50 protein-coding genes and 2 pseudogenes (1 of these 52 only partly in view) are annotated in these 53659 nt (G+C 70.5%); 32 read left to right on the forward strand and 20 right to left on the reverse strand.

Features of this window, described 5'->3' with window-relative positions:
* Together BUQ68_RS16145 and BUQ68_RS16150 are read left to right on the forward strand one after the other, a co-directional pair.
* Positions 1-535, forward strand: the 3' portion of a protein-coding gene (locus BUQ68_RS16145) for a ceramidase domain-containing protein (protein ID WP_075217028.1). The gene continues 107 nt to the left of window position 1, outside the view; only the last 535 of its 642 coding nucleotides appear in the window; the start codon falls outside the window, past its left edge; it ends in the stop codon at positions 533-535.
* Between the two features lie 108 nt (positions 536-643).
* A complete protein-coding gene (locus BUQ68_RS16150; protein ID WP_075217029.1) occupies positions 644-2932 on the forward strand; it encodes an NADP-dependent malic enzyme in 2289 nt (762 codons plus the stop codon).
* 6 nt (positions 2933-2938) lie between these two features.
* Here BUQ68_RS16150 and BUQ68_RS16155 read toward each other — a convergent pair whose 3' ends face one another.
* Positions 2939-3832 (reverse strand): uracil-DNA glycosylase, encoded by an 894-nt coding sequence (locus BUQ68_RS16155; RefSeq protein WP_075217030.1) that lies wholly within the window; start codon positions 3830-3832, stop codon positions 2939-2941.
* A 249-nt stretch (positions 3833-4081) separates the two neighbouring features.
* On the opposite strand from BUQ68_RS16155, the gene BUQ68_RS16160 reads away from it, so the two are divergent.
* Entirely contained in the window at positions 4082-5758 is a 1677-nt protein-coding gene (locus BUQ68_RS16160) for an electron transfer flavoprotein-ubiquinone oxidoreductase (RefSeq protein WP_075217031.1), read from the forward strand.
* A gap of 57 nt (positions 5759-5815) precedes the next feature.
* Here BUQ68_RS16160 and BUQ68_RS16165 read toward each other — a convergent pair whose 3' ends face one another.
* The gene (locus tag BUQ68_RS16165) at positions 5816-6781 is read right to left on the reverse strand and encodes an endonuclease/exonuclease/phosphatase family protein (RefSeq protein WP_075217032.1); all 966 of its coding nucleotides are present in this window, start codon (positions 6779-6781) and stop codon (positions 5816-5818) included.
* Between the two features lie 443 nt (positions 6782-7224).
* On the opposite strand from BUQ68_RS16165, the gene BUQ68_RS16170 reads away from it, so the two are divergent.
* Entirely contained in the window at positions 7225-7998 is a 774-nt protein-coding gene (locus tag BUQ68_RS16170; RefSeq protein WP_075217033.1) for a DUF1194 domain-containing protein, read from the forward strand.
* A gap of 483 nt (positions 7999-8481) precedes the next feature.
* Here BUQ68_RS16170 and glyS read toward each other — a convergent pair whose 3' ends face one another.
* Complete coding sequence (glyS, locus tag BUQ68_RS16175; protein WP_075217034.1) at positions 8482-10518, reverse strand: glycine--tRNA ligase subunit beta; 2037 nt, start codon at positions 10516-10518, stop codon at positions 8482-8484.
* Between the two features lie 75 nt (positions 10519-10593).
* A complete protein-coding gene (locus BUQ68_RS16180; protein WP_075217035.1) occupies positions 10594-11901 on the reverse strand; it encodes a cell wall hydrolase in 1308 nt (435 codons plus the stop codon).
* Positions 11902-12109: 208 nt separating this feature from the next.
* Here BUQ68_RS16180 and acuI point away from each other — a divergent pair, with 208 nt between their 5' ends.
* Positions 12110-13099, forward strand: a complete 990-nt coding sequence (gene acuI, locus BUQ68_RS16185; protein WP_075217036.1) for an acrylyl-CoA reductase (NADPH) — start codon at positions 12110-12112, stop codon at positions 13097-13099.
* Positions 13100-13114: 15 nt separating this feature from the next.
* Here acuI and BUQ68_RS16190 read toward each other — a convergent pair whose 3' ends face one another.
* On the reverse strand, positions 13115-15838 hold the full coding sequence (locus tag BUQ68_RS16190) for a DUF2339 domain-containing protein (protein WP_075217037.1): 2724 nt from the start codon (positions 15836-15838) through the stop codon (positions 13115-13117).
* Between the two features lie 241 nt (positions 15839-16079).
* On the opposite strand from BUQ68_RS16190, the gene BUQ68_RS16195 reads away from it, so the two are divergent.
* The 3 genes from BUQ68_RS16195 (at position 16080) to BUQ68_RS16205 (ending at position 19599) form a co-directional block, all read left to right on the forward strand.
* Positions 16080-17846 carry a tetratricopeptide repeat protein gene (locus BUQ68_RS16195; RefSeq protein WP_075217038.1) on the forward strand — a complete coding sequence of 589 codons (1767 nt, stop codon included), beginning with the start codon at positions 16080-16082 and terminating at the stop codon, positions 17844-17846.
* A gap of 16 nt (positions 17847-17862) precedes the next feature.
* A complete protein-coding gene (locus tag BUQ68_RS16200; protein ID WP_075217039.1) occupies positions 17863-18735 on the forward strand; it encodes a 4-(cytidine 5'-diphospho)-2-C-methyl-D-erythritol kinase in 873 nt (290 codons plus the stop codon).
* A 153-nt stretch (positions 18736-18888) separates the two neighbouring features.
* On the forward strand, positions 18889-19599 hold the full coding sequence (locus BUQ68_RS16205) for a DUF1868 domain-containing protein (RefSeq protein ID WP_075217040.1): 711 nt from the start codon (positions 18889-18891) through the stop codon (positions 19597-19599).
* A 19-nt stretch (positions 19600-19618) separates the two neighbouring features.
* On the opposite strand, the gene BUQ68_RS16210 is transcribed toward BUQ68_RS16205, so the two are convergent.
* The gene (locus BUQ68_RS16210; RefSeq protein ID WP_075217041.1) at positions 19619-20626 is read right to left on the reverse strand and encodes a polyprenyl synthetase family protein; all 1008 of its coding nucleotides are present in this window, start codon (positions 20624-20626) and stop codon (positions 19619-19621) included.
* Positions 20627-20817: 191 nt separating this feature from the next.
* Here BUQ68_RS16210 and BUQ68_RS16215 point away from each other — a divergent pair, with 191 nt between their 5' ends.
* The 8 genes from BUQ68_RS16215 (at position 20818) to BUQ68_RS16250 (ending at position 27906) form a co-directional block, all read left to right on the forward strand.
* Positions 20818-21051, forward strand: a complete 234-nt coding sequence (locus BUQ68_RS16215; protein ID WP_075217042.1) for a putative signal transducing protein — start codon at positions 20818-20820, stop codon at positions 21049-21051.
* Between the two features lie 3 nt (positions 21052-21054).
* Positions 21055-21834, forward strand: a complete 780-nt coding sequence (locus BUQ68_RS16220; RefSeq protein ID WP_075217043.1) for a tRNA1(Val) (adenine(37)-N6)-methyltransferase — start codon at positions 21055-21057, stop codon at positions 21832-21834.
* A gap of 115 nt (positions 21835-21949) precedes the next feature.
* On the forward strand, positions 21950-22822 hold the full coding sequence (locus BUQ68_RS16225; protein ID WP_245293282.1) for a S49 family peptidase: 873 nt from the start codon (positions 21950-21952) through the stop codon (positions 22820-22822).
* 151 nt (positions 22823-22973) lie between these two features.
* Positions 22974-23165, forward strand: a complete 192-nt coding sequence (locus tag BUQ68_RS16230) for a hypothetical protein (RefSeq protein ID WP_075217044.1) — start codon at positions 22974-22976, stop codon at positions 23163-23165.
* 106 nt (positions 23166-23271) lie between these two features.
* Positions 23272-24231 carry a glycine--tRNA ligase subunit alpha gene (locus BUQ68_RS16235; RefSeq protein ID WP_075217045.1) on the forward strand — a complete coding sequence of 320 codons (960 nt, stop codon included), beginning with the start codon at positions 23272-23274 and terminating at the stop codon, positions 24229-24231.
* 242 nt (positions 24232-24473) lie between these two features.
* Positions 24474-26018, forward strand: a complete 1545-nt coding sequence (locus tag BUQ68_RS16240) for a hypothetical protein (protein WP_139315256.1) — start codon at positions 24474-24476, stop codon at positions 26016-26018.
* A complete protein-coding gene (locus BUQ68_RS16245) occupies positions 26015-26545 on the forward strand; it encodes a GNAT family N-acetyltransferase (protein ID WP_075217047.1) in 531 nt (176 codons plus the stop codon). Before BUQ68_RS16240 ends, BUQ68_RS16245 begins: the two co-directional genes overlap by 4 nt.
* A gap of 122 nt (positions 26546-26667) precedes the next feature.
* On the forward strand, positions 26668-27906 hold the full coding sequence (locus BUQ68_RS16250; RefSeq protein WP_075217048.1) for an MFS transporter: 1239 nt from the start codon (positions 26668-26670) through the stop codon (positions 27904-27906).
* Between the two features lie 23 nt (positions 27907-27929).
* Here BUQ68_RS16250 and BUQ68_RS23820 read toward each other — a convergent pair whose 3' ends face one another.
* From BUQ68_RS23820 to BUQ68_RS16270, 4 genes are all read right to left on the reverse strand, one after another.
* The gene (locus BUQ68_RS23820; RefSeq protein WP_075217049.1) at positions 27930-28706 is read right to left on the reverse strand and encodes a response regulator; all 777 of its coding nucleotides are present in this window, start codon (positions 28704-28706) and stop codon (positions 27930-27932) included.
* Positions 28707-28786: 80 nt separating this feature from the next.
* The gene (gene meaB, locus BUQ68_RS16260; protein WP_425349545.1) at positions 28787-29743 is read right to left on the reverse strand and encodes a methylmalonyl Co-A mutase-associated GTPase MeaB; all 957 of its coding nucleotides are present in this window, start codon (positions 29741-29743) and stop codon (positions 28787-28789) included.
* Between the two features lie 45 nt (positions 29744-29788).
* Positions 29789-32449, reverse strand: a complete 2661-nt coding sequence (ppdK, locus tag BUQ68_RS16265) for a pyruvate, phosphate dikinase (RefSeq protein WP_075217051.1) — start codon at positions 32447-32449, stop codon at positions 29789-29791.
* A gap of 126 nt (positions 32450-32575) precedes the next feature.
* Complete coding sequence (locus tag BUQ68_RS16270) at positions 32576-33334, reverse strand: SDR family oxidoreductase (protein WP_075217052.1); 759 nt, start codon at positions 33332-33334, stop codon at positions 32576-32578.
* A 92-nt stretch (positions 33335-33426) separates the two neighbouring features.
* Here BUQ68_RS16270 and BUQ68_RS16275 point away from each other — a divergent pair, with 92 nt between their 5' ends.
* A complete protein-coding gene (locus tag BUQ68_RS16275) occupies positions 33427-33786 on the forward strand; it encodes an ArsR/SmtB family transcription factor (RefSeq protein ID WP_075217053.1) in 360 nt (119 codons plus the stop codon).
* Between the two features lie 36 nt (positions 33787-33822).
* Here the strand turns inward: BUQ68_RS16275 and BUQ68_RS16280 are convergent, their stop codons facing one another.
* The 4 genes from BUQ68_RS16280 to ygfZ all read right to left on the reverse strand — a co-directional run bounded on the left by BUQ68_RS16280 (position 33823) and on the right by ygfZ (position 36929).
* Complete coding sequence (locus BUQ68_RS16280; RefSeq protein ID WP_245293283.1) at positions 33823-34794, reverse strand: NUDIX hydrolase; 972 nt, start codon at positions 34792-34794, stop codon at positions 33823-33825.
* Entirely contained in the window at positions 34791-35327 is a 537-nt protein-coding gene (locus tag BUQ68_RS16285) for a tyrosine phosphatase family protein (RefSeq protein WP_075217054.1), read from the reverse strand. The genes BUQ68_RS16280 and BUQ68_RS16285 overlap by 4 nt, the downstream gene beginning before the upstream one ends.
* A 91-nt stretch (positions 35328-35418) precedes the next feature.
* Positions 35419-36048 carry an HD domain-containing protein gene (locus BUQ68_RS16290; protein WP_075217085.1) on the reverse strand — a complete coding sequence of 210 codons (630 nt, stop codon included), beginning with the start codon at positions 36046-36048 and terminating at the stop codon, positions 35419-35421.
* Entirely contained in the window at positions 36045-36929 is an 885-nt protein-coding gene (gene ygfZ / locus BUQ68_RS16295; protein WP_075217055.1) for a CAF17-like 4Fe-4S cluster assembly/insertion protein YgfZ, read from the reverse strand. The genes BUQ68_RS16290 and ygfZ overlap by 4 nt, the downstream gene beginning before the upstream one ends.
* A 183-nt stretch (positions 36930-37112) precedes the next feature.
* On the opposite strand from ygfZ, the gene BUQ68_RS16300 reads away from it, so the two are divergent.
* The gene (locus tag BUQ68_RS16300; protein ID WP_075217056.1) at positions 37113-38447 is read left to right on the forward strand and encodes a dihydroorotase; all 1335 of its coding nucleotides are present in this window, start codon (positions 37113-37115) and stop codon (positions 38445-38447) included.
* A gap of 18 nt (positions 38448-38465) precedes the next feature.
* Here BUQ68_RS16300 and BUQ68_RS16305 read toward each other — a convergent pair whose 3' ends face one another.
* A complete protein-coding gene (locus BUQ68_RS16305) occupies positions 38466-38996 on the reverse strand; it encodes an MOSC domain-containing protein (protein ID WP_175577831.1) in 531 nt (176 codons plus the stop codon).
* Between the two features lie 50 nt (positions 38997-39046).
* Positions 39047-39847 (reverse strand): ion transporter, encoded by an 801-nt coding sequence (locus BUQ68_RS16310; RefSeq protein ID WP_075217058.1) that lies wholly within the window; start codon positions 39845-39847, stop codon positions 39047-39049.
* Positions 39848-40035: 188 nt separating this feature from the next.
* Between BUQ68_RS16310 and BUQ68_RS16315 the strand changes: the two genes are divergently transcribed.
* Both BUQ68_RS16315 and BUQ68_RS24275 read left to right on the forward strand, forming a co-directional pair.
* Positions 40036-40323 (forward strand): hypothetical protein, encoded by a 288-nt coding sequence (locus tag BUQ68_RS16315; protein ID WP_083656640.1) that lies wholly within the window; start codon positions 40036-40038, stop codon positions 40321-40323.
* Entirely contained in the window at positions 40316-40771 is a 456-nt protein-coding gene (locus tag BUQ68_RS24275; RefSeq protein ID WP_245293284.1) for a PIN domain-containing protein, read from the forward strand. Before BUQ68_RS16315 ends, BUQ68_RS24275 begins: the two co-directional genes overlap by 8 nt.
* Before the next feature lie 16 nt (positions 40772-40787).
* On the opposite strand, the pseudogene BUQ68_RS16320 reads toward BUQ68_RS24275, so the two are convergent.
* Positions 40788-41522, reverse strand: a pseudogene (locus tag BUQ68_RS16320) (SOS response-associated peptidase); the annotation flags it as partial.
* Between the two features lie 111 nt (positions 41523-41633).
* Here BUQ68_RS16320 and BUQ68_RS16325 point away from each other — a divergent pair.
* The 5 genes from BUQ68_RS16325 to BUQ68_RS16345 all read left to right on the forward strand — a co-directional run bounded on the left by BUQ68_RS16325 (position 41634) and on the right by BUQ68_RS16345 (position 44388).
* Entirely contained in the window at positions 41634-42149 is a 516-nt protein-coding gene (locus BUQ68_RS16325; RefSeq protein WP_139315257.1) for a hypothetical protein, read from the forward strand.
* The gene (locus BUQ68_RS16330) at positions 42149-42589 is read left to right on the forward strand and encodes an NUDIX hydrolase (protein ID WP_075217062.1); all 441 of its coding nucleotides are present in this window, start codon (positions 42149-42151) and stop codon (positions 42587-42589) included. Before BUQ68_RS16325 ends, BUQ68_RS16330 begins: the two co-directional genes overlap by 1 nt.
* On the forward strand, positions 42589-42984 hold the full coding sequence (locus tag BUQ68_RS16335; RefSeq protein ID WP_075217063.1) for a TIGR02301 family protein: 396 nt from the start codon (positions 42589-42591) through the stop codon (positions 42982-42984). The genes BUQ68_RS16330 and BUQ68_RS16335 overlap by 1 nt, the downstream gene beginning before the upstream one ends.
* 191 nt (positions 42985-43175) lie before the next feature.
* Entirely contained in the window at positions 43176-43436 is a 261-nt protein-coding gene (locus BUQ68_RS16340; RefSeq protein WP_075217064.1) for a hypothetical protein, read from the forward strand.
* A 229-nt stretch (positions 43437-43665) separates the two neighbouring features.
* Complete coding sequence (locus BUQ68_RS16345; RefSeq protein ID WP_139315258.1) at positions 43666-44388, forward strand: hypothetical protein; 723 nt, start codon at positions 43666-43668, stop codon at positions 44386-44388.
* Positions 44389-44496: 108 nt separating this feature from the next.
* Here the strand turns inward: BUQ68_RS16345 and BUQ68_RS16350 are convergent, their stop codons facing one another.
* Positions 44497-45936 (reverse strand): FAD-binding oxidoreductase, encoded by a 1440-nt coding sequence (locus tag BUQ68_RS16350; protein WP_075217066.1) that lies wholly within the window; start codon positions 45934-45936, stop codon positions 44497-44499.
* A 298-nt stretch (positions 45937-46234) separates the two neighbouring features.
* On the opposite strand from BUQ68_RS16350, the gene fabI reads away from it, so the two are divergent.
* Positions 46235-47053, forward strand: a complete 819-nt coding sequence (fabI, locus tag BUQ68_RS16355; protein WP_075217067.1) for an enoyl-ACP reductase FabI — start codon at positions 46235-46237, stop codon at positions 47051-47053.
* A 38-nt stretch (positions 47054-47091) separates the two neighbouring features.
* Here fabI and BUQ68_RS24280 read toward each other — a convergent pair whose 3' ends face one another.
* On the reverse strand, positions 47092-47808 hold the full coding sequence (locus tag BUQ68_RS24280) for a Uma2 family endonuclease (protein ID WP_342587019.1): 717 nt from the start codon (positions 47806-47808) through the stop codon (positions 47092-47094).
* On the opposite strand from BUQ68_RS24280, the pseudogene BUQ68_RS23825 reads away from it, so the two are divergent.
* The 4 genes and pseudogenes from BUQ68_RS23825 to BUQ68_RS16380 form a co-directional block, all read left to right on the forward strand.
* Positions 47785-48282 (forward strand): annotated as a pseudogene (locus BUQ68_RS23825) (histidine phosphatase family protein); the annotation flags it as partial. The gene BUQ68_RS24280 and the pseudogene BUQ68_RS23825 overlap by 24 nt on opposite strands.
* Positions 48283-48391: 109 nt before the next feature.
* Complete coding sequence (locus tag BUQ68_RS16370) at positions 48392-49003, forward strand: histidine phosphatase family protein (RefSeq protein ID WP_075217087.1); 612 nt, start codon at positions 48392-48394, stop codon at positions 49001-49003.
* 116 nt (positions 49004-49119) lie between these two features.
* A complete protein-coding gene (gene aroC / locus BUQ68_RS16375; RefSeq protein ID WP_075217068.1) occupies positions 49120-50238 on the forward strand; it encodes a chorismate synthase in 1119 nt (372 codons plus the stop codon).
* 49 nt (positions 50239-50287) lie between these two features.
* Positions 50288-50776, forward strand: a complete 489-nt coding sequence (locus BUQ68_RS16380) for a DUF29 domain-containing protein (RefSeq protein ID WP_075217069.1) — start codon at positions 50288-50290, stop codon at positions 50774-50776.
* Between the two features lie 3 nt (positions 50777-50779).
* Here BUQ68_RS16380 and BUQ68_RS16385 read toward each other — a convergent pair whose 3' ends face one another.
* Entirely contained in the window at positions 50780-51238 is a 459-nt protein-coding gene (locus BUQ68_RS16385; protein WP_075217070.1) for an Lrp/AsnC family transcriptional regulator, read from the reverse strand.
* Positions 51239-51482: 244 nt separating this feature from the next.
* On the opposite strand from BUQ68_RS16385, the gene ald reads away from it, so the two are divergent.
* Both ald and BUQ68_RS16395 read left to right on the forward strand, forming a co-directional pair.
* On the forward strand, positions 51483-52601 hold the full coding sequence (gene ald / locus BUQ68_RS16390; RefSeq protein ID WP_075217088.1) for an alanine dehydrogenase: 1119 nt from the start codon (positions 51483-51485) through the stop codon (positions 52599-52601).
* A gap of 414 nt (positions 52602-53015) precedes the next feature.
* Positions 53016-53459: a bleomycin resistance protein gene (locus BUQ68_RS16395; protein WP_075217071.1), complete on the forward strand. Its 444-nt coding sequence runs from the start codon at positions 53016-53018 to the stop codon at positions 53457-53459.
* The last annotated feature ends 200 nt before the right edge of the window (positions 53460-53659 follow it).

A 53659-nucleotide genomic window follows, 5' to 3' on the forward strand; every position in this document is an offset into this window, starting at 1 on the left:
CCTTTACGGCGCCCTTCTTCTGCGGCGGGCCGGCACGCGCGACATCGGGCTTGCGGCCCTTTCCCTCACGGCGGCGACGGTCGGCGTCGGGTCCTTCCTCTTCCACACGGTGGCGACCCGCTGGGCGGCGCTCGCGGACGTCATCCCGATCGCGATCTTCATCGCCCTCGGCTTCGGCCTCGTTCTCCGCCGTCTCGTCGGCCTCGGGCCCTGGGTCGCCGTTGCCGCCACGGTGCTCTTCATGGCCGGATCCGGACCCGTCGGCGCCGCCTTCCAGCCGCTCGTCGGCTCCTCGTCCGGCTATATGCCGGCGCTCCTGGCGCTTCTCCTCATCGGCGGCTGGCTGATGGCGACCGGCGCTCCGAACGGCCGGTTCGTGTTCGCCGCTAGTGTCGTGTTCGCCGTGTCGCTCGCCTTCCGGATGGCGGATCTGCCCTTCTGCGAAGCCTTTCCGGCCGGCACCCACGTCGGCTGGCACCTTCTCAACGGCCTGGTGCTCGCGCTCGTCATCCGCGCCGTGGCCGTCCGGGGCTGACCGTCGCCGGTCCCTCACATTCAATCGATCAAGCTGTGGCCATCCACAGCTTGGGGAAAGCCGCACCCATGCTAGAACGAGACAAATCAACGCAGGGAGTGAGCGCTCATGTCCGAGAATCGTCTGGTCGGCCCGGAGCTTGAGGAAGCGGCGCTGTTCTTCCACAAGGAGCCGCGCCCCGGCAAGCTGGAGATCACTGCCACCAAGCCGCTCGGCAACCAGCGCGACCTTGCGCTCGCCTATTCGCCGGGCGTAGCCGCGCCCTGCCTCGCCATCGCGGCCGATCCCGCCAAGGCCGCCGACTACACCGCCCGCCAGAACCTCGTCGCTGTCGTCTCCAACGGCACCGCCGTGCTCGGCCTCGGCAACATCGGCCCGCTCGCCTCCAAGCCGGTGATGGAGGGCAAGGCCGTCCTCTTCAAGAAGTTCGCCGGCATCGACGTGTTCGACATCGAGATCGACGCCACGACCGTGGAGCGGGTGGTGGACGTGGTGTCGGCGCTCGAGCCCACCTTCGGCGGCATCAACCTGGAGGACATCAAGGCGCCGGAGTGCTTCGAGATCGAGGCAGCGCTCCGCGAGCGCATGAAGATCCCGGTCTTCCACGACGACCAGCACGGCACTGCCATCATCGTCACGGCGGCGGTGGTCAACGCCATGGAACTTGCCGGCAAGAACCTCGGCGCCATCAAGGTGGTGGCCTCCGGCGCGGGCGCGGCGGCGCTCGCCTGCCTCAACCTCCTCGTCTCCCTTGGCGTCTCGCGCGACAACATCTGGATCTCCGACCTGGAGGGCGTCGTCTACGAGGGCCGCGAGGCGCTGATGGACCGCTGGAAGGCGGTCTACGCCAAGCCCACCAACGCCCGCCACCTCGGCGACATCATCGAGGGCGCCGACGTCTTTCTCGGCCTCTCGGCGGCGGGGGTGCTGAAGCCCGACATGGTCGCCCGCATGGGCGAGAAGCCGCTGATCCTGGCGCTCGCCAACCCCAACCCGGAGATCACCCCGGAGGAGGCGCTCGCCGCCCGCCCGGACGCCATGATGTGCACCGGCCGATCGGACTATCCGAACCAGGTCAACAACGTCCTTTGCTTCCCCTACATCTTCCGCGGCGCCCTCGACGTCGGCGCGACCACCATCAACGAGGAGATGAAGGTGGCCGCTGTGAAGGCCATCGCCGGCCTTGCCAAGGAAGAGCCGTCCGACGTGGCGGCCCGTGCCTATGGCGGCGTGTCGGAGCTGTTCGGCCCGCGCTACCTGATCCCGTCGCCGTTCGACAATCGGCTGATTCTCAGGATCGCCCCGGCGGTCGCCCGCGCCGCCATGGAGAGCGGCGTCGCCACCCGGCCGATCACCGACTTTCCCGCCTACATGGACCGGCTGAACCGCTTCGTCTTCCGCTCTGGCCTGGTGATGAAGCCCATCATCGCGGCCGCAAAGGGCAGCCGGAAGCGCGTGATCTACGCCGACGGCGAGGACGAGCGGGTGCTCCGCGCCGCCCAGGTGGTAATCGAGGACGATCTGGCGGTGCCCATCCTGATCGGCCGGCCCCAGGTCATCACCGCGCGCTGCGAGCGATACGGCCTGAAGATCCGGCCGGGCCGCGACTTCGCCGTGGTGAACCCGGAGGACGATCCGCGCTACCGGGACTATGTGGACCTCTACTTCGACCTGGTCGGCCGGCGCGGCGTGACGCCCGATGCGGCACGCACCATCGTGCGCACCAACGCCACGGTCATCGGCGCCCTGGCGGTCAAGCGCGGCGATGCCGACGCGCTCCTCACCGGCCTTGAAGGCCGCTTCGTGAAGCAGCTGCGCGACCTTCGCAACATCATCGGTCTGAGGACCGACATCCACGACTTTTCGGCCCTGTCGCTCCTCATCTCCAACCGTGGACCCATCTTCCTCACCGACACCTACGTGTCGGAGGATCCCTCGCCCGCGGAAATCGCCGAGATGACGCGCCTCGCCGCCGCCGAGATCCGCCGTTTCGGCATCACGCCCCGAGCGGCGCTCCTGTCGCACTCCAACTTCGGATCCGCCGACAGCGCGTCCGCGCGGAAGATGCAGGTGGCCCTCTCCATCCTCCGCCGCACCGCGCCGGACCTTGAGGTGGACGGCGAAATGCACGGCGACGCTGCGCTCTCGCCCCAGGTGCGTCAGCGGGTGATGCCCACGTCGACCCTCACCGGCGAGGCCAATCTCCTGGTCTTCCCCACCCTCGACGCCGCCAACATCGCCCTCGACCTGATGAAGGTCACCGCCGACGCCCTTCACGTCGGCCCCATCCTCCTCGGCCCGGCCAGCCCCGTCCACGTGCTCACCCCGTCGGTCACCTCCCGCGGCATCGTCAACATGACGGCTTTCGCGGCAGTCTGCGCCAACCACGAGGATTGAGGCGGTTCAGGGCGAACCCTTCAGCACCGCCCTGACCGCCAGCATGTCGCGCCAGACCATGCGCTTCTCCACCGGGTTGCGGAGGAGATAGGCCGGGTGGAAGGTGGGCATGGCCTTGATGACGCGCTGGCCGGTGTCGAAGTCGAGCCAGCGGCCGCGCAGCTTGCGGATGCCCATGCGGGCGGCGTCGCCGCCGGCCAGCGCCTTCGCGGGCTGTCCGCCGAGGAAGACCAGCACGTCCGGGTCGACCAGTTGGATCTGCCGCTGGATGAAGGGCCGGCAGATGGCGATCTCCTGGTCGCTCGGCTCCCGGTTTCCGGGCGGGCGCCAGTAGACCACGTTGGCGATGTAGGCATCCGTCGCGCGGGCCAAGCCGAGGGCGGCGAGGATGCGGTCGAGCAACTGTCCGGACCGGCCGACGAAGGGCCGGCCCTCGATGTCCTCGTCCCGGCCCGGCGCTTCGCCGACGAACATCAGCCGCGCCGTCGGATTGCCGTCGCCGAACACGAGAGACTTCGCGGTGAGCTTCAGGTTGCAGCCGTCGAACCCGGCGAGAAGGCCGCGGAGTTCGTCCAGGGTCTGGGCCGCCGCGGCGGCGGTGCGCGCGGCCATCACCGCATCGGTGCCCGGCAGCGTCGCGGCAAGCGGGGCGCTGATCGGCTGCGGCGGCGGGGTTCGGGCCGGCTGGCCGCGCGGCGCGGGTGGCAGCACGCGGGCCTGACCGGGCGTCAACGCAGGCGCGCGCTGGGTGAGCGCCCGGCGTTCCCGGTCGGCGACCGTCTCGGCGAAGCGGTCGACCGGGGCATCCTCCAGCACCGCGTCGACGCCCATCGCGGCGTACCACTCCACCAGCGCAAGCAGCGCGTCGTGAACGCTCGGACTGGGCTCAAGATCGGACATGAGAGCCTTATAGCGCTCCCCTCAGGCCGACGCCACGGCTGACGCACCCGGTCGCCCGTGTCGCGGAGACAAGAACGAAAGGCTCGCATTCATCATAACGTTGACGTAAACGTCAGCAATCACCATCATGCTGCGACAGAACAGCCCCATGAGAAAAGATGGGCCCTTGGTCGCCTTTGCGGGCGCGGTGCGCCTGGATATGGTACGCGCGCCCGGAGCGGGGCCCTTGAAGGACCTGAAGGAGTTGGCATGACCGCGGTTGACCTGCCCGAACGCGAAGCGATGGAGTTCGACGTGGTGATCGTCGGCGCGGGGCCGGCTGGCCTTTCGGCCGCCATCCGCCTGAAGCAGATCGCCGCGGAGACCGGGCGCGACATCTCGGTGGTGGTGCTGGAAAAGGGGTCGGAGGTCGGCGCCCACATTCTCTCCGGTGCCGTGGTGGACCCCATCGGCGTCGACCGCCTGCTGCCGGGCTGGCGCGAGGAGGCGGACACGCCCTTCAAGACCCCGGTGACGGACGATCGCTTCTACCTGCTCGGCCCGGCCGCCGCCGTGCGGCTGCCCAACTGGGCCATGCCGAAGCTCATGAACAACCACGGCAATTTCGTCGTGTCCCTCGGCAACGTCTGCCGCTGGCTCGCCCAGAAGGCCGAGGCCCTCGGCGTGGAGATCTATCCGGGCTTCGCCGCCGCGGAGGTGCTCTATGACGACGCCGGCCGGGTGATCGGCGTCGCCACCGGCGACATGGGCGTCCACAAGGACGGCACGCCGGGTCCGAACTTCCAGCGCGGCATGGCGCTCTTCGCCAAGTACACCCTGCTCGGCGAGGGCGTGCGCGGCTCGCTCGCCAAGCAGGTCATCAACCGCTACCACCTCGCCGACGGCGCCGAACCGGCGAAGTTCGGCATCGGCCTGAAGGAGCTCTGGGAGATCCCGGCGGCCAAGCACCAGCCGGGCCTCGTCCAGCACTCGTTCGGCTGGCCGCTCGACTGGGGCACCGGTGGCGGCTCCTTCCTCTACCACCTGGAGGACAACCAGGTGGCGGTCGGCTTCGTGGTCCACCTCAACTACCAGAACCCCTACCTCTCGCCCTTCGAGGAGTTCCAGCGCTTCAAGACGCACCACCTCGTGCGCGAGACGCTGGAGGGCGGCAAGCGCCTCTCCTATGGGGCGCGGGCCATCACCGAGGGCGGCTGGCAGTCGGTGCCGAAGCTCACTTTCCCGGGCGGCGCGCTGATCGGCTGCTCGGCGGGCTTCGTCAACGTGCCGCGCATCAAGGGCTCGCACAACGCCATGCTGTCCGGCATCCAGGTGGCCGAGGCCGCCGCCGCGGCGCTCGCCGCCGACCGGGCGCACGACGAACTCACCAGCTACGAGACCGGCTGGCGCGCCTCGGAGATCGGCAAGGACCTCCACACGGTGCGCAACGTGAAGCCGCTCTGGTCGAAGTTCGGCACGCTCATCGGCGTGCCCCTTGGCGGGCTCGACATGTGGCTGAACGAAAAGCTCGGCGTTTCGCCCTTCGGCACGCTGAAGCACGGCAAGCCGGACCACGTGGCCACCCACCCGGCGAAGACCCACAAGCCGATCGCCTATCCCAAGCCCGACGGCAAGCTCTCGTTCGACCGCCTCTCCTCGGTGTTCCTGTCGAACACCAACCACGAGGAAGACCAGCCGGTGCACCTGAAGGTCAAGGACATGGGCCTGCAGCGGGTGTCCGAACTCGGAACCTTCGCCGGCCCGTCGTCGCGCTACTGCCCGGCCGGTGTCTACGAGTGGGTCAGCGAGGCGGACGCGCTGCCGAAGTTCGTGATCAACGCGCAGAACTGCGTCCACTGCAAGACGTGCGACATCAAGGATCCGAACCAGAACATCGAGTGGACGGTGCCGGAGGGCTCCGGCGGTCCGAATTACCCGAACATGTGAGCGTGAACAGGCTGCGCCGCGCCGGGCCATGCGACCCGGCCGGCACGGTCCCGCGCTTCAGTGCAGTTCCACGTCCACGACCACCGGCAGATGGTCGGAGCCGACGTCCGGCCCGACCCGGTGGCGCTCCACCTCGACGCCCGGACCCACCATCACGTGGTCCACGGTGGAGCCGAAGAACTGCGGCCAGCCGAACTCCCGGAAATAGCGGGTCGCGACCGGCCAGAGGCTCTCGTCGGCGAGGCGAAGCGGGGTGGTGAGCAGCAGCTTGTGGATCCAAGGCGACCAGGTCGGCGTGTTGAAGTCGCCGCCGACCACCACGCGCGTGCCCGGCGCCTCACTGTTCACCGCCTCTTCCAGCACGGCGAGCAGACGGTTGCGCTCGCGCCACTTCTCCTTGGAGCGTGGCGTCTGGGCGTGGACCGCGTAGACCACCAGCGTCTCGCGCCGGGCATTCGGGTTCGAGCGATCGGTGACGTCGAGCTCCACGCGGGCGATGCGCTTGCGCTTGGTGAAGACGCCGTCGTCCAGAAGCCTGGGCTCGCCGATCACCGGATAGCGGGTGAGAAGCGCCACGTCCCACGAATAGGGGCCGAGCACCACCGGATAGGCGTTGGTGATGCCGCGCAGCCCCGGCCCGTCGTGCGGGGCCTCCTGGACGAGGATGATATCCGCCGGCCGGGAGTCCAGCCACGCCTTGAGGGCCGGCAGGTCTGCGTTCTTGTCGCTCAGCATGTTGATGGTGGCGACGCGAACCCGGGTCCCCCCGTCGATCTCGCTGCGCTCGGCGAACACCGGCAGCACCGCGATGCTGCCGCCGAGCATCAGCATCATCAGGAGCAGATGACGCCGGCGCCAGGTGAGGAAAAGGACGGTCAGCACGATGCTGCCGGCGAGGACATAGGGAAGGAAGAAGAGGATGAGGTCAGCCGTGCGGATGACCACGGCCGCCACGTAGAGCGCGCCGAGACCAAGCACCAGGGCTGCGAGCCCCGTCACGTCGAACCATCTGCCGAGATTCATCCTCATCCCACCGACCATGCCGTTCCGGGGTCTTATACCGGCTACAATGCGCCTTTCGGATGACCCGTGGCCGACGTTTTTCGCCACAGCGTAAATTTAATCGATCAAGTAAGGTTGAGCATTCCGCGCCGCAGCACAGTTGACGCGCGCTGTCATGGAACCGACACTTGACCTCGTTCGCAAGGGGAGCGGCGGTCTTCGGCCTTCCTGATCCGCCCTGCCGCCCCACCAGAGCGCCCGGTCTTCCCGTCGGCCCCATCCGTCGGGTCGTGCCGCACGCCTCTGCCCAGACCCGGTCCGGACGCCCAGGCGGAAGCCCGGATCGCCGTGAGCCAGTGGCTCGATACCTGGCTCTGTTCGTCACGCGAGGCGCGCCACGCGGTTTGAATCCGTGCGCCCGACTGGAGGCGGTGATGCGAAGCACACGACATCGGCGACTGTGGATGGCCGGCCTGTTCCTTCTGGCCATGGCCGGCGGCGCGGCGGCGGACGACCAGGTGGACCTGGAACTGGTGCTGGCCGTCGACGTCTCGGGCTCCATGGACCCGGACGAACAGGCTCTCCAACGCACCGGCTATGTGGAGGCCCTCCGCCATCCGGAGGTGCTCGACGCGATCCGCAGCGGCCTTCATGGCCGGATCGCCGTCACCTATCTGGAATGGGCCGGACCCGCCACGCCGCGGGTGGTCGTGCCCTGGCGGATCATCGACAACCGGGTATCCGCCGAGACCTTTGCCGGGCAGCTCGCCGACGCGCCGCGCGGCACCATGCGGGGCACCTCCATCTCCAGCGGCCTCATGGCCGCGGCGGCGCTCTTCGAGAACAACGGCTACGCCGGCATGCGCAAGGTCATCGACATGTCGGGCGACGGACCCAACAACATGGGCGAACCGGTGGTGCCGGTGCGCGATCTGGTGCTGTCGCGCGGCATCGTCATCAACGGCCTGCCGATCACCTTGCGGCCGGGCAACCGGGGCTACGGCTCGATCGAAAACCTGGACTCCTACTATGCCAACTGCGTCATCGGCGGCCCGGGGGCCTTCCTGGTCGCGGTGAGCGACCGGGCCCAGCTCATCGAGGCCATCCGGCGCAAGATGGTGCTGGAGATCGCCGACCTCAGCGGCGGATTCGAGTACGCCCAGGCAACGCCCACCACCGATCCCGACTATGACTGCGAGATCGGGGAGAAGCAGCGGCGGATGTGGCTCGACCCCTGAGTCGCGCCCGGGCGACGGACCGGAGCACAGCCCGTCGCCGCGGATGCGGACCGAACGCCCGCTCCGCCAGCAGCACGGCGATGAGAAGCGCGCCGATCGGCAGGGAGAGGATCAGCGCCGCCAGCGCCCGCACCGGCAACGTCCAGCCGAAGACAAGCGATCGTCCCGATTCGCGAGGCTCGGACGTGGGACCCTCGGCCGTGCGGGCCTCTGCGGGCTCGGTCCGACGGCGAAGGGGAGGGGGTCTGGACGGCGGCGGGAGAAAGCGTTCGGCGGGCTGCATCGGCGGCGTGGTCTCGGACGGCGGGCACAGGGTCCCGCCGTCGGAAACCGGCGCCTAGGCCGCCTGATCGGTCCGATCAGGGGTGGAAGGCGTCGGATGGGGGCAGCCGGAAGGACATGCACCCACGATACAAGCGATCCGTACTTCCGTCGATTCCGTGAAACAGCGGAGGGCGTTTCTGCCCTCCGCACGATGTCGCATCAGCCTTCGATGCGCGAGAAGTCCGCCACCTGGTGGCAGGTGTCCCGGATGGCGGCGAGGAGCGCCAGCCGGTTGGCCCGCACCAGCGGATCCTCGGCGTTGACCAGCACCGCCTCGAAGAAGGCGTCCACCGGCGGGCGAAGGCCGGCGAGCGCCGCCATGGCGGCCTCGAAGTCCTCCCGGCCGAGCGCGTCCGACACCGTCTCGGCGCCCCGCGAGACTGCCGCCCACAGCACCGCCTCGGCCGGATCGGCGAAGCGCGTCGGGTCCACCGTCGCGGCGACCGCGGTGCCCTTCTTCTCCTCGGCCTTCAGGATGTTGGCGGCCCGGCGATAGCCCGCAAGCAGGTTGCGCCCGTCCTCGGAGGCGAGCAGGTGCCCGAGCGCGTCCACCCGGCGGACGACGAGCAGCAGGTCGTCCTCGCCGCCGAGCCCGAACACCGCGTCGACGAGATCATGCCGCGCGCCCTGCTCGCGCAACTGCACCTTCATGCGATCGGCGAAGAAGGCGAGGAGATCCGGCGTCGAGCCGAACGCGGTGAGCCGCATCCGCAGCCCGTTCTCCAGCACGATGCGGATCACGCCGAGCGCCGCACGCCGGAGCGCGAACGGGTCCTTCGAGCCGGTCGGCTTCTCGTCGATGGCCCAGAAGCCGGTCAGCATGTCGAGCTTGTCGGCGAGCGCAACCGTGATCGACACCGGCTCCGTCGGAACCCGGTCGCTCGGCCCCTGCGGCTTGTAGTGCTCCTCGATGGCCGCGGCGACGGCCGGGTCCTCGCCCTGCCGTTCCGCGTAGGTGCGGCCCATGAAGCCCTGCAGCTCCGGGAATTCGCCCACCATGCCGGTGACGAGATCGGCCTTGGCCAGCAACGCCGCGCGCGCGGCCAACTCCGGATCGGCGCCCACCAGCGGGGCGATCTCGCGGGCGAGCGCCACGATGCGCTTCACCCGCTCGCCCTGGTTGCCGAGCTTTTCGTGAAAGGTGATGCTGTCGAGCTTCGGCAGCCGGCTTTCCAGCGGCACCGCGAGGTCCTGCTCCCAGAAGAACTTGGCGTCCGACAAACGGGCGCGGATCACGCGCTCGTTGCCGGCCACGATGGTCGCCCCGCCGTCCGCCGACACCGTGTTGGCGGTGAGGAGGAAGCGGTTGGCGAGCCCGCCGGTGGCCGGATCCCTCAGCACGAAGCACTTCTGGTTGGCCCGGATCGTGGCGCGGATCACCGCGTCGGGCACCTCCAGGAAGCGCGCCTCGAACGACCCCATCAGCACCACGGGCCATTCGACAAGCCCCGCCACCTCGTGGAGCAGCCCTTCGTCCTCGACGAGCTCCAGCCCCGCCGCGAAGGCCAGATCCTTGGCGTCGTGCAGGATGATGTCGCGCCGGCGCGCGGGATCGAGCACCACCTTGGCCTTCTCCAGCGCCGCCATATAGTCGTCGAACCGGCGCACCCGGATCGGCTCCGGTGCCAGGAAGCGATGGCCGTAGGTGACGTTGCCGGACGAAACGCCCTCGATGTCGACGGCGATCACGGTCGGGTCCTCGGTCTCCGGTCCGAAGGTGCAGACGACGGAGTGGAGCGGCCGCACCCAGCGGAGCGCGCCGGTTCCCCACTTCATGCTCTTCGGCCAGGGGAAGCCGCGCACCACTTGCGGCACCAGATCGGCGATGATGTCCTCCGCCGCCCGGCCGGGCTTCAGCGTCTCGGCGACGTAGAACTTGCCCTTCTTCGGGTCGTCCACCACCCGCGCCTCGGCGACGGACGAGAGGCCGGCGCTCTTCAAAAAGCCCTGGATGGCGCCTTCCGGCGCGTCCACGCGCGGACCCTTCTTCTCCTCGCGCAGGTCCGGCGAGCGGCTGGTCACCCCGTGCACGGTCAGCGCCAGCCGGCGCGGCGTCGCAAAGCCCGCCGCCCCCTCGTAGGTGAGACCGGCGTCCACCAGGCCGTTGGTGACGAGACCCTTGAGGTCGTCGGCCGCCTTCGCCTGCATGCGGGCGGGGATCTCTTCGGAAAAGAGTTCGATGAGAAGATCGGGCATGGGGGACGTGCGCCTTCGCGGAAAACCGGACGAGTGACTATCCGGTTCGGGCGCGAATGTCACGGGGGACGGCGCTCAGCTCCAGCCGCCATGGATGGTCTGGTAGAACACGTGCCGGCCGACCTTCAGCTGCTTGCGGAAGACCGAGGCCCAGTTCGGCCGCACATAGGTGGCGTGATAGTGCGTCGCCGTGCCCACCTCCGGCAGCCAGAGGCCGCCGTGCAGCATGTCGCGGGCGATCCGCTTGGCGACATTCCAGGCCCGGCCGGGGCGCACCACGTCCTTGATGCCGTCGCACGCGAAGGAGAACTGGCAGGCGTCGCGCCGGCCTTCGTTCTGGTAGACCACGTCGCAGATCTTGTTCGGATAGGCGGGGTTGCGCACCCGGTTCAGCACCACCTGCGCCACCGCCTCCTGGCCCTTCACCGGTTCGCCTCTCGCCTCGAAATAGATGGCCTCGGCAAGGCAGGTCTCCTCGGCGGCCGAAAAGGCCGTGCCCGGCAAGGGGAGGGCGCCCCACCAGTGGTCGCGGGCCCCGAGCGGCACCCGCGGGGCATCCGGCTTCTCCCGGGGGAGGGCGAACAGCGCGTCGAACATGTCCTGGCCCACCACCGAGAGGTCCGGCGCGTAGGCGGCCACCACCACCTCTGCGGTGGCGCTGGCCGCCGCGTCGAGCGGGCGGACAGGATAGTGCGAGGCGACCAGCCGCGTCTGGTCCGGCCGCGACACGGGGATCGGTGCCGGCGAGAGGTCCGCCACCATCGTCGTCGTGTGCCGCGGCTCGATGAAGCGCCCGACGGCGAGCGCCGACAAGGGAGCCGACCCGGCCGAGAAGGCCACGGTCACCGGCTGGCCGGCGGGCGGCGGGGCAAGGCGGCTGTGCTCGTCCATCAGCGATCCGGCCGAGAAGCCGCGAAAGCGCGTCGGCGCCGTGAAGGTGGCCGGCAGGTCGCCCTTCCAGCTCCGGTCGATCCGATCCTCGTCGGGCACGAACAGCGTGGGGTCGAGCGCGTACCCCCGGATCGGCCCGGCGCTCTCCACCACGATGCGTTCGCCGTTCGGTCCGGCGGTGACGACGGCGGCCGCGCCGGCGCCGACCTCCGCAAGCGAGTGCGCGGTCACTTCCGTGATGCCGCCGGGGCCGGGCGGCACGGGCAGGGTCCAGCGAATGGCCGGGTCGATCGCCTGGATCATCAGGCTGGCGGCGTCCTGCTGGGCGACGGTGCTCGCGGAGAAGACCGTGAGGCCCACGCCCCCGACGACGCTGATGGCGGTGCGCCGGGCCGCGCCGAAGGGGCGCTCCACCGGGGTGCCAGCCTTCAGGCCTGCGTTTCCATAGGCGGCCGCGCTGGTGCGGGCCTCGATCCGTTGACGACGACGCATGACGGGACCACGTCCTTCCGAACCGGCGCGGGCACCGGCGAGGCCGGTTCCGCTCTTCGTCTCCTCTTTCCCGGGTTATCGCGGATTAACCTAAACGGGCCGTTAATCGCGGCCGCTCGGTGCCAAAGTCGGAGGCGTGCGAACCGGTCGGCCGTGCTAGAGGGAAACGGAGCGAAGGGCGGGCACGCGGGACAAAGGGGAGAGGCAGATGAGCGATTTCCGGGCAATCGTGGTGAGCCGCGACGAGGAGAAGCGCCAGAGCGTGGCGCTGACGCGCCTCGGCGAGGCCGACCTGATGGAGGGCGACGTCACCGTCCGCGTCAGCCACTCGACGGTGAACTACAAGGACGGTCTCGCCGTCACCGGCAAGCTGCCGGTGGTCCGCCGCTGGCCCATGGTGCCGGGCATCGACTTCGTCGGCGAGGTCATCGCCTCCGCCGATCCGGCCTTCGCGCCCGGCGACAGCGTCATCCTCAACGGCTGGGGCGTCGGCGAGGTGCACCTCGGCGGCTGGGCCGAGGTCGCCCGCGTCAAGGGCGACTGGCTGATCAAGCGCCCCGATGGCCTCGCCCCCGCCGACTGCATGGCCATCGGCACCGCCGGCTACACGGCCATGCTGTCGCTGATGGCGCTCGAGGCGCACGGCCTCGCCCCGGCCGACGGTCCGGCGGTGGTCACCGGCGCGGCCGGCGGCGTCGGCTCGGTCGCCGTCATGCTGCTCGCCCGCGCCGGCTGGCACGTGATCGCCACCACCGGCCGGCCCGAGGAGGCGGACTACCTGAAGGGCCTCGGCGCCGCGGAGATCGTGGAGCGCGCCGAACTCTCCGGCCCCGCCAAGCCGCTCGCCAAGGAGCGCTGGGCGGCGGGCGTCGATTCGGTCGGCTCCACCACGCTCGCCAACGTGCTCGCCATGACCAAGGCCGAGGGCGCCATTGCGGCCTGCGGCAACGCGGGCGGCATGGACCTGCCGTCGAGCGTGGCGCCCTTCATCCTCCGCGGCGTCTCGCTCCTCGGCATCAACTCGGTCAGCGTGCCGCGGGCCAAGCGCGAAGCCGCCTGGGGCCGGCTCGCCGCCGAGATCGACCGGGGCAAGCTCGCCGCCATGACCGCCACCGTCGGCCTCGACGATGCCATCGACACCGCCCGCGCCATCGCCGACGGCAAGGTGCGCGGCCGGGTCGTCATCACCGTCGGCTGACCGGCTCGCCCGGCGTCAGGCCGGCGGCCCGAACCGGCGCACCAGCCGCTGGTAGCCGAAACCGATCAGGATCAGCACCGCGCCCGTCCCCATGAAGGACGCGGCGCGGAGCGCCCCGCCGAGCCCGGCGGTGTCCACCAGGAAAACCTTCACCACCACGGCAGCGATCAGCGCCGCCGCGACCGCCCGGATGGCGCGGGCGCGGGTGACGAGGCCGACCCCGATCGTCACCAGCCCGAACAGCAGCCAGACCGCCGAATAGGCGTAGAGCTCGCCCTCATCCACCGTCCCGACGGCGAGATCGCCCGTGTGGAAGGCCGCCCGCACGGCGAGCGTCACCCACATGAAGAGCAGCGCCCCGGCAAGCCAGCCGGCGATCATCGCATACCAGCGCGGCTGGTCCGCCCGGCGGCGGGCGAGCGCCGCCACGGCGACGGCAAGAAGCGCCGGCAGCACGTAGCCGAGCACCAGAAGCCCGGAGAAGGCGCCGCCGTCCACCGGCTCCCCGGTCGTCAGCGGATTCTCGGCGATCAGGAGGCCGAAGCCCGCGAGCAACAGGCCGATCGCGCCCACCACCAGCGGCCCGACGGCGAACACCGGCCCCGGCCGGCGGACGCCGAGCCATTGCATGCCGAGCGACACGGCGAGCAGCGACATCGTCAGGAGGCTCTGCTCCGCAAGGCCCGACACCGGCGCCGTGATGTCGCCGCCCGTCATGGCGTGGTGGATCACCATCACCAGGGTGAGCGTGGTGAAGGTCACCGCGAACCCTTCGATCAGCGGCACGAAGGCGTCCTGCCGCGTCCGGCCGAACCGCCACGCCGCCGCCGAAAAGGCGAGCGCCGGCACGCCGTAGCCGTAGAGCAGCCAGTTGAACACCGGCGTGGTGCCGACCGCCGTGCCGACCACTTCCGGGTCGACGGCGAACCGCCCGGCCACCAGCACGGCGACGGCCACCGCCACCGCCCGAAGCCCCGCCACCGGCCGGGCCGCCTCCACCCAGGCGATCGCCGGCACCATGAGGGCGAGCGCGACGGTCAGGAACCCCTTTTCCAGGAGCGCCGTGAAGCCGCAGGCGAGCGCCGCCACGGTGGCGACCGAATAGGTCGCCACCGCCCCGTCCACCCCGAACCCGCGGGCGTCGAGCCGGCGGGCGATCGCATCGGTCGCGGCGGCGAAATAGGCGGCGAGCGCCAGCGCCGCCGCCCCGAAGGGCAGGCTGGTGGTGAACTCGGCGATCCTCAGATAGGCGACGATTCCGGCGCCCAGCGGCACCAGCGTGCCGACCGCCGCGAGCGGCACCCGCGCCGCCGATCCGGCGACGCCGCCGAGCCCGAGCGCGCCGAAGAGCAAGCCCGCCAGCACCGCCGCGCCGATCAGCCGCCCCGCATCCACCGCCGGCAGGCCATCCGCGAGGCCGCTCTCCAGCGCCGGGCGAAGGTCCGGCACGGCGAGACCGCCGAGGCCGATCACCACGGTCAGGATGGTCCCGAGCGCCGTCAGCCGGACCGCCGGCCATTCGTAGGCCGTCACGGCGAGCACTGCCCCGAGGCCGAACACCAGCGCAGCGCCTGTCGCCGTGTCGCCGAAGCCCGCCACGTGGGCGAGCACCGGCAGGGCGAACGCGGCCGGCATCAGCGCGCCGACCCGGTCGTGCGGCGCCGGCCGGCCCGGATCGCGCGGGTGGATGGACGCCGCGAAGGTGCCGACCGCAAGGAGCACCGAGAGGGCGATGTGGAAACCGACCACCGGGCCGTCGAAGCCCGGGTTCACGGACCCGGCCGTCATCAGGAGCGCCCAGGCGCCCTGGCCGATGACCGCCGTCACGGCAAGCCAGCGCCAGCTCCGCAGCCGCGCCACCACGAGCGTCGCGACCGTCAGCACCAGGAGATAGAGGACGAGCGGCCCGTAGGCCGGTGCATCGGAGGACACGAGGAGGGGGCTTCCATAGCCCGCCGCCAACCCCAGGCCCGCGAGCCCCGGTCCGTGCAGGAGCGCGAGGAAGAGCGTCGCGACTGCAACGGCCCCGAGCGCCACGAAGGCCGCCGCGTCGCCCAGGAACCCGTAGAGCGCATAGGCCGCGTAGATCGCCGCGAAGGCCGAGACGGTGCCGGCGGCGGTGAGCACGCCCGGCACGTAGGCGGCGCGGGCGTCCGTGGCTGGCTCCGCGTCCTCCCGCCGGCGCAGCCATTCCCCGGCGCCGAGCAGCAGCGCCGCGAAGGCGAGGCCGAGGAGGATGCGCGCGGCGGGTCCGATCAACCCCGCCTCGATGGAGTAGCGCACCAGGAAGACGCCGCCGAGCGCCAGCGCCACGCCGCCGACCCACACCGCCCAGCGGGTGCCGATGGATTCCTCCAGGCTGCGACGGCGGGGCGGGGCAGGGGGCGCGCCGGCGGTGCCCGTCGCCCCGTCGGCGTCGATGACCCCCGCGGTGTCGGCCGGAGCGTCCGCCGCCGCGCTCTCCGGCGCGGCCTCCGCCTGCGGCCCCGCAACGGCCGAAACCTCAAGGGCTGGGCTGCTGGTGGTCGGAGTGGGCGCCGCGCCAACCGCAGGCGCCCCCTCGCTTGCCACCTCTCCCGCCCGGGCCGTCAGCGCCGCTTGCAGGGTGCGAATGGCGGTCTCTGCGTCGTCGAGACGCCGTCGAAGCTCGTTCGTGCGCCCGAAGGCCACCCAGCCGAGCAGGCTGCCGCCCACCAGGGCGAGGATCAGAAGCACCAGGACGACGATCAGGGAATCCATCGCGTCAAAAATATGGAGCGGATGATTGGATCGCGCGGGTGCCGCCCCCAGCCTCCGCGACCGCATCTTGGGCACGTCGGGCGAACAGTCTCAAGAGCTTTCCCGTCCGCGCGCCGGCGTTCGGACCGGCCCGCCGCCGCCCGCAAACTCCCGGCCTTGTGCTCGCCATGCCTTTGCCCTCATTCTCCGGCTCTGATTTGCGGCATTCGGCGCCCGGCGCCGGCCGAACGTGGAGCGAGCGATGACGAAGACCCGACCCCATTCCGCCGCGCGGACACGCCGCGCTGCCTCGGTGGTCGCCGCGGTGCTTGCCCTCTCGTTGGCAACGGGCGCGGCCAGCGTGGACACGCTCTCGGTCCCGCCCACCGCCGAAACCCTGTCGGGCAACTACCTGGCGGCCCGCTTCGCCGGCCAGCAGCAGGATCTCGGCGCGTCCGCCCGCTTCTTCGCCGAGGCGCTCGCCAGCGATCCGGAGGACACCTTCCTCCTGGAGCGCACCTTCGTGCTGTCGCTCGCCGCCGGCGACACCGACACCGCCATGGACCTCGGCCGGCGCCTGGAGCAGCTCGATCGCGGCAACCGCATCGCCGGTCTCGCCCTCGGCGTGGAGGCGCTCCGCGACAAGCAGTACAGCGTTGCGATCGAGACGCTGAAGCGCGCGAACGCCGGTCCGCTCGCCGGCCTCACCGTGGAGGTGCTGTCCGCCTGGGCCGAAGCGGCCGCCAACAGCCCCGACAAGGCGCTGAAGCGGCTCGACAAGCTCGACGGCGAGGAGTGGTACGCCTTCTTCAAGAACTACCACGGCGGCCTCATCGCCGACATGACCGGCCGGACCACCGAGGCGGTGAAGCGCCTCGGCAAGGCCTACGAAATCGATCCGGGCGCCGTGCGCGTCACCGAAGCCTTCGTCCGCGCGCTCGCCCGCGCCGGCAAGCCCGAGGAGGCGAAGGCCATCCTGGCCGAGGCCGAGGGCCGCGCGCCCGGCCACCCGCTCCTTGTTGCCACCCGCGACGACATCGCCGGCAACGGCACGCCGAAGCCCCTGATCGCGACGCCGCTCGCCGGCGCGGCGGAAATCCTGGCCGGCCTCGGCGCCGCCATCGCCCGCAACGACACCGACGAGTTCGCCGCCATCTACCTGCAGTTGGCGCTTCACCTGGATCCGAGCGCCGACCTCGCCCGCATCTCGCTCGCCGAGATCTTCGAGCGCGCCAAGCAGTTCGAGCAGGCGATCGCGGTCCTCTCCGAGATCTCCCCGCGCTCGCCGCTGAAGCGCAACGCCGAGATTCAGGTCGGCTTCGACTACAACGCCCTCGACAAGGTGGACGAGGCCCGCGCGCACCTCTCCAAGCTGGTGGAGGACGACCCGAGCGACCTGGAGGCGGTGACCGCCCTAGGCAACGTGCTCCGCGTCCGCAAGATGTTCGCCGAGGCCGCCGACGCCTACACGAGCGGCATCGACAGCCTGAAGACGCCGCTGCCGCAGCACTGGTCGCTCTACTACTACCGGGGCATCGCCTACGAGCGCACCAACCAGTGGGACAAGGCCGAGGCCGACTTCAAGCAGGCGCTGACCCTCTCGCCGGACCAGCCGCTGGTGCTCAACTACCTGGGCTATTCCTGGGTGGACCGGGGCCTGAACTACGACGAGGCGCTCGGCATGATCGAAAAGGCCGTCGAACTGGAGCCGACCGACGGCTATATCGTGGACAGTCTCGGCTGGGTCTACTTCAAGCTCGGCCGTTACGAGGATGCCGTGGTGCAGCTGGAGCGGGCGGTCGACCTGAAGCCGGAGGATCCGGTGATCAACGACCACCTGGGCGACGCCTACTGGCACGTGGGCCGCAAGCTGGAGGCCCGCTTCCAGTGGAGCCACGCCCGCGACCGCAAGCCGGAGCCGGCGGACCTCGCCAAGATCCTGAAGAAGCTGGAGCAGGGCCTGCCGCCGCCGGACCATCCGACCGCCGCGGACGCCGGATCGGTCGCCACCCCGCCAATCAAGAACTGAGCCTGCGGCCGATCCGATGGCGGACAGCGAACTGGCACGCGCGAAGGTGAACCTCGCGCTGCACGTGGTCGGCCGCCGGCAGGACGGCTACCACCTGCTCGACACGCTGGTGGCCTTTCCGGCGATCGGCGACGTCGTGTCCCTTCGCCCGGACGGAGAGCCCGGCACGCTGGTGGTCACCGGTCCGAACGCCCAGGCGCTCGCCGACACCGATCCGGACCACAACCTGGTGACCCGCGCGGCGGAGAGCCTGGCACTGGCCCTGTCGCGACCCCCCGGTGACGTGGCATTCGCGTTGGAGAAGCACCTCCCGGTCGCGGCCGGTCTCGGCGGCGGATCCGCGGACGCGGCGGCCGTCCTCCGGCTCCTCTCGGCCCTCTGGGATGTGGACCCGAACGGCCCGGCGGTGACCGCCGTCGCGGCAGGCCTCGGAGCGGACGTGCCCATGTGCCTCGCCTCCCGGCCGCTCCGGGCCGAGGGGATCGGCGAGCGGCTGACCCCTGTCGGCCGCCTCCCGCGCTTCGGCATCCTCCTCGCCAATCCGGGCGCCGCCGTCTCCACCCCGGCGGTGTTCCGCGCGTTGACCCACCGGGACAACCCGCCCCTTCCGGCCGTCATCCCGACGGACCGGGCCGGCCTCCTCGACCTCCTGGCAGGCGCCCGCAACGACCTGGAGCCGGCCGCGATCTCGGTCGCGCCGGTGATCGCCGACGTGCTCGCGCGGCTGACGGACCTGCCGGGCGCGCGCCTCGCCCGCATGTCCGGATCCGGTGCCACCTGTTTCGCCCTCTTCGACAGCCCGGAGATCGCCGCCGCTTCGGTGCCGCTGCTCGCCGAGGCCCGGCCCGGCTGGTGGGTCCGCACCGCCGCGCTCGACGGCGAGGCCTGACACAGAGGGCGTCAAGTCCCGACAGGTCGGGCTTTCGCGATCCAAGGATGCGGCGGGTGCGGCGATCCCCTCGACCTGATCCCGCCTTCGCATCAGCGACATGCTCCACCGCTAGGCTCGCGGCAACGCCTCATCCACCGATCGCGAGTCGCCATGCCGACGTCCGTCCCGCCGCTCCTGATGCCGTTCGCCCGCACGACCCAGCCGCAGCCGCCGCGCCACCTCGGCACCCGCTACGACCGGCGCGGCACCTTCCTGCCGGAGCCGGGGAACACGGTCGTTTGCCACCTGCTGCCGGACGCCCCGGAGAGCGCCGCCATCATCGCGCTGCGCAACCGCATGCGATCCATGCCGCGCGCCGATCTCCTCGCCTTCACGCCGGTGTCGAGCCTGCACATGACGGTGTTCCAGGGCATCATCGAGTACCGGCGCAAGCCCGGCTACTGGCCGCCCGACCTCGACCTCGACACGCCCATCCCGGCGATGACCGACGCCATGCTGGCCCGGCTCGACGGCTTCCGCGGCTGCGGCCCGTTCCGGATCAAGGTGGACGAGGTGGCGCCGACCGGCCTCACGCTCTCCGGCCACGGGCCGGACGACGCGGCCGTCCTGAAGGCTTGGCGCGACGCGTTCGCCGACGTGTTCGGCTACCGCCATCCCGACCACGACAGCTACCGCTTCCACATCACCTTCGCCTACATGCTCGACTGGATCCCGGACGACGACCTCGCTGCCGTGGCCGACGCCCTTGGCGGATACCTCGAGGACATCCGCGCGACGGCGCCCGTCATCACGCTGGCGCCGCCGGCCTTCTGCCGCTTCGCCGACATGAACCATTTCGAGGAGTTGAAGGTGCTCGCCTGACGTCGGCGGACCTGATGCGTCAGCTCACCCGGCTGACGCAGAAGGCCACCACGTCGAGAAGCGCGTCCCGGTGCGGGCCGGCCGGCGTGTCGGCGAGCGCCTTCACGGCCTCCTCGCCATAGGCCTTGGCCCGGCGCACCGTCTCGGCGATGGCGCCGTGGGCGCGCAGGAGTTCGATCGCCCGGTCCAGATCCCCGTCCTCGATCGCCCCGTCCTCGATGGTGCGCTTCCAGAAGGCCCGCTCGCGGGCGTCCGCCGCCCGAAGGGCGAGCACCACCGGCAAGGTCACCTTGCCCTCGCGGAAGTCGTCGCCGACCCGTTTGCCGAGCGTCAGGGACGAGCCGCCATAGTCGAGCGCGTCGTCGACCAGCTGGAAGGCGAGGCCGAGCGCGCTGCCGTAGGCCGAATAGGCCGCCCGCATCTCCGCCCCGGCGTCCGCGATGATCGGTCCCACCTCGCAGGCGGCGGCGAAGAGCGCGGCCGTCTTGGCGTTGATCACGCGCAGATAGGCGGCTTCCTCGGTACCGATGTTCTTGGCGGCGGCGAGCTGCATCACCTCGCCCTCGGCGATCACCGCCGCGGCGTCGGCCAGCACCCGCAGCGCGTCGAGCGAGCCGACCTCCACCATCATGCGGAAGGCCTGGCCGAGCAGGTAGTCGCCGACGAGCACGCTCGCCTGGTTGCCCCACAGCATGCGGGCGGAGAGCTTGCCCCGGCGCATCTCGCTCTCGTCCACCACGTCGTCGTGGAGGAGCGTCGCCGTGTGCATGAACTCCACCGAGGCGGCGAGCTTCACATGCCCGTCGCCCGCGTAGCCGAACGCCTGGGCGGCGGCGAGGGTCAGCAGCGGGCGCAGGCGCTTGCCGCCGGAATCGATCAGGTGCCGGGCGATCTCGGGGATCATCTCGGCGTTCGAGCCGGCCATGTCGAGAATCAGGGCGTTGACGCGGTCCATGTCGGCGCTGACGAGGCCGAGCAGCGGCGCGAGCGACGGCTCCGCCCCCGAACCCCTGATCTGCCGGCCCATGGATGCCACCACACTCACGCTCTCGTCTCCCGACCCGTCTTCGATGTGCGCGGAAGCATAGGGAGGCGGGCGCCCCCCGGCAAGCTTCGGACGGCTCTCCTTTCGCACGCCCATCGTCCACTTGCCAACCGCCTTTCGCCGCACGACCTGTTGAGGAGGACAGGTGGCCCGGCCGCCGCACGAGGAGAGACATGGAAGAACTGATACGGACCAACGACCTCGTGCTGATCTCCTTCGTGGAGGCGCTTCTGCGCGACAGCGGCATCGACCATCTGGTCGCCGACCAGGCGATCAGCGCCGTGGACGGCTCCATCGGCATCTTCCCCCGCCGCATCCTGGTGGATTCCGATCGGGCCGACGCGGCGCGCCGCCTGATGGTCGACGCCGGTCTCGGGGCCGAGCTCCGGTCCGCGCCGGGGGGCTGACCGGTGTCCGCGCCCGACGCCCGCACCCGTGACGGCTTTCTCGATCGTCGCCTGACCATCGCCCAGCCTGCCGACGGCGGCCACCGGGCCGGCCTCGACGCGGTGCTCCTGGCCGCTGCGCTCGGATCGGACACCCGCGGCACTGTGATCGATCTCGGCGCCGGTGCCGGCGTCGCCGGCCTCTCCGTCGCCGCCCGCTGCCCGGCGGCGGACGTGGTGCTGGTGGAGATCGACCCCGCCGCCGCCGCGCTCGCCCGGGAGAACGCGGCGGAGAACCGGGCCGCCGTCGCCGACCGTGTGCGCGTCGTCGAGGCGGACGTCACCGCCCCCGCCGCCGCCCACGACGCCCTCGGGCTCGTCCGGCACGGCGCCGCCCACGTGATCATGAACCCGCCCTTCCACCCGCGCGACCGCATGCGCCCGTCGCCGTCGCTCGCCCGCGCCGGCGCCCATGCGCTGGAGCCCGACGATCTGGCGCTCTGGTTCCGCGCCGCCGCCCGCCTCCTCGACCCGCGCGGCACCCTCACGGTGATCTTTCGCGCCGACGAGCTGCCGCGCCTTCTCGCCGCGGTCGGCGGGCGCTTCGGCTCGCTCGCCGTCCTGCCGGTGCACCCGCGGGCGACGGCGGCGGCAAGCCGCGTCATCCTGAAGGGCCGCCCCCAGGGCCGGGCGCCGCTCCGCCTGCTGCCGCCCTTTGTGCTGCACGGCCCGGGCGAGACCTGGACCGACGCCGCCGACGCCGTCCTTCGCGGTGCCGACCTCACCGTTCCCTGGTGGGGGTGAGCGCTCAAGGCCCCGCCCGATTGCCGAACCGGCCCCAGGCGGCCATATCTGTCCGGTGGCCACCGCTTGTCGGTCCGCCTTCTCCTTCCTGTCGCCCACCCCGGGAGCGCATGTCTTGTTCGAGCCGCTGAAGTCCCTGTTGCCCGCAAGGTTCCGCGCCAAGGGTCCGGTCATCCCCGTCGTCCGGCTCGCCGGCGCCATCGGCATGGGCACGCCGTTCCGGCCGGGCCTCTCCCTTCCCGCCGTGTCCGCGGCCCTGGAGCGCGCCTTCTCGATCAAGCGCGCGCCGGCCGTTGCGCTCTCCATCAACTCGCCGGGCGGCTCGCCGGTGCAGTCCCACCTCATCTACAAGCGCATTCGCCAGCTCGCGGTGGAGAAGAACAAGACCGTCATCGCCTATGTGGAGGACGTGGCGGCGTCCGGCGGCTACATGATCGCCTGCGCGGCCGACGAGATCGTCGCCGACCCGTCGTCCATCGTCGGCTCCATCGGCGTCGTCTCGGCCAGCTTCGGCCTCGACCGTTTCATCGAACGCTACGGCATCGAGCGGCGGGTCTACACCTCCGGCACCCGCAAGGTGACGCTCGATCCCTTCCAGCCGGAGAACCTGGAGGATGTGGAGCACCTGAAGGCGCTCCAGCGGGACGTGCACCAGATGTTCATCGACCTCGTCACGGAGCGCCGCGGCGCGTCCCTCTCCGTCAGCGAGGACCTCTTCTCCGGCCTGTTCTGGGCCGGGGAGGCGGGACGGGCGCTCGGCCTCGTCGACCGCACGGGCGACATCCGCGCCGACCTGAAGACGCGCTTCGGCGAGCACGCCACGCCGCGCCTGGTGGCGGCCGACCGCGGCCTCTTCCGGCGCCGGCCGACCGGCATCGCCGGCGGCCTGTCGCTCGCCGGCGCCTCGCTCGCCGGCCCGGCCCTCTCGGTGGACGAGGCGCTCACCGCGATCGAGATCCGCGCCCTCTGGGCCCGCTACGGCCTTTGAGCGGCCGGGTCCGGATCGACCGCCTGGAAGCCATCGGGGCGGCGGCCCGCCGAATGCGCCGCACCGTCCGGTGCTGCGCCGCCGTTGTTGTCGCTTGCATAAGGCCCGGCACGGTGGTCAGATGATCCTCTTGGATGAGAGGAGTTGGACGATGCCCCCACTCGTCGTCGTTGCCATCGCCGGTGCAGGCCTCTATGTGGCTGGCCGCTTTGTGAAGCGGGAAATGCAGCGCGTCGCCAAGGCTCTGGAGGACGCGAACCGTCAGCCGGAACCGATCACCATTCCGCTGGAGAAGGACCCGCGCACGGGCGTCTACCAACTCCGCCGGCACGACGAGGCCTGAGCGCTTCGTTCGCGCCGCATCGCTTGACCGGACCGGGCCGCGCTCTTTAAGACGGCAGGCGTCCTTCCGACGTCTCGACCGTCCCACCCAGCCGGACCGCTCCCCCATGACCGCGCTCACCTCGCCCTCGCCGACCCCCGCCGTCGATCCGAACGACCCGCGCCGGTCCTTCCAGGGTCTCATCCTCACGCTTCAGCGTTTCTGGGCCGAGCAGGGGTGCGTCATCCTGCAGCCCTACGACATGGAAGTGGGCGCCGGCACCTTCCACCCTGCCACCACCTTGCGTTCGCTCGGGCCGAAGCGCTGGAACGCCGCCTACGTGCAGCCCTCGCGCCGGCCGACCGACGGCCGCTACGGCGAGAACCCCAACCGCTTCCAGCACTACTACCAGTTCCAGGTGATCCTGAAGCCGTCGCCGAAGAACATCCAGGACCTCTACCTTCAGAGCCTCTACGCCATCGGTATCGACCCCTCCCTCCACGACCTCCGTTTCGTGGAGGACGACTGGGAGAGCCCGACGCTCGGCGCCTGGGGCCTCGGCTGGGAGTGCTGGTGCGACGGCATGGAGGTGAGCCAGTTCACCTATTTCCAGCAGGTCGCCGGCATCGAGTGCTCGCCCGTTTCCGGCGAACTCACCTACGGCCTGGAGCGTCTGGCCATGTACCTGCAGGGCGTCGACAACGGCTTCGAGCTGAACTTCAACGGCCGGGACGGCGACGAGAAGGTCACCTACGGCGACGTCTTCAAGCAGGCCGAGGAGGAATACTCCCGCCACAACTTCGAATATGCCGATCCGGCCATGCTGATGCAGCATTTCAAGGACGCCGAAGCCGAGTGCCGCTCGCTGCTCGCCCAGGGCGCCGCGGCGGCCGACGCCACCCTGAAGCGCCACCGGTGCGTGCTGCCCGCCTACGACCAGTGCATCAAGGCGAGCCACCGCTTCAACCTCCTCGACGCGCGCGGCGTCATCTCGGTGACCGAGCGGCAGAGCTACATCCTGCGCGTCCGCGAACTCGCCAAGGCGTGCGGCGAGGCCTGGTTGCAGACGGAAGCCGGCGGCGCCTGAGCACGACGGAGGGCGGACAGCCGCTTGGCCTCGTCCTTCTCCCGGCTCAAGGTCTTCCTTCCCGTTCATACTTCATTTGCTCTGATCCCAACCGTACGGGGATAAGAACATCGAAGGCTTGGACGGAGAAGGCCTAGACTATCGCTGCCCTTCCGGCGGAAAAACAGCGCGGCTTTACCAGGGGTAAAAGATCTCTCCGGCACTATCCATGGAGCCAACATGGGTCGTGGATCGGAGAGCTTATGGTCGCGTGGAGGAGGGTCGGAGGATCGCGGTTCATCGCCGCCTCTGTGGTGGCCGGTCTCCTCACCGGATCCGCGCTCGGCGCCGTATGGCTCGTGGTCGACAGCGTGGCGGGCGACCGCTCGACGAAGGCGTTCGCCGAACTGTCCTCGCCGGCGCGCACCGTGGCGCGGGTCACCGCCGCGACGCCGACCGCCGCCGACGAGGCCTTCGCCGGTCCGGTCCGGTCGCTGGAGGCGATGCTCGCGCCGGAGACCCCCCTCGCCGACGCGGCCGCCCGTTACCTGCAGCATCACCGCGACGCCCGGATCGCCGCCGCCGCCGAGGCGACCGCCGCGGCCCGCGCCCGGTCGATCGGCGACGCGCTCGACCGGGCGCTCGACCGCCTCGCCGCCGAATCCCATGCGGCCGCCCGGCGCTTCGCGTACGCCCAGGTCATCGACCGGGCACGCCTGAAGGATTTGGACGAGAACCGCCGCCTCCTCGTCGATGCCGGACCCGACGCGGCGACGCTGACCGAAGCCGCAGAACGGGCCGGCGTGAACCGCGGCGCTGCCGCCGCCCGCGCCCTCGACATGGAGCGCATCGCCGCCCTCCTGTCGGTGCTCAGGGAAGCCGGATCGGCCGCCGAACGGGACGCCGTCCGCGCGGACCTTCGCCGCGCCGCCGGGCGCCTGACCCTGATGCCCCGCTTCGATCTGGTCGCGGCGATCGAGACCTACGCCGCCGCCCTCGACCGGGTCCAGACGACGCAGGCGGCCCTCGTCTCGAGCCGGACCGCCCTCGCGAACGCCGGCGCCGGTCTTGCCGCCGCGCTCGACGGGGTGGCGCCAGGGCGCGAGCCCTCGATCCGCTGGGCCGGCATCGGCCAGGATGCCGGCGTGGCGGCGCTCATCCTCCTCTCCGTCGCCGCCGGCTTCGGATGGGCCGCCTGGACGCTCGCCGGCCGTCGGCCGACGGCCGCCGCGGCGGCCCGGACGAATTCCTCGGTGCGCGTCGACCGGGAACCGCTGTTCGACGCCCTGGTGCGCCGGACCGCGGGCGAACCGGACCGCATCCCGGAACCGCACCGCCTGCTCGCCACCCTTTCCACCGTCGACTGGCCGGCGCCCGCAACGCCCGCAACCGCCACCCGATCGGGCGGAACGCCGGCCGGACCCCGGCGGGTCGAGACTGGGTCCGCGGCGTCGGACGACCGCCCGGCTGCGGGCGCGTCCGACCTAGAGCATTCTCCGATCAAGTTGCACGACTTGGTCGAAGAGAGAGTGCTCCAGGCTTTTGACTCTGGAGCGATTTCTCGTCGACCTGACGATTCCGTCAGGTCGGAAAGCGCTCTGGTCGCCCGCGCCGTCAGAACCGCGGCCGACGACCTGGACGGCGCCATCGCCGCACTCCTCTCACGAAGCGGATCCGCCCGCTCTCACGACGGCCTGCGCGAGGCCGTGATCATCCTCACCGACGCCACCCGCCAGATCGGCGATCTTTCCGCCGAACGCCCGCGCACCCTCGACGTCCGGCGCTTGATCGGACGAGGGGCGTCGTGATCGTGCTCCGGCAGGGTCGGCTCGTGCCCTTCGGCGAGCAGCACCTTGCAGATTTCATCGCCATGGCGGCCGACCCGCTGGTGATGGCCGACCATGGCGGCGCGCTCGACGCGGTCGCCGCGACGGCGAAGTTCGAAGGGTATGTGGCGGCTCAGGCCGCGACGGGCTTTTCCCGGATGGCCCTGGAGGGGCTCGACGGCGCGTTTCTCGGCGCCGTGGGCGTCACGGTGCTCCCGCCCGACCACCCGACCGGCGCGCACATGGACGTCGGCTGGCGTCTCACCCAGGCGGCATGGGGGCGGGGGCTTGCCACCGAAGCCGGCGCGGCCGTGCTCCGCGACGCCTTCGCCCGCAGCGACGTGGACATGATCGCCGCCTATACGGCGCCGGACAACGCCCGCTCTCAGGCCGTGATGGCGCGTTTGGGGCTCCGGCGCGATCCCGCCCGGGACTTCCGCACCCTCTTCCCGACCGGTCCGTTCGAGGGGCTTGTCTGGATTGCGGACCGGGCCGCGTTCGGGGCGTGATCATCACCGGAAGTGATCGGTTCAATTCCATCCTTTCATTAGGGTAGCCGGACCGGACCGGCTATTCTGCCCGACGAAAGCCGCACGTCGGGTCGCGGCGGCCTTGCCGGGTTCCCCCCAAGATGTCCTCATCCTCCTCCTCGTCCAGGCTGCCCGCCGGCGGCGCGGCGATGCCCGCTTCCGTGGTCCTGGTCTGCGGCTGCCTGATCGCCATCCTGACCTTCGGCCCGCGCTCCACCATGGGCTTCTTCCTGACCCCCATGACGACCGCTAACGACTGGAGCCGCGAGACCTTCGCCCTCGCCATCGCGTTGCAGAACCTCCTGTGGGGCATGGGCCAGCCGTTCGCCGGCATGATCGCCGACCGGTACGGCACCTGGCGGGTGCTCTCCTCCGGAGCGGTGCTCTACGCGCTCGCGCTGGTGCTGATGTCCCAGACCACCGACGGCACGACCCTGCAGTTCACCGCCGGCGTGCTCCTCGGCCTTGGCATCGCCGGCTCGGCCTTCTTCATGGTGCTCGCCGCCTTCGCCCGCCTGCTGCCGGAGAGCATGCGCAGCACCGCCTACGGCCTCGGCACGGCGGCCGGCTCCATGGGCCAGCTCCTGTTCGCCCCGCTCGGCCTCGGCTTCATCGACACCTACGGCTACGAATCCGCCCTCCTGATGCTGTCCGGCTGCCTCGTGCTCGTGCCGCTGCTGGCGATCCCGCTTCGCGGCAAGCCGGGCCCGTCCGGCGGCGTCGGCGGGCGCGACCAGACCATCCGGGAGGCGCTCGGCGAGGCCTTCCGGCACAAGTCCTACTGGCTCCTGGTGGCGGGCTTCTTCGTCTGCGGCTTCCACGTCGCCTTCATCACCACCCACCTGCCGCCCTACATCGTCGACAAGGGGCTGGATCCGAGCTGGGGCGCCTGGGCCATCGGCCTCATCGGCGCCTTCAACGTGGTCGGCTCGCTTGCCGCCGGGCGGCTCTCGGGTATCTATCCGAAGCGCTGGGTGCTGTCGGTCATCTATTTCGGCCGGGCGCTCGCCTACGGGCTCTTCTGGCTCCTGCCGACCACATCCACCACGGTGGTGCTGTTCGCCGCCGCGGCCGGCCTCCTCTGGCTCTCCACCGTGCCGCCGACGCAGGGCCTCGTCGGGGTGATGTTCGGCACCCGCTACATCGGCATGCTGTCGGGCTTCGTCTTCTTCTCCCACCAGGTCGGCGCCTTCCTCGGGGTCTGGCTCGGCGGCCGGCTCTACGACACCACCGGCACCTACGACGGCGTCTGGCTGCTCGGCATCTTCCTCGGCCTCTTCGCGGGCTTCGTGCACCTGCCGATCAAGGAAGCCCCGGTGAAGCGGCTGGCCCCGGCCTGAGGCCGCCTGCCGGCCACGGGCGTTCAGGCGTCGAGGTCGTCCCCGTAGGGCAGGGGCAGCCCCAGCACCTGGTGCATGATCCGGTCGACGTCGGCCGTGTCGAACGGTTTCAGCAGCACATGCTCGGCGTTCGAGCGGGAAAGGCCAGGCCCGTCGGACGAGATGAGCACGATGCGCGCGCCCGGGCGGTGCGCCTTGAAGATGCGATAGGCACTGAGGCCGTCGAGGGCGCCGAGGTTGAGGTCCAGCATGACGATGTCGGGCCGCTCGCGGACGAAGGTCTCGAACCCCGTCACGGCGTCCGCCGCCTCCAGGATCTCCAGCCGGAAGATGCTGCTGGAGAGGACGCGGCTCATCAGCCGTCGCGCCGTGCCGCTGTCGTCGACGAGCAGCAGCCGGCGCCGCTGCGAGACGAGCGTGTAGGTGTCGAGCACCCGCACGATGTCCGCCTCCGCCAGCGGCTTGGCGAGGAAGTCGTAGGCCTTCAGCGCCTTGGCGACCGCCAGATGCTCCTCCGTCCGATGGCCGCTGACGATGGTCACGAAGGTGTTGGCCCCTGCCGCGCGGGCGGCGCACAGCGCCTCGATCCCGGTGATGTCCGGAAAGATCAGGTCCACGAAGGCAAGGTCGAAGGTGTTGCTGGCCAGCGCCTCCAGGCAGGCGGCGCCGGTGTCGACGGTCACGATCTCCGTCTTGATCTTGAAGGCATGCACGGCGTCGCGGATCGCCCGGGCCGCGGTGCGGCTGTCATCTGCCACGAGGACGCGCCACTGCACCTCCCTGAATTCGATATCCAGCACCGCTGCCTCCCCTGAACACCTGGACGCAGGGTAGGACGGCGGGATTAAATATTCAGACAAATGCAAACGCCGGGGCGTGACTAGCGTAATTTTTCCGACAAGAAACGGGTCAGCTCCTGTATGGCCGAGAACGGTCCCGCCGCGCAGGCCATCGCCGCGTCCGGATCGACGGCGGCAAGACCCCTTGTGCCGAACGCCACCTTCACCGCGTCCGTCACCCAGTGCCGGTGCCGCGCGGCCCGGAAGGCTGCGTGCCGCGCCGGCTCGGTGGCGAAGGCCCGGTGGGCTTCCACCGCGTCGAGCAGACGGTCCAGCCCTGCGCCGGTGGTGGACGAGAGGGCCAGCACCGGCGGCGTCCAGGCATCCGGGGCGCGCACGGAAAGCGACAGCGCGCCCTCCACGTCGGCCACGGCGCGGCGGGCGGCGGCGCCCATGTCCGCCTTGGTGACCACCACGATGTCGGGGATCTCCATCACGCCCGCCTTCATGAACTGCAGGCTGTCGCCGGAGCCCGGCTGGATGCAGAGCACCACCGTGTCCGCCACCGTGGCGACGTCCGCCTCCGATTGGCCGATGCCCACGCTTTCCACGATCACCCGATCGTAGACCGCCTGCATCAGGGCCACCGCGCCGACCGCGTGGTCGGAGAGCCCGCCGAGCCGGTCGCGGGCGGCCATGGACCGCACGAAGATGGCGCGATCCTCCGGGTCGGTCTTCAGCCGCGTGCGGTCGCCGAGAAGCGCGCCGCGCGTCACCCGCGACGACGGGTCCACGGCGATGACGCCGAGGCTCTCGCCCCGGCCGCGGATCATCCGCACGAGCGCGTTGGTCAGCGTCGACTTGCCGACGCCCGGCGGACCGGTGAGGCCGAGCACGTGGCCGCCCGGCGTCGCCACGCAAGCGTCGAGCAGGGCGGCGTGCCGGAGCGTGCCGCCGTTCGTCTCCACCGCCGCCAAGGCCCGGGCGACGGCCGGCTTGCCGCCCGCCCGGATGGCGTCGATGTCAAGCGGCGTCGGGCTGTCCATCTCGTTACGCAACTCCCGTCCTTCCCCACCGCGGTCCGCTGACCGCCGCCCTGGCGGTCACGGGGAGCCGAGCGCCGCCTGGGCGGCGGCGAGCCGGGCGATCGGCACCCGGAACGGCGAACAGGATACATAGTCGAGCCCGACGCTTTCACAGAAGCGGATCGACGCAGGGTCGCCGCCGTGCTCGCCGCAGATGCCGAGCTTGATGTCGGCCCGCACGGCCCGGCCCCGTTCGGCCGCGAGCTTCACCAGTTCGCCGACGCCCTCAAGGTCGATGCTGACGAACGGATCCGCCGGCAGCAGGCCCTTGGTCACATAGGTGCCGAGGAAGGAGGCCGCGTCGTCGCGGCTGATGCCGAACGTGGTCTGGGTCAGGTCGTTGGTGCCGAACGAGAAGAAGTGGGCCGTCTCGGCGATGTCGCCGGCCCTGAGCGCCGCGCGCGGCAGCTCGATCATGGTGCCCACCTGATAGCCCACCCGCTTGCCGGTCTCTTTGGCCACCGCCTCGGCGGTCTCGTCGATCAGCCGCTTGACGAAGTCGAGCTCGGCCTTCGACGCGACCAGCGGCACCATGATCTCCGGCATCACCGGCGCGCCGGTGGAGCGGGCCGCCACGATGGCCGCCTCGAAGATGGCGCGGGCCTGCATCTCGGCGATCTCCGGATAGGAGACCGCGAGCCGGCAGCCCCGGTGGCCGAGCATGGGGTTGAACTCGGCGAGCTGGTCCACCCGGTCCTTCAGCCGCTCCGGCGTCACGCCGAGGGCGGCGGCGACGGCCGCGATCTCCTCCTCGCCGTGCGGCAGGAACTCGTGCAGCGGCGGGTCGAGCAGGCGGATGGTCACCGGCAGGCCGTGCATGATCTCGAAGAGGTCCACGAAGTCCTGCCGCTGCATCGGCAGGATCTTGGCAAGCGCCGCGCGCCGCCCCTCCGGCGCGTCGGCGAGGATCATCTCGCGGACGGCGGTGACGCGGCCGTCCTCGAAGAACATGTGCTCCGTCCGGCAGAGCCCGATGCCTTCCGCGCCGAACGCGCGCGCCGCGCGGGCGTCGGCGGGCGTTTCAGCGTTGGTGCGCACGCGCATGCGGCGGAACTCGTCGGCCCAGCCCATCAGGGTGGCGAAGGCGCCGGAGAGCTCCGGCTGGCGCATCGGCACCACGCCGGCCATCACCTGGCCGGTGCCGCCGTCGATGGTGATGGTGTCGCCGGCCTTGAACACCCGGCCCATGGTCGTCAGCGTGCGCTTGGCCGCGTCCACCTTGATCGCCCCCGCGCCGGAGACGCACGGCTTGCCCATGCCGCGCGCCACCACGGCGGCGTGGCTGGTCATGCCGCCGCGGGTGGTGAGAATGCCCTCGGCGGCGTGCATGCCGTGGATGTCCTCCGGGCTCGTCTCCACCCGGACGAGGATGCACGGCACGCCCCGCTGGCGGGTGGCCTCCGCCTCGTCGGAGGTGAACACGATTTCGCCGGACGCCGCGCCCGGCGACGCCGGCAGGCCGGAGCCGATCAGGTCGCGCGTCGCCGCCGGGTCGATGGTCGGATGCAGGAGCTGGTCGAGCGACGACGGCTCGATCCGCCGCACCGCCTGCTCGCGGGTGATCAGCCCTTCCTCGGCCATCTCCACGGCGATCCGGAGCGCCGCCTCGGCGGTGCGCTTGCCGGACCGGGCCTGCAGCATCCAGAGCTTGCCGCGCTCGATGGTGAACTCCAGGTCCTGCATGTCGCGGTAGTGCCGCTCCAGCGCGTCGCAGATGCGCACGAAGTCGTGGAAGGCGTCCGGCAGCACGGCCTCCAGCGACGGCCGGTCGGAGTTGGCGGCGATCCGCGCGGCTTCCGTCAGGTCCTGCGGGGTGCGGATGCCCGCCACCACGTCCTCGCCCTGCGCGTTCACCAGGAACTCGCCGTAGAGCGCCTTCTCGCCGGTCGACGGGTTGCGCGTGAAGGCGACGCCGGTCGCCGACGTCTCACCCATGTTGCCGAACACCATGGCCTGTACGTTCACCGCCGTGCCCCAGGAGGCCGGGATGTCGTGGAGGCGCCGGTAGGTGATGGCGCGGGCGTTCATCCAGCTGCCGAACACGGCGCCGATGGCGCCCCAGAGCTGCACGGTCGGATCCTGCGGGAAGGGCGTGCCGGTCTCGGTCTCCACCAGGCCCTTGTAGCCCTCCACCACCGTCACCCAGTCGGCGGCCGCAAGGTCCGTGTCGAGCACGTAGCCCTCGCGGTCCTTGTGGTCGTCGAGAATTTCCTCGAAGGCGTGGTGGTCGACCCCGAGCACCACGTCGCCGTACATCTGGATGAAGCGGCGGTAGCTGTCCCAGGCGAAGCGCTCGTCGTCCGCCTCGCGGGCGAGCGCCGCCACGGTCACGTCGTTGAGGCCGAGGTTGAGCACCGTGTCCATCATGCCGGGCATGGAGGCGCGGGCCCCGGAGCGCACCGACACGAGCAGCGGCCGCTCTGCGTCGCCGAAGCGGCGGCCGGTTTTCTCGCCGAGATAGGCGAGGGCGGCGTCCACGTCGGCGGAAAGGCTTCCCGGATAGGTCTGGCCGTTGGCGTAGAACCAGGTGCAGACCTCCGTGGTGATGGTGAAGCCCGGCGGCACCGGCAGGCCGAGATTGGCCATCTCGGCGAGGTTGGCGCCCTTGCCGCCGAGGAGGTCGCGCATGGCGGCCGAGCCTTCCGCCCGACCGTCACCGAAGGTGTAGACCCATTTCATCGTCTAAGATTCCCGTCCGGCCAAGCCGCTCCCCGCCATAGCGGCGGACAAGGTGCCTCCTCCGGACCGGATTTGTCGAGGGGGCGGAAGGGAGGGTGTCGCCCCCTCCCGCCGGAAGCCTTCAATTCAGACCTGGCCGAAGCCGCCGTCGACGCTGAGTTCGACGCCGTTCACATAGGTGGCGGCCGCGGAGCCGAGGAAGAGCACTGCGTCGGCGATCTCCTCCGGACGGCCGAAGCGCCCGGCGGGCGCCGCCCCGGCCACATAGTCCTCGAAGCCCTTGATGGCGTCTTCGCTCATGCCGAGCCCGGTCTTCATGATGGGCGTGCGGGTCGCCCCCGGGCTGAGGGCGTTGACGCGGATGCCGCGGGCCTTCAGGTCGTTGGCGAGCGTGCGGGCGAACGAGCGCACGGCCGCCTTGGAGGCGTTGTAGAGGCTGAGCCCGGCCATGCCCTTGTTGGCCACGATGGAGGCGTTCAGCACCACCGAGGCACCGTCCTTCAGTAGCGGCAGCAGCGACTGCACAGTGAAGAACACGCCCTTCACGTTGATGTCGAAGGTCTTGTCGAACGTCGCCTCGTTCGTCTCGCCGAAGCTGTTCGGCTCGGCGATGCCGGCGTTGGCGAAGAGCACGTCCACCCGGTCGCCGTTCGCCCGCACCGTCTCGGCAAGGGCGTCGAGGTCCGCCACCGTCCCGGCATCCCCCCTGACCGTCACCGCCGACGGCCCGATCGCCGCGGCCGCCTCGGCAAGCGCCGCCGCGTTGCGGCCGGTGATATAGACGCGGCGCGCGCCCTCGGCGGCGAACGCATGAGCGGTGGCAAGACCGATGCCCGACGACCCGCCGGTGATCACCACAACCTGATCCTGGAAACGACTCGACATGGTGTCACTCCTTTAATCCCGTAAAACCGAATTACGGAAGTTCGAAATTACCGAACTATTGGAGCGAGTCAACGGCCGTGGTAGAAGGGCGCATGGCCGAATTTTTTCATCCCTCCCGAGACGACATCACTCTCACCGGCGTGCTAGGCGCGCTCGGCGACCAGACGCGGCTCGCCATCGTGCGGCGGCTCGCCCTGGCGGAACAGGGGCTCAACTGCAGCCGCGCGGCAGCCTTTCCGGACGTGCCGAAATCGACGCTGTCGAACCATTTCCGCATGCTGCGCGAAGCCGGCGTGGTGCGGATGGTCAAGCGCGGCGTGGAGAACATCAACACCGTGCGCCGGGAGGACCTCGACGCGCGCTTCCCCGGCCTCCTCGACAGCATCCTCGCCGCCGCCACCGCGGCCGAAGGCCCGATCCCGCTGGCGGAGCGGGCCGACGGCGCCGCCTGAGGCAGGCCGCCCGTTCCGCCGCCGCGCGCCTGCCGTTCAGCGAAGGCCGACGCGCACGCCCGGTGCCGGGCGCTCGCGCAGCACCTCCCGGCGGAAGCGGAAGAGCTGGGCCGGCCGCCCGCCCGTACGGTCCGTGCTCGCCCCCGTCGGCTCCACCAGGGCGCCGGTCTCCACGAGGCGACGGAAGTTCTGCTTGTGCAGGTGGCGGCCGGAGATGGCCTCCACGGTCCCTTGCAGCGCGGTCAGGGTGAAGTTCGGCGGCATCAGCTCGAACACCACCGGGCGGTACTTGATCTTGGCCCGGAGGCGCGAGATGGCGGTCGCCAGGATCCGCCTGTGGTCGTGCCGCATGGCCCGGCCGATCATCCGGCTCGCATAGGGCCGCAGCGGCCGTCCGTCGGCGACCGATTCGGTCACGAGCCCGGCTTCGTAGAGCACTTCGTAGCGCTCCAGCGCCTTCTCCTCGTCCCAGGGCGAGCCGCCGGTGCCGAAGGCGAGTCGCACCCGCTCGGCGCGGTCGAGGGCGCGCACGGGACCGTCCGGCGACGGCGGCTCGGCCACGAAGGCGTCGAGGGCGGGCAGGATCTCCCGGTCGAGGATCTCCGGGCGACCGTCGCGCCAGTCCTCGTAGGGAAAGAAGTCGTACCAGGCGAGCCAGTTCTCCCGGGCGCCGCGCTCCAGGAGCCGGGTCAGCGCCAGATAGCCGACCGACACCACGTGCGGCTCGGCGAGGCCGGGCGCCGTGTGCCGGCCCCGATCGCCGAAGGTGTAGAGCTGCTCCACATAGTCCAGCTCCAGGCCGGTCTGCTCCTCCACCCAGTCGCGGAGGCCGATCTCCAGGGTGCGGTGGCGGACCGGATCGAACGGGCCGAAGGGCAGGGCCGGCTCGTCGCCCGGAACCGTGTAGACCCGCGGAATGCCGCTCTCCACCGCCACGATGGCGGCGTTGAGGCCGATCTCGATGGCCGTGCCGGCGGACAGCCGATGGCTCGCATGCGATCCGGTCACGATGGCGACCGGCCCGGTTCCGGGGCAAGGTCCAGCGGCAGCTCGAACGGCGTGCCCTCGAACGCGTCCGCCCCCCGGCCGATGGCGGCGACCGCCCGGGTCATGCGCCCGCCGCGGCCGAGGATTTCGTCCGCGATGGCGACGAGGCGCGCGTTCGGCGTCGCCGACGGCGCCCGCGCCCGCAGCGCCTGGGCGAGGGCCTCCTCGTCCACCGCCGGGTTCAGCGCGCAGACCGTCGCATAGGCGGCTGCCGTGGAGCGCGAGATTCCCGCGTAGCAGTGGATCACCAGCGGCTCCGCCTGGTCCCAGCCGGCCACCCACTCGAACAGGGTGGTCACGTGGTCGTGGCCCGGCGGGGTGAGGCCGGGCATCACGTCGACGATGTCGTTCATGGCCAGGAACAGGTGGTCGTCGTGCGAAACGGTCGGCGGCAGGCGCATCGGCGTCCCGAAGTTGACCAGCGACACCACGCGCCGCGCCCCCGTGCGGGTCACCGTCTCCTCCAGGCGCGCCAGTGAACAGACGTGAATCATGACATCTCCCCCGCGTGCGACGGCCGGCCCATGCAATGCTCTGGATAGCATCGCGCCCGGCTCTCTTGCACTAGTTTGAATGTTTGGCGTGTCACGCCTGGAAGCGTTCGATGGCCTGGAATCGTGTCAGAAAGCCAGTCTGCGCCTCCGGCGTCGGCCAGGCGACGAGGCCGAGGCGCGGCCCGTCCGCGGTCTGGCGGCCGATCCCCTTGGGTGTGCCGAAGTAGCGCCGCGCCTCCTGGTCGGAAAAGCCGGCGAGCTCCACCGCCTCGAAATAGGCCGCGATCCGGTCGGCCTTCTTGGTCAGCACGCGCAGCTTCTCCGGCGCCTCCACCGGCAGCCCGAAGCGCCGGTGGATGGCGCCGGCAAGGCGGGCCTCCACGATCTTGTAGGCGCCGCCCATCACCGCCTTGAACGGCGAGATCATGTCGCCGATCACATATTCCGGCGCGTCGTGCAAAAGCACCATCAGCCGCTCCGCCGGCGTCAGGGTGGGCGCCAGCAGCCCGGCCACGTCCTCCACCAGCAGCGAGTGCTGGGCGACCGAGAAGGCGTGGTCGCCCACGGTCTGGCCGTTCCATCGCGCGACCCGGGCGAGCCCGTGGGCGATGTCGGCGATCTCGATGTCGAGCGGCGAGGGATCGAGAAGGTCGAGCCGCCGGCCAGACAGCATGCGCTGCCAGGCGCGGGCGGCATCCCGCTCGGCGGCGGCGCGGCTCATTCCGGCGCGCCGGCCGATCCGCCCGCCGGCCAGCCGTAGGCGGCCCATGAGGGCAGCGAGAGCCGCACCGGCACGTCTCCCGCCAGGATCGGCGCGCCCGCATCGATCGCGTCCTTCACCCGGTCGAGGCGGACGATCGCGATCCCCGCGTCCCCGTCCACCGACCCGAGCGTGCCCGCCGCCCGCCCGGCCGCGGTGATGTCGGCGCCGGTCGCCGGCAGCGGCGCGTCGGCCGAAACAAGCACCGGCCGGCGGCGGGCGGTCGCGCGGTGCTGCATCCGGCTCACCACCTCCTGGCCCACGTAGCAGCCCTTCTTGAAGTCCACCCCGTGCAACTGGTCGAGGGCGATGTCGTGCGGGAAGGGCTCACCGAGCGCGAAGTCCACCCCGGCCTCCGGCACCCCGAGGCGGGTCCGGTGGGCGTGGTAGGCCGCCGCGTCCGTCACCGTGGCGCGCGGCTCCAGAATGGTGCCGCGGGTGCGATAGGCGCGAAAGCCGAGCCCCGCCACCCGCGGATCGCGGACCACGAGACCCCCGCCGGCCGGCCGCTCGTCGAGGCCCCACACCGCCACCACGGCCGTCTCCGTCGTCACGTCCGCCACTGTCACTGCGGCGCGTAGCTTGTAGAGCGTGAAGCGCTTGACGAGATCGGCCGCCGCCGCCTTCGGCACGTCGAGCAGCCAGCCGTCGTCGACCGGCACCATCAGGAAGTCGGCAAGCACCTTGCCCTGCGGCGTCAGCAGCGCCGCATAGGCGGCGCGCTCCGCCGTGGCGGCGTCCGTGTCGGTGGTGACCAGACGGTCGAGGAGGGCGGCGGCGTCAGGGCCGGAGATCCTGAGGACGGACCGGGACGAAAGGTCCGCGACGAAAGCGCCGGTCATCGGCGGCTCCTCTCGCAAAGAGGCTTCGGAACGGGAGAATCCCTCCTTGACTACCCCTCCGCACGCCCCCCGGCAAGCACCGGCGGTCGCACCCCGCCGGCCCCCCGCGCCGTTTGCGGTCGCAACCGGCCGGGCCCGAAGCTATAACGCCATAACGACCCTGACCGACCCGGAGCGCGCCCCATGTCCGAGACCTACGACCTCATCCTGAAGAACGGCACCGTGGTGAATCAGGACGGGATCGGCGTGCGGGACGTGGGCATCCGCGGCGGCCGCATCGCCGCCCTCGGCAGCCTCGACCCGGCGTCGGCCGGCGAGGTCGTGGACGCCACGGGGCTCCACGTGCTCCCCGGCGTGATCGACACCCAGGTCCATTTCCGCGAGCCCGGCGCCACCCACAAGGAGGACCTGGAGACCGGATCGCGCGCCGCCGTCATGGGCGGCGTCACGGCGGTGTTCGAGATGCCGAACACCAACCCGCTGACCACCTCCGCCGAGCGCCTCGCCGAGAAGGTCGCCGCCGGCACGGACCGCATGCACTGCGACTTCGCCTTCTGGGTCGGCGGCACGCGGCAGAATGTCGCCGACATCCCGGAATTGGAGCGTCTGCCGGGCGCCGCCGGCATCAAGGTCTTCATGGGCTCCTCCACCGGCGACCTCCTGGTGGAGGACGACGCCGGCGTCGCCGCCATCCTATCGCAGACCCGCCGCCGCGCCGCCTTCCACTCCGAGGACGAGTTTCGCCTGCGCGACCGCAAGGGCGAGCGCATCGCCGGCGATCCCGCTTCCCACCCGGTCTGGCGCGACGTGACCGCGGCGCTCCAGTGCACCGATCGGCTGGTGCGGATCGCCCGCCAGACCGGCGCGCGCATCCACGTCCTCCACATCTCCACCGGCGACGAGATGGACTTCCTGAAGGATCACAAGGACGTCGCCTCCTGCGAGGTGACGCCGCACCATCTGACCCTTTCCGACGAGGCCTACGGCCGCCTCGGCACCCTCGTCCAGATGAACCCGCCCGTCCGCGACGAAGCGCACCGGGCGAAGATCTGGTGGGGCCTCGACCAGGGGATCGCCGACATCCTCGGCTCCGACCACGCGCCGCACACGCTGGAGGAGAAGGCCAAGCCCTATCCGGACAGCCCCTCCGGCATGACCGGCGTGCAGACGCTCGTCCCCATCATGCTCGACCACGTCAACGCCGGCCGCCTGACGCTGGAACGCTTCGTCGACATGACGAGCGCCGGCCCGGCCCGCCTCTTCGGCATCGCCGGCAAAGGCCGCATCGCCGTCGGCTACGACGCTGACCTCACAGTGGTCGACCTGAAGCGCCGCCACACCATCACCAATGACTGGATCGCCTCCCGCTGCGGCTGGACGCCCTATGACGGTGTCACCGTCACCGGCTGGCCGGTCGGCACCCTCGTCCGCGGCCGCACCGTCATGTGGGAAGGCACCCTCGCCACCCCCTCCACCGGCCGCCCGGTCCGCTTCGGCGAGACGCTGGCGCGGGGTTGATGGCGTCCGCGGCGCCCGTCAAACCCGGTCGAGCTTGCGCCAGGGCCCGTCCGGAAGGCCGACGCGGACCGCGTCGCCCGGCCGGACGATGCCGCCCTCCAGCACGATGCCCATGATGCCCGCCTTGCGGACCAGCGTGCCGTCGGCCGTCCGGTCGAGCACGGCGGCGAGGAGGCCTGTCTGGTAGGCCTCGATCTGGCTGCAGGGGTTGCGAAGACCGGTCACCTCCACCACCGCTTCCGCTCCGAGGTAGAGCTTCGCGCCGACCGGCAGGCCGAGGAGGTCGAGCCCGCGCGTCGTGACGTTCTCGCCGAGATTGCCGGGACCGACGGTGAAACCGCGCGCCATCAACTCGTCGAAGAGCTCCGCGTGGAGGAGGTGCACCTGCCGAAGGTTCGGCTGCGTCGGATCGACGGCCACGCGGGACCGGTGCTTGACGGTGGTGCCGCAATGGGCGTCGCCCTCCACGCCGAGCCCCGCAAGCAGCCGGATCTCCTGCTGCAAAGGCTTGGAGAACCCGTGCAGCCCGTGCGCCGCCACCGCCCGGATCGTGCCGCCGCGTGCGAAGGCCGCGGCCTCGGACGGGTTGACCGACGGGTTCAAAGGCCAGCTCCCGCCCGCGCCGCCTTCATCTCGGCGATTTCCTGCCGGAGCAGCCTCATCTCGGCGATCAGCGCCGCGTTGTCCCCGTGCAGCGCCTCCCGCTCGTCGTGCGCCACGGTCTGCGCCTCCTCCTGCATGGCCGAGACCACCACGCCGATGAAGAGGTTGAGGACCGCGTAGGTGTGCATCAGGATGAAGGGCACGAAGAAGGCCCACGCATAGGGGTGCACCTCCATCACCGGCCGCACGATCCCCATCGACCAGCTCTCCAGCGTCATCACCTGGAAGAGCGTGTAGGCCGACGCGCCAAGCGAGCCGAACCAGTCCGGGAAGGTGGCGCCGAACAGCTTGGTGGCCATCACGGCCGAGACGTAGAACATAAGCGCCAGGAGCACGATGATCGAGCTCATGCCCGGCAGCGCCGCGATCAGCCCGCCGATCACCCGCCGCAGCGACGGCACGATGCTGACGAGCCGAAGAACGCGCAGGATCCGCAGCGACCGCAGCACCTGCAGCGGCCCGGTAGCCGGCACCAGGGCGATGGCGACCACCAGGAAATCGAAGATGTTCCAGGGCTCGCGGAAGAAGCGCGGCCCGTAGGCGTAGAGCCGCAGCGCGATCTCCACGACGAAGATCCCCAGGATGATCCGGTCCACCGCCAGGAGCAGCGGCCCGACCGCGGCCATCACCGAGGCGCTGGTCTCCAGCCCGAGCGTGACGGCGTTCACGATGATGACGGCGACGATGAACTGCTCCCATCGCCGCGACTGGAAGATCTCGATCAGGGTGGACCGCATGGTACTCCGGCTCCGCGTCAGACTGCCGGCATCCGATAGCCGGTCCGCGACGACGGTCAAGCCCAGGTTTGTGGCGCCATTGCAATTGATACAGGGCAAGGGACACCACGGACGCCCTCCAATCCGACCCCGCGGGGTTGATGCCCGGTCCTGACGGGATATCATCCCTTTCAGACCCAGAGGATGCCATGGACGACAAGCAAGCTATCGAGGCGGCCAAGTCGGCGATCGCGGACCTGTTCGGCGGCGAAGGCGCGACGCAGATCTCGTTCGAGGAGATCGAGTTCGACGAGGCTGATCGGCAATGGCGGGTCGCGATCGACTTCTATCGTCCGCGAACAAACCTCGAAGCACACCTCTTCGGCAACAACGCCGCCGCCCTCGCGCCGCGCTATCGCCGTGATCGGCGGGTCGTCACCATCGCCGATGCGGATGGCCGGGTTCTCTCCGTGAAAGAGCCGCTCGGGTATGGGTGACCGGGCGGCGGTTCTCGACACCAACGTGCTTGTTCCGCTCCTCTACCTGGAAATCCACCCGTCGGGCCTCGGCGTGGACCGACGCGTGGCGCACTGCCGGCGCCGGGACGTCGAAGACCTCCGCGACGTGCTTGCCGGGCAGTCCCTGCTCTTCACCGACCACGTGCTGACCGAAGTCTCGAACCTGTTCGACCCGAGCCGCAGCCAACTCGCCCGGGACATCCATGTCGCGCTCGGCATTTTGGTGGCCGCACACACGGTCGCATGCATTCCGTTCGGCCGGGTTGCCGGTCACACCGCCTATCTGTCGCTCGGGATCACCGATACGGTTTTGCTGCTGCTTTGCCTGGACGGCGCCATCCTGTTTTCCGCCGATGCGCCTCTTGTCCACCAGAGCGCGGCCCACGGCGGCATCGTCTACGATCTCGCTGATTGGCGCTCCCGATAGGCCCCCCCCCCCCCCCGAACAAACTCCCCTGCCGCGGCGCATCCTCCTCCGGCTCTTCCGTCCGCTCCGCCTCCACCGTCACCGGCTCGCTCACCGGGTCCTGCACGCTCGCGTCGTCGTTGCGCACCGCGTTGACTTTCTGGCTCACCGGGATGGCCTCCAGGAGGTCGTCGGGGGCGGGGGCGAGGAGGTCGGCCACATGGCGGGGTTCGTTGCCGCCGGTGTCGAGCCAGCGGTCCCAGTCGGCCTCCGGCAGGATCACCGGCATGCGATCGTGGATGCCCGCCATCAGCCGGTTCGCCGACGTGGTCAGGATGGCTGCCGTGTCCATCTCGCTGCCGTCCGCGCCCATCCAGGCCTCCCAGAGGCCCGCGAATCCGATCGCGCCGCCGTCGCGGGGACGGATGAAGAAGGGCTGCTTCTCCTTGCCCACGCGCCGCCATTCGTAGAAGCCGCTCGCCGGAACGAGGCAGCGCCGGTGCCGCATGGACGCCCGGAAGGCGGGCTTCTCCGCGGCGGTCTCGGAGCGCGCGTTGAGAAGCAGCGTGAAGCTCGCCGGGTCCTTCACCCAGGACGGGATGAGGCCCCAGCGCACCAGGTGGAAGTGCCGCTCGCCCCGCTCGGCGCGGACGATGGCGATCGGCTGGGTCGGGGCGATGTTGTAGCGCGGCGGAAAATTCGGCGTCTCCACATAGCGGAAGAGCCGTTTCAGGTCCTCCGGCGTCATGGTCAGGGTGTATCGTCCGCACATGATCGGGTCTCGCCGCAGCAAACCTGTCGCGGCGACGATAACGTAAGGCATTTGGCAACTGAACCCGGATAACGTCGATCGACGAACAGCGTCGAGCAAGGGGTAAGGCGGGTGAGCGGTGCCGCTGCCATGGAGATGGAGGGGGACGAGCTGTCGCCTGCGCGCCTCGCCGAGGCCAACATCCATCCGGACACCCGGTTGGCGACGGACTACCTCAACCATTTCAACGAAGTGGTGATGCTCATCGACATGCTGCCGTCGATGCCCGATTGCGCCCCGGACGTGATGGCCTGGGAGCCGCGCTCCTACACGGAGCATTTCCGCCTGTCCCACTTCAAAGGCCGCGACCTGGCCATCCGGGCCTACGGCACCGTGGCGCCGGACCGGCGCGCCGCGTTCGAGCACACCATCCGCGAGACCGACAAGGCGCTCGCCCTCGTGCAGTCCCTGATCGTGGAGGCGCCGCTCGACGGCTTGCCGTACGAGGCCTTGGCGGACGTGACGGAGATGCGCGTGAAGCCGCTCCTTGCCCACGCCATGGGCCTCATCAACGGCGCGCCGCCCATCGTCATCCAGGCCGACGAATCCGCCGACACCCAGTCGGCCATCGACGCGCTGTTCACCTGATGCGCCCGCCCGGGCCTCGGCTGGCGGTCAGCGTCGGCGCCTGGCGAAACGGGCGCGTGCTCCTGATCCGCCGCGGTCGCCCGCCGCTGAAGGACCTCTGGACCTTCCCGGGCGGCCACGTGGACCTTGGCGAGGCGACCGTGGACGCCGCCCGCCGGGAGGTGCTGGAGGAGACCGGGCTCGCCGTCGACCTCGTCGGGGACCCGGTGGTGCACGAGATCGTCACCCGCGATCCGGCCGGTGCCGTCCTCTCCCACCATGTGCTGCTGGTGCATGCGGCGCTGGTCCTCGGCGACGCCGACCCTGTGGCGGCCGACGACGCGGCCGAGGCGGCCTTCGTGGCGCCGGAAGCGCTCGGCGCTCTTTCCACCACGCCGCGGCTCGACTATTTCGTGCGTGTCACCGCCGCCCGCCTGACCCGTACCGATCGCTTGCCCTGATGTCGCGCCGCCGCCCCGCGTTCCTTCCTGTCGCCGTCCTCGGCCTGCTGACGGCCCTCGCGGCGCCGGCCGTGGCCGAGGACCGCCCCGCCTACGAGCCGGACCTTCTGGAACTCGCCGGCCTCCTCGGCGCCATCTCCTATCTGGACTCGCTCTGCGGCAACCCGCAGTCCGGCGTCTGGCGGGTGCGGATGAAGGCCCTCGTGGACGCCCAGACCATGTCCGACGACGACCGGCGCCGTTATGTGGACGTCTACAACCGCGGCCAGCGCACTTTCGCGTCGGTGCATCGCTCCTGCACCGACGACACCCGCCGGGTGCTCAAGCACTATCTGGCCGAAGGCGCCGCGATCACCGACCGGCTGGAGCGGGCGCCGGGCCGACGCCCCGGTTGAACCTCCCCGTTTTGGTTATTGATTTATCAACACCTTTGCGCCTGCCGCATTAACGGTGATTAACGAACCGCATTGCTCCGGCCGGTTTGCCTGATAGTGTGCGAGGCGGGATGGCCCTGACTCGCGCGCTGTTTTCGGCAACGAGATGCGGGCAGGCCACACGGGTTTCGTGATTCGAAGGTGACAGCCCTATGCGGGACGAAGTTCTCGAGCCGGTGGAGGTCGTGCAGACCGACACCGCAAAGCGCAAGGCCATGGGCTATCTGGAGAAGGCCTTCGACGACGCCGAAGCCGACGGGGTTCCGACCGACGCGGTCGCCCACGCGGCCCTGTTCGCGGCGATCACCACCCTGGTCGACTGCTTCGGCGAGGAGTGCGTCGCGACGCTGATCTCCGAACTGCCGGAGCGCATCCATTCGGGCGGATACACGCTCGCCCGCACGCTTCAGTAAGGCGCCCCCCGGCCGCAGCTTTCGCTCGGAGGACTCCCCGGCGCGGCCGTCTTGGTCGCGGCGATCGAGTCTCCTTGGGCGATAGGGAGTCGCGCGCGGCGGCAAACCCGTGGCATGCTGAGGCGGGCGCGGAGTGCGAATCGCAGCGCCTTGACACCGGATGCGGCCGGGAACCTTCATGTCCTTTCTGTGCGGTGCGGCCTTGCGGCTGCTGACTGGACTTTGTTTTGTGACGACCGCCGCCCTGGCCGTGCCCGGGACGGCCGGTGCGGGGCCGATGGCGCCGCGCCTGTCGGGGGAGGGCGGGTTGCTCGCCGGCCCGCTCGCCAACGACCGTGTCGCGCCGCCGGCCTTTACGGTACCGCTCGACGACTGGAGCGCGGACGCGCCGACCAGCGATCAGGAGGGTGGCGAGGACCCGACCGAACTCGGCGAACCCGGTGAACCCACCGCGGAGCCCTCACCGCCGAGCGACCCGGACGCGCCGCTGCCGACCGTCCGCTATGGCACGGCCGACCTGCCGCCCGCGGTCGCCCGGATGCGCGAGGCTCTCGTCGCGGCCGCCGGCACCGGCGATCCGGCGCGTCTCGCCGACCTGGCAAACGAGGGGGGCGACCCGCCGCTCTTCTCCTCGGTGGCTGGTGGCGACCCGCTGGACCTCCTCCTTGCCCAGTCGGGCGATCCGGAAGGCCGGGAGATCCTCGCCATCATGCTCGACGTCCTCGACGCCGGCTGGGTGTCGGTGGAGACCGCGCCCGGTCGCACCAAGTTCGTGTGGCCCTACTTCGCCCAGATGCCCGCCGACCGGCTGACCCCGCCGCAAATGGTGGAGCTCTTCCGGATCATCACCGCCGGCGACTTCGACGAGATGCGCAACGCCGGCACCTATGTGTTCTACCGGGTCGAGATCGACCAGGACGGCCGCTGGCTGACGTTTCTCGCCGGCGAATGAACGAGCCGCTCGTCCCAAGCTTGCAAAGTCCCGACCTGTCGGGGCTTCACGCGCGCAGGCAAGCCCGGACGGGCGCCGGCCGGTCAGGCCGTGACTCGGGACGAAGTATCAATCGGCCCGCCGGTCGGCGAGGACGCGGCCGGGGTTGAGGATGCCCCTCGGGTCGAGCGCGTCCTTCAAGGCCCGCATCAGGTCGATCTCCACCGGATCCTTGCCGGCCTCGAGCAGCGCCTGCTTCAGCCGGCCCACCCCGTGCTCGGCGGCGACCGATCCCTCGTATCGGGCCACCACCGCGTGGACGAGAGCGTTCATCCGGTCCCATTCGGCGAGGAAAGCGGCCTTGTCGGCACCGACCGGCTGGCTCACGTTGAAGTGGATGTTGCCGTCGCCCATGTGGCCGAACGGCACCGGCCGGCAGCCGGGAAAGGCCGCCTCCACGGCGCGGATCGCCTCGTCCAGGAAGTCCGGCACCTCGTTCACCGCCACCGACACGTCGTGCTTGATCGACCCGCCTTCGAACTTCTGCACCTCCGACATGCCGTGCCGCAGGCGCCAGAAGTCGGCCGCCTGCGCGCCGGACTGGGCCATCGTCGCGTCCTCGATCTCCCCGGCGTCGAGGGCCTCCGTCAGGCAGGCCTCCATGGCCCGCCGGGCGCCGCCGTCCGCAAGGTTGCCGCTGATCTCCACGAGCACGTACCAGCCGTGCGGACAGGCGAGCGGCCGGCGGGCGCCGTCGATGTGCCGGACCGCGAAGTCGAGCCCGCGGCCGATCATCAGCTCGAACCCGGTCAGCCCGAACCCCGCCGCGGTGCGGGCCCTCACCAGAAGGGCGAGCGCGGCCTGCGGCGTCGCCATGCCGGCGAAGGCGACCGCCGTCTCGGCCGGCTGCGGGAAGAGCTTCAGCGCCGCCGCCGTGACCACGCCGAGGGTGCCCTCGGAACCGATGAAGAGCTGCTTCAGATCGTAGCCGGCATTGTCCTTGCGAAGGCGCTTCAGCCCGTTCAGCACCCGCCCGTCGGCCAGCACCACCTCCAGGCCGAGCACCAGATCGCGCATGTTGCCGTAGGCGAGCACGGCCGTGCCGCCGGCGTTCGTCGCCACGTTGCCGCCGATCCGGCAGGACCCTTGCGAGCCGAGCGTCAGCGGAAACAGCCGACCGGCCTCCGCCGCCGCGGCCTGCACCGCTTCCAGCGTCACGCCGGCCTCTGCGATCAGCGTGCCGCCGGCCGGGTCGACGGCGCGCACCCGGTTGAGCCGTTCCAGCGACAGGACGATCTCGCCCGACCCAGGCACCGGCGTCTGCCCGCCCACGAGCCCGGTGTTGCCGCCCTGCGGCACCACAGCGGTCCCCGTCTCGTGGGCGAGACGCAGGATGGCCGCCACCTCGCGGGTCGTTCCCGGCCGCAGGACCAGCGGCGTCTCGCCCCGGTAAAGATCGCGCCATTCAACAAGATAGCGCGCCTGGTCGAGAGGGTCCGTGAGCGCGTGGGACGGACCCACGATGGCGGCGAAGCGGGCGATGAGGTCGGCGGAAGGGGCGGCGCGCATGGCGGGAAGGTAACCCGAGGCAAGGGGGGCGTCGAGGTGCGGCTGAGGGTGTGATCACATGCGGCCGGTTTGCATCCCGGATCAAGGAAGCCCGGCAAACTATTGCGACAAAATAATCTATGCATGCGTCTTCCCGCGGTGCTTCAACACCGGCCCGCACCAGGTCCGATTGCGAGTCCGAAAGCCCGGAAACGAGCGTTGCTGCGGCAGCCTGCCGCGGAGCCGGCTTGCCAGGATCGTCACGGCTGTGCCATACGGTGCCGGCCTTCGAGAAGCGCCAGAGGCATGGAGAAGACGGATGGCCGAGACGAGTGGGTTGATGGCGGGCAAGCGCGGCCTGGTCATGGGTGTCGCCAACAACCGATCCATCGCCTGGGGCATCTCCAAGGCCGCCCGCGCCGCCGGGGCCGAACTCGCCTTCACCTACCAGGGCGACGCGCTGCGCAAGCGCGTGGAACCGCTCGCCCAGGAACTCGGCGGCGTGGTCGCCGGCCACTGCGACGTCTCCGACCCGGCCACCATCGACGCGGTGTTCGCCGACCTTGAAGCGCGCTGGGGCACGATCGATTTCGTCGTCCACGCCATTGCCTTCTCCGACAAGGACGAGTTGACCGGCCGCTACGTGGACACGAGCGCCGACAATTTCCAGAAGACGATGCTGATCTCGTGCTACTCACTGACGGCCGTCGCCCAGCGGGCCGAGAAGCTGATGCCGAACGGCGGCTCCATCCTCACGCTCACCTACTACGGCGCCGAGAAGGTGATGCCGCACTACAACGTCATGGGCGTCGCCAAGGCGGCGCTGGAGGCGAGCGTGCAGTATCTGGCCGTCGACCTCGGTCCCAAGGGCATCCGCGTCAACGCCATCTCGGCCGGCCCGATCAAGACCCTGGCCGCCTCCGGCATCGGCGACTTCCGCTACATCCTGAAGTGGAACGAGTACAACGCCCCCCTCCGCCGCACCGTCACCATCGAAGAGGTCGGCGACAGCGGCCTCTACTTCCTCTCCGACCTCAGCCGTTCGGTCACCGGCGAAGTCCACCACGTGGACAGCGGTTACCACGTGGTCGGCATGAAGGCGGTGGACGCGCCGGACATCAGCGTGGTCAAGGACTGAGGCCCGTGCGAACAGGCTTGTTCTGCGAACAGGCTTGTTCAAAGCGGTGATCGCTCCAAAGTCACGCCTTCAAAGATGTCCGCGAGCGGGATTGTGATGGAAAGGTCGGGGAGGGCGAGAACGCTGTCCAGGCCGATGATCTCCTCCGACGACCACACTCCGTCTAGTTGCCGGCGCAGCACCCGGATGCGCGCCGAATCCGGATGCACGATCACGTAGGTCATGAGGGTAGGCAGGCTCTGGTACTCGACCAACTTCTCCTGTTGGTCGGAAGCTCGCGTCGACTTCGACAGAACTTCGACGATCAGGGCCGGCGCCTCAAGGTCCAGGGCGTCGGGCCTGAACGGTCCGCAGTCGACTGCCACATCGGGCCGGCGGATGTTCCCGTTTGGGATCCGCACGCTGGCATCGGCCGTGGAAGGCGTGCACTTGCTGCCGCGCAGGCGATTTCTGAACTCCGCCACCAGATTGACCACGATCCTGTCGTGTCGGCGTCGCGCCCCCGTCATCCCCCGAGGCGCATCGTCCTCCGGCGGGTGCTGCGGGCGCGGTATGCCGTCCACCAGTTCGTGGCGGCCGTCCGGCTGCTCCAGGTCCCAGACGAGGAATTCCTCCGGGGTCATGCGCATGCGTTTCACCGGCTCCATCCGTCGCCTCCCGCCCGCGGATCCGATCGTCGCCCCTTTGCTTTTCCTTGTCCAGCAGGCAGCAACTCCTCTAAAGGGAAAGCCATGACACCGCTCGCCGTCCCGCATGATCTCTTCGTCATTCGCCACGGCCAGACCGCCTGGAACGCCGCCGGCCGTCTGCAGGGGCGGGAGGACATCCCGCTGAACGACATCGGCCGGGAGCAGGCCCGCCGGCACGGGCGCTTCCTCAAGGACCGGCTCGCGACCGACGCGCGCGACCCCGACGCCTTCGACTGGATCGCCTCGCCCCTGGTGCGCGCCACCGAGACCATGCGCCTCGTCCGCGAGACCGCCGGCCTCGACCCCGCCGCCTTCCGCACGGACGACCGCTTGATCGAACTCGACTTCGGCCGCTGGTCCGGCCTGACGCGCGACGAGATCGTGGCGCTCGACCCGGAGACCTACGCGGCCCGGCGCGCCAAGCGCTGGTCGACACCGCCTCCGGGCGGCGAGACCGACGAAGCCGCCATGGCGCGCATCGCCCCTGTCCTCCAGGCGCTCGACCGGCCGACCGTTCTCGTCATCCACGGCGGCCTCAACCGCGTTCTCAAGGTGCTGATCGGCGCCCTCACGTTGGAACAGTCCCACGGCTTCCAGACGCCGCAGGACCAGTTCTACATCTGGCCGGCGGATCGGTGGAGTGGATCTGATGACGACCCCACACCCGTTTCCCCACGATCTCGTCATCATCCGGCACGGCCAGACCGACTGGAACGCCGCCGGCCGCTACCAGGGCCGCGAGGACATCCCGCTCAACGATCTCGGCCGCCGACAGGCCCGCCGCAACGGCGCCGCCCTTCGCGCCCGCTTCGACGCCACCGGCCGCGACCCCGACGCCTACGCCTGGATCTCCTCGCCGCTGGTCCGCGCCGCCGAAACCATGCGCCTCGTCCGCGAGGCCGCCGGCCTCGACCTGCTCGCCTATCGGACCGACGCCCGGCTGATGGAGCTCGACTTCGGCCGCTGGTCGGGCCTGCGCCTGCCGGAGATCGTCCAGGCCGACCCCGGGGGCTGGGCCGCCCGTCAGGCGGATCCCTGGAACCACCCGCCGCCCGGCGGCGAGAGCCACGCCATGGCGGTCGACCGCCTCGCCGCCGTGCTGTCGGACCTCGACCGACCCGCCGTGCTGGTCATGCACGGCGGCGTCAACCGCGTGCTGAAGGTGATCCTCGGCGCCCTCACCGAGGCCGACGCGCCGGCCTTCCACACGCCCCAGGACCGGTTCTACGCCTGGTCGGCGGGCGTGGTGGAGTGGATCTGATCCCCCGACCGGATCGCAGCCGCCCCGCACCCAGAGCTGCCCGCGGACCCGGTCCGTTTGACCTTGCCCTCCGGTGCGCCTAAAACCCGCGCCACACCGTCGGGGCGCCCGTTTCCATGTCGCACAACACTTTCGGCCATCTCTTCCGCGTCACCACCTGGGGCGAGAGCCATGGGCCCGCCCTCGGCTGCGTGGTGGACGGCTGCCCGCCGGGGCTGCCGCTGACCGCGGCCGATATCCAGGCCTTCCTCGACAAGCGCAAGCCCGGCCAGTCCCGCTTCGTCACCCAGCGGCGCGAGCCCGACGAAGTGGAGATCCTCTCCGGCGTGTTCGAGGACGAGCGGACCGGCGGCCCGGTCACCACCGGCACGCCCATCTCCCTGATGATCCGCAACGTGGACCAGCGCTCCAAGGACTACGGCGAGATCCGCGACACCTACCGCCCCGGCCACGCCGACCTTGCGTACGACCTCAAGTACGGCGTCCGCGACTATCGCGGAGGCGGCCGGTCGTCGGCACGCGAGACCGCCGCGCGGGTCGCTGCGGGCGCCATCGCCCGCAAGGTCTTCCCCGGGGTGACGGTGCGCGGCGCCCTCGTCCAGATCGGCACGGAACGGATCGACCGCGCCAACTGGGACTGGGACACGATCGACGACAACCCCTTCTTCTGTCCGGACCCGGCCGCGGTGCCGCGCTTCGAGGCCTATCTGGACCGCATCCGCAAGGCCGGCTCCTCGGTCGGCGCGGTGATCGAGGTGGTCGCCGAGGGCGTCCCGGCGGGCTGGGGCGCGCCCGTCTACGGCAAGCTCGACCAGGACATCGCCTCGGCCTTCATGTCGATCAACGCCGTCAAGGGGGTGGAGATTGGCGCCGGCATGGCGGCGGCCGAACTGACCGGGGAAGAGAACGCCGACGAGCTGCGCATGGGCAACGACGGCAGCATCCTCTTCTCCGCCAACCATGCCGGCGGCGTCCTCGGCGGCATCTCGTCCGGCCAGCCGGTGGTGGCGCGCTTCGCCGTCAAGCCCACCTCGTCCATCCTCACCGAGCGGCGCTCGATCACCAACGCCGGGGCCGAGACGGCGGTCCTGACCAAGGGCCGCCACGACCCGTGCGTCGGCATTCGCGCGGTGCCGGTCGGCGAGGCCATGATGGCGATCGTCCTCGCCGACCATTTCCTCCGCCACCGGGCCCAGACCGGCCGCGACGCCGGGGTGCCCTTCCCGATCCGATAATGGCGAAATTGCCGATCCGTGTTAGGCTCATCCAAGCACGGAGGCTCTCATGTCCAACGCCGCCCCGCTCCATCGCCGCGATCAGACATCCTCGCCGACGGCTGAGCCGACCTATGAGGCCGATCTCTACGCTTGGGCCATGCGCCAGGCTGAGCATCTCCGTGCGGGTAATCTCGGTGCGCTCGATCTCCAGCACCTCGCGGAGGAAATCGAGAGCGTGGGCAAGAGTGAGTTCGGCGCGCTGGTCAGCAATCTCGCCGTCGTCCTGCAGCACATGCTGAAGTGGGACTATCAGCCCGGCAAGCGAACCCGCAGTTGGGCATTGTCCATCGACGAGCACCGTGTCCGTGTTCGCCTGATCCTCCGTGACAACCCGAGCCTGAAGGCCCGCGTCGGCGATGCCGTCAAGGACGCGCACGAACTGGCGGTCCGTCGCGCCGCACGGGAAACACGTCTTCGTCTCGACGGTCTTCCCGCCACCTGTCCCTATCCCCTCGCGGATATCCTCGACCGGCCTTTCCCGACCGATCCGGACTGATGGTCAGATCGGAAGCCGCGTCGTCCGCTTCACCGTCCTCAGCGTCAGCGTCGACTGCACCCGCACCACACCCGGCAGCGGCGTCAGGATCTCCGTGTGAAGCCGCTCCAGGTCGGCGGAATCCCGGTAGACCACCCGCAGCAGATAGTCGTGCTGGCCCGCCAGCAGATAGCACTCGGTGATCTCCGGCACCGCGCGCACCGCCGCCTCGAAACGATCGAGCGCCGCGCGGCCTTGGCTGTCGAGCGTCACCGACACGTAGGCCGTGCCCGGCAGCCCCGCCAACCGGGCGTCGAGGAGCGCGACAGTGCGGGCGATCAGGCCGCTCTCCTCCAGCAGCCGGGTCCGGCGCAGACAGGCCGACGGCGAGAGGTGCACCCGCTCGGAGAGCTCCGCGTTGGTGAGGCGGCCATCCTCCTGGAGCGCCGTCAGGATGGCGCGATCCGTCGCGTCGAGCTTCATTCGTCGCAGATCCTGCGATTTTTCGGCATGAAGTCCGCATTCTATGCGATAGAGCCGCCGTTGTCCGCCCCAGTCTCGCAGGAACTTGCGCGGCACCGATGCGACGATCGGACGTGTCGATGGTGGCCGCGAGGCCGCCGCGTCGGTCGCGTGCCCGCCCGTCGGCGCGCGCCCGACAAGCCGGACAACGGTGGGAACGACCGGCCGGCTTCCGTCCCCGACGACGGGCCCGAGGAGGATGATCATGCGCATCGGCGTGCCCAAGGAGATCAAGGACCACGAGGATCGCGTCGGCCTGGTGCCGTCGTCCGTCCGCGAACTCGTCGCCCACGGCCACGAGGTGTTGGTGGAGACAAGGGCAGGGCAGGGCATTGCCCTCGACGATGCCGCCTACGTCGCCGCCGGCGCCCGTATCGTCGGGACGGCCGACGAGGTATTCGCCGCCGCCGAGATGATCGTGAAGGTCAAGGAGCCTCAGGCGGCGGAGCGTCGCAAGCTGCGCGAAGGCCAGATCCTCTTCACCTACCTGCACCTCGCCCCCGATCCGGATCAGGCGCGCGACCTGATGGCCTCCGGCGCCACCTGCATCGCCTACGAGACGGTGACGTCCGCTTCCGGCGCGCTGCCGCTGCTCGCCCCCATGTCGGAGGTCGCCGGCCGCATGGCGCCCCAGGTGGGCGCGCACGCCCTCGAGAATGCCAGCGGCGGCATGGGCATCCTGCTCGGCGGCGTGCCGGGCGTCCTGCCGGCCGAGGTGGTCATTCTCGGCGGCGGCGTCGCCGGCACCAACGCGGCCCAGATGGCGATCGGCCTCGGCGCCGACGTGACGGTCGTGGATCGCTCGCTCGACGTGCTGCGCCGCCTCGTGGCGACCTTCGGCGCCCGGGTGAAGACCGCCCACTCCAACGTGGACACCATCGGCCGGCTCGTCACCCGCGCGGATCTGGTCATCTCCACCGTGTTGATCCCCGGCGCCGCGGCCCCGAAGCTCGTCACCCGCGAGCACATCGCCGCCATGAGGAAGGGCTCCGTTCTCGTCGACGTCGCCATCGATCAGGGCGGCGCCGCCGAGACCTCCCGGGCGACCACCCATTCCGACCCGACCTATGTGGTGGACGGCGTGGTTCACTACTGCGTGGCCAACATGCCCGGCGGCGTCGCCCGCACATCCACCTTCGCCCTCAACAACGCCACGCTGCCATTCACGCTGGCACTTGCCGACAAAGGCTGGAAGCAGGCCTTGAGGGAGGACCCGCACCTCGCCGCCGGCCTCAACGTCCACGCCGGACGGATCACCTACAAGGCCGTCGCCGACGCTCTGGGCTTCGACTATCTGGAAACCGCCAATGCCCTCGCGGCCTGAAGCCGCCCTTGGAAAAAACACGGATCGGGTTTATCGTCAGAGTGTCGGACGGGCTCCCGCCCGTCCGACGTTTCACTACGAAGCCCAGTTGACGCGGAGCGAAATGGACCAGCCGCTCTGCGTCTTCCGAACCTGCAGTGTGATGCTCCACGGTTTTATCCGCATTGCAGTCACTCCGGTTGAAGGGCGAGGCCGATTGCCTCGTCAGGGTGGCCCATCCTCCCCGATGGCGGCGCTGGCTCACCGCCGGTCTGCTTCCGCCCTTCAACCGTCGTACTCTGATTGTTCCTCGTCATAAATACAAATGCCAGCCACTGAAGGCGAGCGATCGGCTGTGTTCCGCGCGGCGAACCGAGCAGCGCCGGGGTCCGGCCTGCATGTCGGCCAGGATTCAACCCGACAGGGGGTCGAGCCATGACGCCGGATCGTCCACCAACGGCCTGGGCCAAGCTTACACCCGAACTGCTCGTCAGTGATCTGGCCGTCTCGCTAGCCTTCTACGTCGACGTGCTCGGCTTCTCGATCTGCTATGGCCGTCCGGAGGAGGGGTTCGCCTACCTGGAAAAGGAAGGCGCTCAGTTGATGCTGGAAGCCATCGATCCGGATGCCCGCCAGTGGACTATTGCCAGCCTGGAGCGCCCATTCGGACGCGGGATGAACCTGCAGATCGAGGTTGCGGCCGTCGAGGATCTCCATGCCGAGTTGGAGCGCCGGGGCATTTCGTTGTTCCTTGCGCTTGAGGACAAGTGGTACCGGGTCGGCCCGCTGTTGAGCGGCAACCGGCAACTCATTGTGGCGGATCCGGACGGATACCTCCTGCGTTTTTTCTCGCACCTGGGCGAGCGGCCGGCCGGGTGATCCGCCTGCGGACGAGAGTATCGGATGCCGCTGATACCTGTCGGTCGCTATCGCCGCGGCAACGCGACCGCGCCTGCGTCCCCTTCGGTCGCGTGCCGGGCGAGGCGGAGCGCGAAGGTGCCGACGCCGGCGTAGAGGTCCGCCGCCCGCTTCACCCCCGCCGTGCCGGCGAGCACGATGTCGGCCATCGCCGCCTCGGC

The sequence above is a fragment of the Mongoliimonas terrestris genome (assembly GCF_001927285.1).
Taxonomy (GTDB): Bacteria; Pseudomonadota; Alphaproteobacteria; order Rhizobiales; family Pleomorphomonadaceae; genus Chthonobacter; species Chthonobacter terrestris.

What these genes read in the sequence shown, in the direction of transcription:
- BUQ68_RS16150 (WP_075217029.1), top strand. Translation starts at nt 644, where the DNA reads ATGTCCGAGAATCGTCTGGTCGGCCCGGAGCTTGAGGAAGCGGCGCTG.
- BUQ68_RS16155 (WP_075217030.1), bottom strand. Translation starts at nt 3,832, where the DNA reads ATGTCCGATCTTGAGCCCAGTCCGAGCGTTCACGACGCGCTGCTTGCG.
- BUQ68_RS16160 (WP_075217031.1), top strand. Translation starts at nt 4,082, where the DNA reads ATGACCGCGGTTGACCTGCCCGAACGCGAAGCGATGGAGTTCGACGTG.
- BUQ68_RS16165 (WP_075217032.1), bottom strand. Translation starts at nt 6,781, where the DNA reads ATGAATCTCGGCAGATGGTTCGACGTGACGGGGCTCGCAGCCCTGGTG.
- BUQ68_RS16170 (WP_075217033.1), top strand. Translation starts at nt 7,225, where the DNA reads ATGGCCGGCCTGTTCCTTCTGGCCATGGCCGGCGGCGCGGCGGCGGAC.
- glyS (WP_075217034.1), bottom strand. Translation starts at nt 10,518, where the DNA reads ATGCCCGATCTTCTCATCGAACTCTTTTCCGAAGAGATCCCCGCCCGC.
- BUQ68_RS16180 (WP_075217035.1), bottom strand. Translation starts at nt 11,901, where the DNA reads ATGCGTCGTCGTCAACGGATCGAGGCCCGCACCAGCGCGGCCGCCTAT.
- acuI (WP_075217036.1), top strand. Translation starts at nt 12,110, where the DNA reads ATGAGCGATTTCCGGGCAATCGTGGTGAGCCGCGACGAGGAGAAGCGC.
- BUQ68_RS16190 (WP_075217037.1), bottom strand. Translation starts at nt 15,838, where the DNA reads ATGGATTCCCTGATCGTCGTCCTGGTGCTTCTGATCCTCGCCCTGGTG.
- BUQ68_RS16195 (WP_075217038.1), top strand. Translation starts at nt 16,080, where the DNA reads ATGACGAAGACCCGACCCCATTCCGCCGCGCGGACACGCCGCGCTGCC.
- BUQ68_RS16200 (WP_075217039.1), top strand. Translation starts at nt 17,863, where the DNA reads ATGGCGGACAGCGAACTGGCACGCGCGAAGGTGAACCTCGCGCTGCAC.
- BUQ68_RS16205 (WP_075217040.1), top strand. Translation starts at nt 18,889, where the DNA reads ATGCCGACGTCCGTCCCGCCGCTCCTGATGCCGTTCGCCCGCACGACC.
- BUQ68_RS16210 (WP_075217041.1), bottom strand. Translation starts at nt 20,626, where the DNA reads ATGGGCCGGCAGATCAGGGGTTCGGGGGCGGAGCCGTCGCTCGCGCCG.
- BUQ68_RS16215 (WP_075217042.1), top strand. Translation starts at nt 20,818, where the DNA reads ATGGAAGAACTGATACGGACCAACGACCTCGTGCTGATCTCCTTCGTG.
- BUQ68_RS16230 (WP_075217044.1), top strand. Translation starts at nt 22,974, where the DNA reads ATGCCCCCACTCGTCGTCGTTGCCATCGCCGGTGCAGGCCTCTATGTG.
- BUQ68_RS16235 (WP_075217045.1), top strand. Translation starts at nt 23,272, where the DNA reads ATGACCGCGCTCACCTCGCCCTCGCCGACCCCCGCCGTCGATCCGAAC.
- BUQ68_RS16240 (WP_139315256.1), top strand. Translation starts at nt 24,474, where the DNA reads ATGGTCGCGTGGAGGAGGGTCGGAGGATCGCGGTTCATCGCCGCCTCT.
- BUQ68_RS16250 (WP_075217048.1), top strand. Translation starts at nt 26,668, where the DNA reads ATGTCCTCATCCTCCTCCTCGTCCAGGCTGCCCGCCGGCGGCGCGGCG.
- ppdK (WP_075217051.1), bottom strand. Translation starts at nt 32,449, where the DNA reads ATGAAATGGGTCTACACCTTCGGTGACGGTCGGGCGGAAGGCTCGGCC.
- BUQ68_RS16270 (WP_075217052.1), bottom strand. Translation starts at nt 33,334, where the DNA reads ATGTCGAGTCGTTTCCAGGATCAGGTTGTGGTGATCACCGGCGGGTCG.
- BUQ68_RS16275 (WP_075217053.1), top strand. Translation starts at nt 33,427, where the DNA reads ATGGCCGAATTTTTTCATCCCTCCCGAGACGACATCACTCTCACCGGC.
- BUQ68_RS16285 (WP_075217054.1), bottom strand. Translation starts at nt 35,327, where the DNA reads ATGATTCACGTCTGTTCACTGGCGCGCCTGGAGGAGACGGTGACCCGC.
- BUQ68_RS16290 (WP_075217085.1), bottom strand. Translation starts at nt 36,048, where the DNA reads ATGAGCCGCGCCGCCGCCGAGCGGGATGCCGCCCGCGCCTGGCAGCGC.
- ygfZ (WP_075217055.1), bottom strand. Translation starts at nt 36,929, where the DNA reads ATGACCGGCGCTTTCGTCGCGGACCTTTCGTCCCGGTCCGTCCTCAGG.
- BUQ68_RS16300 (WP_075217056.1), top strand. Translation starts at nt 37,113, where the DNA reads ATGTCCGAGACCTACGACCTCATCCTGAAGAACGGCACCGTGGTGAAT.
- BUQ68_RS16310 (WP_075217058.1), bottom strand. Translation starts at nt 39,847, where the DNA reads ATGCGGTCCACCCTGATCGAGATCTTCCAGTCGCGGCGATGGGAGCAG.
- BUQ68_RS16315 (WP_083656640.1), top strand. Translation starts at nt 40,036, where the DNA reads ATGGACGACAAGCAAGCTATCGAGGCGGCCAAGTCGGCGATCGCGGAC.
- BUQ68_RS24275 (WP_245293284.1), top strand. Translation starts at nt 40,316, where the DNA reads ATGGGTGACCGGGCGGCGGTTCTCGACACCAACGTGCTTGTTCCGCTC.
- BUQ68_RS16330 (WP_075217062.1), top strand. Translation starts at nt 42,149, where the DNA reads ATGCGCCCGCCCGGGCCTCGGCTGGCGGTCAGCGTCGGCGCCTGGCGA.
- BUQ68_RS16335 (WP_075217063.1), top strand. Translation starts at nt 42,589, where the DNA reads ATGTCGCGCCGCCGCCCCGCGTTCCTTCCTGTCGCCGTCCTCGGCCTG.
- BUQ68_RS16340 (WP_075217064.1), top strand. Translation starts at nt 43,176, where the DNA reads ATGCGGGACGAAGTTCTCGAGCCGGTGGAGGTCGTGCAGACCGACACC.
- BUQ68_RS16350 (WP_075217066.1), bottom strand. Translation starts at nt 45,936, where the DNA reads ATGCGCGCCGCCCCTTCCGCCGACCTCATCGCCCGCTTCGCCGCCATC.
- fabI (WP_075217067.1), top strand. Translation starts at nt 46,235, where the DNA reads ATGGCCGAGACGAGTGGGTTGATGGCGGGCAAGCGCGGCCTGGTCATG.
- BUQ68_RS24280 (WP_342587019.1), bottom strand. Translation starts at nt 47,808, where the DNA reads ATGCGGGACGGCGAGCGGTGTCATGGCTTTCCCTTTAGAGGAGTTGCT.
- BUQ68_RS16370 (WP_075217087.1), top strand. Translation starts at nt 48,392, where the DNA reads ATGACGACCCCACACCCGTTTCCCCACGATCTCGTCATCATCCGGCAC.
- aroC (WP_075217068.1), top strand. Translation starts at nt 49,120, where the DNA reads ATGTCGCACAACACTTTCGGCCATCTCTTCCGCGTCACCACCTGGGGC.
- BUQ68_RS16380 (WP_075217069.1), top strand. Translation starts at nt 50,288, where the DNA reads ATGTCCAACGCCGCCCCGCTCCATCGCCGCGATCAGACATCCTCGCCG.
- BUQ68_RS16385 (WP_075217070.1), bottom strand. Translation starts at nt 51,238, where the DNA reads ATGAAGCTCGACGCGACGGATCGCGCCATCCTGACGGCGCTCCAGGAG.
- ald (WP_075217088.1), top strand. Translation starts at nt 51,483, where the DNA reads ATGCGCATCGGCGTGCCCAAGGAGATCAAGGACCACGAGGATCGCGTC.
- BUQ68_RS16395 (WP_075217071.1), top strand. Translation starts at nt 53,016, where the DNA reads ATGACGCCGGATCGTCCACCAACGGCCTGGGCCAAGCTTACACCCGAA.